This window comes from Mycobacterium sp. MAA66 (assembly GCF_041261665.1).
Classification (GTDB): domain Bacteria; phylum Actinomycetota; class Actinomycetes; order Mycobacteriales; family Mycobacteriaceae; genus Mycobacterium.
In genome coordinates this window covers 56,964-113,921 of the sequence record NZ_JBGCCC010000011.1, presented here as the reverse complement: position 1 = coordinate 113,921, position 56,958 = coordinate 56,964, and the positions used below count along the sequence as shown (strand labels likewise).

Here is a 56,958-nt window from a genome sequence, read left to right as displayed (position 1 = left end):
GTGGGTGCGAGCGAGCCCACCGGGTTGGGCACATTGAATGTGCCGCGTGTCGCCCACGCCTGCTGCCAGTCAGCTTCGATCCGGCCGGCCAGGTCCGCGGTATACCGGTACTGCGGGCTGTCGGCGTCGACAACCGCCTCTGCACCCGCGTTGGCCTGCACATTCTCCGATTCGCTCACGTGCACAGGGTAGTCAACCGGGATCAAGTGACCTGCATCGCGCCGACGACCGGACCCGCCCGGCCGGTTGGTCTCGGTTGCGTTGCAGTGCGATCAGAGCACGGTTGCAGGTGTGTTTTGCATCTAGAGAGCGACCGTTTGTGCTGGATACAGTCGGCGCCTGAGCATCAGGAGTGAATCGGAAGGACCGGCGTCAAATGTTCGAGAATGCCCGCAGTTGGCGGCTTCTGGCAGGTGGTGTCGCCGCAGCCGTGGCCGGTGTGGTCGGCTTCACTGGCAGCACCGCGTCAGCCGACCCGCTACTGCCGCCGCAGCCCATCCCGGCGCCGGCCACGGTCACCCAGACCGTGACCGTCCAGGCCGCCGCTCCTTACGCTCCGCCGGTCGCCACCCCCGCGTTCGTGCCGGCCGGTCAACCGCTGGGCGCACCCCTGGGCCAGCCCGCAGCACTGCCGCAACCGGCCGCACCAATAGCGGCACCGGCACCGGCGGCAGCACCCATTGCTCCGACCATCACACCGGCGACGGCGGGCACCGTCATCGACTTCCTCAAGGCGCACAACGTCGCCCTGCAGCCGCAGACCGCCCAGGGCTTCACCGCGCTCAACATCGTGTTGCCGATGCCGACCGGCTGGAGCACCGTCGCCAATCCGAACGTGCCCGACGCCTTCGCGGTGACGGCAGACCGGGTCGGCGGTGACGGCCTGTACACGAACAATGCCCAGTTGGTGGTCTACAAACTGGTCGGCGGGAACTTCGACCCGCACGAGGCGATCAGCCACGGCTTCATCGACAGTCAGCAACGCGCAGCGTGGAACAGCACCGATGGGTCCATGGCCGACTTCGACGGCATGCCGTCATCGATCATCGAAGGTACCTACCGCGAGAACAACATGACGCTGAACACCTCGAGTCGGCACCTGATCGCCACCTCCGGGACCGACCACTACCTCGTATCGCTGTCGGTGACAACCAGCGCGCAGTCGTCGGTAGCCTCCGGCGGCGCCACCGACGCCATCATCAACGGCTTCCGGGTCAGCGCCCCCGGCGCCCCGGCGCCCGCGCCGCCGGCTGCACCGGCCCCCGCCCCGGCAGCTCCGGTTCACGCCGCGAGCCCTGCCGCGGCCGTGCCTGCTGCGCTGGCAGCGCCCCTGCCCGGACTGGGCCGTTAGGTCGCAGGCACCTGCTCCTCGTATTCTGAGGCCATGCTGATCGCCGCGGTTGTCTGCCTGTGCGCGGCTGCGGTGACCGCGGTCGTCGGCCTCTGGTCCTGGAAGCGGCCCCGTTCCGCAGACGTGGTTCCGCTGGTACTGCGTTCGGTGGTGCCCATCCAATTCGCATCCGCGGCGATGCTCGCCGTCGGTGGCGCGGTCGCGTTGGCGGCACCTCACCAGATCGGATTCACGGCGCTGATCGTGTGTGTCGTCGGCGCCGTCGGGACTCTGGCCGCGGGGTGTTACCAGGGCGCCAAGGTCGGCGCGGCCATGCTGGACCAGCAGAACGCCTCGGCCAAGTCCGATTGCGCCGGCAGCTGCGCCAGCTGCACCTTGTCCTGCAACTGAACGGACCGCCGCTAATTGCGGTTGACGTCGATCGGGTGCGTCGCCAGTAACGACATCGGCAGAGGCTGGCGCCGCAGCACCCGGGCCCACAGATCCACCCGCGGTTCGACCAACACATCGGCCGGCAATCCCGACAGCACGATCCAGTCGTCCCGCTCGATCTCACCGTCGAGCTGTCCTAGCGACCAACCCGAGTAACCGGCATAGATCCGCACGCCCTCCACGGCATGCTCGATCAGCTCGGGATCAGCGTCGAGATCGACCATCGCGATGCGGCCCTGAACATGACGCAGGCCCGGCACCTCGCCGGCGTCCACCCCGACGCGCAGCGCCGCCAGGCACAAGGCCGAGTCCCGCTTGACCGGGCCGCCGATGAACATGGTCTTGGGTTTGGCGGCCAACTTGGCCCACTGCGGCAGCACGTTGTACACCGCGGTCTCACTCGACCGGTTCAGCACGACGCCGAGGGTGCCGTCCTGGTTGTGCTCGACGATGTAGATGACACTGCGCCGGAAGGTCGGCTCGAGCAGATCGGTGTTAGCCAACAGCACCGTTCCGGGACGTACCCGCACCGACGCAGGGGCGATGAAGTCCTCCGGGTCCTCTGACTGCGCCACAGATCCATCATCGCACTGATGGTGTCGGCATCCACCAACCCGCCGCGGCCCGCCGGGATATTTGTAGTCTGGATCAAGATGCCCAGTCACGATCAGGACGCGCAACCAGAAGCTCCCTCAGGGATGGCTGAAACACGTAGTCACACGGCGGTATTACGGTCGATTCGGGCGCTGCCCGAATTCCGTCGGCTGCTGGAACTACGCGCCGTCAGTCAGTTCGGCGACGGGCTGTTCCAGGCCGGGTTGGCCGGCGCCATCCTGTTCAACCCCGAACGAGCGGCGGGCCCGGCGGCCATCGCGGGCAGCTTCGCCGTGCTGTACCTCCCGTACTCGCTGCTGGGACCGTTCGCCGGTGCGTTGCTGGACCGCTGGGACCGTCGACAGGTACTGATCGTCGCCAACCTCTCGCGGCTGTTGTTGCTCATCGGCGTCGGCACCCTGCTGGCGGTCGGCGCCCGGGATCTGCCGGTGTTGTTCGGGGCGCTGATCGTCAACGGCTTCACCCGATTCGTCTCGTCCGGACTGTCCGCGGCGCTGCCGCATGTGGTGCCCAGCGAGCAAGTCGTGTCGATGAACTCTGTCTCGACCGCGCTGGGCGCGGTCGCGGCCTTCCTCGGCGCCAACTTCATGCTGCTCCCGCGGTGGCTGCTGGGTTCGGGTGACGCCGGCGCCGCGGCCATCATCTGGATGTCCGCCGTCCCGGTGGCGGTCGCGTTGTGGCTGTCGGTGCGCATCCACCCCCGCATGCTGGGGCCCGACGACAGCGCGCGGGCCGTCCACGGTTCTGTGCTGTATGTGGTCGCGACCGGATGGGACTACGGCTTGCGTTCGGTGATCGGCGTGCGCAGCGTCGCGGCGACGTTGGCGGGGCTGGCCGCGCATCGCGCGGTGTTCGGCATCAACACGCTCGTGGTGCTGGTGATGGTGCGACACGGCAGCGGGGAGAGCGTTGCCGGCTTCGGTGTGGCGGTGGTGTTCGTGGCCTCGGCCGGGCTGGGCGCCTTCGCCGCCAACGTCTTGACCCCGGCGGCGGTGCGGCATTGGGGTCGCTACGCCACCGCCAACGGTGCGTTGGTGATCGCGGCGCTGTTTCAGCTCGGCGCGGCGGGTCTGCAGCTACCGGTGATGATCGGCTGCGGGCTGGTACTCGGCGCCGCCGGCCAGGTGGTGAAACTGTGCGCGGATTCGGCGATGCAACTCGACGTCGACGACGCGCTGCGCGGCCACGTGTTCACCGTCCAGGACTCGTTGTTCTGGATGGCGTTCATCGCGGCCATCGCGGTGTCGGCCGCGGTGATCCCGGCAGACGGCCGGTCGACGCCGCTGGTGCTGTCCGGCATCGCGGTATATCTCGTCGGCCTGGCCGCACATGCAGGCCTCGGCCGGCGGGCGATCCCACGCGGCTAGGGTTGCCCACATGGCCGACACCGCTGCCGCTGTCATCGCCGATCTGCGCGCCGAGAGCGACGATCTGGACCGCCTCGTCGCGGACCTGCCCGCCGCCGACTGGGCCCGGTTGACCCCGGCCGAAGGCTGGACCATCGCCCACCAGGTCGCGCACCTGTGGTGGACCGACCGGGTCGCGGTGGTTTCGGTGACCGACGCAGACGGGTTCGCCGCACTGCTCACCGAAGCCTGGAAGAACCCGGTCGGCTTCGTCGACGAGGGCGCCGAGGAGCTGTCCCGGACCCCACCCGCGGATCTGCTGGCCCAGTGGCGGACCACCCGCTCGAGGTTGCACGACGAACTGTTGACCGTCACCGACGGCCGCAAGCTCCCCTGGTTCGGGCCGCCGATGAGTGCGGCATCGATGGCCAGCGCCCGGCTGATGGAGACCTGGGCGCACGGCGTGGATGTCGCCGATGCCCTCGGGGTCCGGCGCGAGCCGACCGCCCGGCTCCGCTCGATCGCCCACATCGGGGTGCGCACAAGGGATTTCGCCTATTCGGTCAACGAGCTGACGCCGCCGACCGACGTGTTTCACGTGGAACTTTCCGCTCCGGACGGTGGCGTCTGGACCTGGGGACCGGACGACGCCGCGCAACGGGTGACCGGCTCGGCCGAGGACTTCTGCCTGCTGGTCACCCAGCGCCGGGCGCTGCGCGACTTGGACGTGACGGCCGTCGGCGCGGACGCCCAGCACTGGCTGACCATCGCGCAGGCCTTCGCCGGGCCGCCCGGGAAGGGTCGCGGCTGACCCGTCTCGAGGCAGCCGGCCGCTAGTAGATGTCGCGCAGGTAGCGATGATTCCTGATCAGATCATTGACATAGGAGTGCGCTGCGGCCGCGTCCATCCGGCCGCAGCGGGCCACGATGTCGTGCAGCGTCGCGTCAACATCCTTGGCCATCCGGTCGGCATCTCCGCACACATAGATCTGCGCGCCGTCCTCGAGCCAGTCGAACAGTTCCGCGGAGCTTTCCCACATACAGTGCTGGACATAGCGTTTGGCCCCACTGTGCTCGCCGTCTCGGGAGAAGGCCAGGTCCAGTCGGGTCAAGGTCCCCGCTTCCAGAAAGCCCTCGAGTTCGTCGCCGTACAGGAAGTCGGTGGCGCGTCGCCGGTCACCGAAGAACAGCCAGGAGCGGCCCGGCGCAGCCATCGCCTGCCGCTCCTGCAGGAAGGCGCGGAACGGCGCGATGCCCGTCCCCGGACCGATCATGATGATCGGTACGTCGGCCGCAGGCAGCCGGAAGTGATCGTTGGGCCGCAGGTGCACTTTCACCGTCTCGGCTCGGTCCGCCAGAAACGTCGAAGCCACACCCCCGTGCCGGCGATCCCCGTCGCGGTAGCGCACCGTCGCCACGGTCAGGTGCACGCGGTCGGGATGCAGCAGCGGGCTCGACGCAATCGAGTAATCGCGGGGCTGCAACGGCCTCAGGGTGTCGATCACCTCGTCGAGGCTCAGGTCGGCCAGCCTGATCAAGTCCAAAACATCCTTGCCGTACCACCAGCTGCCCGGTGCGTCGCCGCTGATGTCGATCTCATCCACCCCACCCGATAGGCGACCGGCGACCAACGCCCGCAGCGCCCGGGTCGGCGTCCGGATCTCCAGGTCCTCGGTGAGCAGCGCACGCAGTGGTACTTCATGTCCGTCGACCTCGTGGTCGCCGGCGACACCGAATTCGGCCAGCATCGCCTCGACGAGCGCGGGATCGTTGCGCGCGTGGACCGCTATGGAATCGCCCGTGTCATACGTGATCCCGGAGCCGGCGAGGTCCACCTCGTAGTGCCGGACCTCTTTGTCAGACTCCGGTGCGGTGAGCAACCGGTTGACCGTGATCCGGGCCGGCACCGGCTGGTCGTGATGATGGCCTGATCGCTCGGCACGCTCTTGGGACGGCTCGGGAACGACCTGCACCACTGCGTCGGTGGGTTGGGCTGCGGTCAGCAGCTTGACCACTTCAGAGGTCCACGCCGCGGCGTGTTGTCGGTACGCGCCATCGATATCCACTCGCGGCGCGAGCCGGGTGGCGCCCAGGAACTCGAGACGTTCATCGAGTAGTCGACCGGCGTTGCAGAACAGGTCGTAGATGCTGTCACCGAGCGCCAGGACCGCGAAGCTCAGCTGATCGAGCCTGCCGGCGGAATCCGCGCTGAGCGCTTCCCAGAACAGAGCGGCGGTATCGGGAAACTCGCCATCGCCGAATGTCGAGGTGACCGCGATGAAATGGGTCACCGATTGCAGATCGGCGAGATTGACCTGGTTCAGTTCGGTCGCTTGAACCGCAATGCCCGTGGCGTCCTGGAAGGCCTCGGCGAACGACATCGCGGCGTCCTCGGCGCTACCCATGTCGGTGCCGTAGCCGACAATCACTGAGAAGCCGGGTCCGGCAGTCACGATCACCTCTCCGCGCCCGCATCTCCCACCGCGGTCGGGCACTAATTTAGGGTGACCTTACTTCGGAGTGCGGCCGTTGTGGGCCCTCCCTTGCCGGCCCCGACTCCCGGTCCCGTCGTCACGGCCCAGCGCTGCCCCGATCCGTGCGGGACGAGGCTTCGCTGACGACGTCCGCGGCGCCATCACCGTCGGAATCGGACAACGTCAGGTCCCAGCGGCCATCCCCATCGGTGTCGACGTGCACCCCGTCACCGGCGAACACCCGGTCCGCCAGGCCGTTGCCGTCGATGTCGACCAATCGATCGTCCGCCGACCCGTCGCCGTCGAAATCCACCAACACTCCCCCGGCATGCTCGGCGCCATCCAGGCCGAACCATCGCAGTCCCGCGCCGCCGACCGTCCAGGTCCCCGACCCGTCATCGGTGAATTCACGCCGCGCACCGGCGACGTCGATGACCGCATGGTCGGCGACCCCGTCGCCGTCGAAATCGGCGAGCGCGTCATCGAACAGGCCGTCACCGTCGATATCCAGCGCGACACCGTCGAGCGTCCCGTCACCGTTCACATCCACGGACAACGCCGCCGGCCACCACGAGGCCGACCCGTCTCCATCACTCAGGCAATAGTCCATACCTGGTTGGACGCACGGTCAGCCCCTGGCGTTCCACCATTTGTGCAATTCGTCGACCGCTTCGTCGTGCGTCAACGGCCCGCGGTCCAACCGCAGCTCCTTCAGATGCCGCCACGCCTGGCCGACCTCAGGCCCGGCCGGGATGTCGAGGATCTGCATGATCTCGTTGCCGTCCAGGTCGGGCCGAACCCGGTCCAGATCTTCTTGGGCCGCCAGCTCGGCAATGCGCGCTTCCAGCCCGTCATAGTTGGCCTGCAACCGGGCCGCGCGACGCTTGTTCCGCGTCGTGCAATCGGCACGCACCAACTTGTGCAACCGGCTTAACAACGGGCCGGCGTCGGTCACGTAGCGACGAACCGCCGAGTCGGTCCACTTACCGGTACCGGTGGAGTCGGCATAGCCGTGGAACCGCAGGTGCAGGTAGACCAGCTGCGAGACATCGTCGACCATCTGTTTGGAGTACTTCAGCGCGCGCATCCGCTTGCGGGTCATCTTGGCGCCGACCACCTCATGGTGGTGGAAGCTCACCCCGCCGTCGGGCTCGTGCCGGCGGGTGTCGGGCTTGCCGATGTCGTGCAGCAGCGCCGCCCAACGCAACACCAGATCCGGGCCCGAGTCCTCCAGCTCGACCGCCTGGCGCAGCACGGTCAGCGAGTGGTGGTAGACGTCCTTGTGCTGGTGGTGCTCGTCGATGGCCATCCGCATGGCACCGATCTCGGGGAGGACCACATCGCCCAGACCGGTCTGCACCATCAGGTCGACCCCGGCCATCGGGTCCGCACCCAGCATCAGCTTGTCCAGCTCAGCGGACACTCGCTCAGCGGTGATCCGGCCCAGCTGCGGCGCCATGTCGATCAGCGCCTCCAACACCCGGGGGGCCACCGAGAACCCCAGCTGGGACACGAACCGCGCGGCCCGCAGCATCCGCAGCGGATCGTCACCGAAGGACACCTGCGGCTCCGACGGAGTGTCGAGGATGCCCTCACGCAACGCGGCCAGCCCGCCCAGCGGATCGTGGAACTCTCCGATGCCACCGGGCTGATCCGGGCTGATCCGCACCGCCATGGCGTTGACGGTGAAGTCGCGACGCACCAGGTCGTCTTCCAGTCGATCGCCGAACACCACCTCCGGATTGCGAGACACCTGGTCGTAGGCATCCGCCCGGAAAGTGGTGATCTCGATGCGCTCGCCGGCCTTGGCCACCCCGATGGTGCCGAACTCGATTCCCGTGTCCCACAAGGCTTCTGCCCACCCGCGCAAGATCTTCTGCAGCTCCCGCGGCCGGGCATCGGTGGTGAAATCCAGATCGCTCAGCTCGCGGCCCAGCACGGCATCGCGCACGCTGCCACCCACCAGGTACAGCTCATGGCCGGCGGCCGCGAAAAGCCCGCCCAGCTCGCGCAGCAAGGCGGCATGCGTGTTCAGCGCGACCGCGGCGGCGGTCAGCAGCTCAGCATCGGTACTTGCATCATTCGGCACGTCCGGTGAGCCTAATGCGCATACCGGCTCCGATTGGCATCGACCGCCGCCGCCGGATCACAACTGGGCCACTGACCGGCGAGTGGGGCAAGAGCTCTCAAGCTGGGCAACTACTATCGCTTGGGTGTCGGAAGGCGAGCGTGCCAAACCACGACGGCGCCGAGGCCGGCGCCGCGGTCGACGCTCGGCGGGTCCGCCACAGAACGGTACGCCGACCGCCGACTCGGACGCGAACACCACCGACGCCGCTCCTGCGCCTCAGAAAGAGGCTCCCGCCGTCGCACCCCGGGCCCGAGCCCGTAAACCGCACCCCGCCCGGCACGCCCCCGAGCGGCTGCGCACTGTTCACGAGACCTCGGCCGGCGGCTTGGTGATCGACGGTCTGGACGGGCCCAAAGACGGCCAGGTGGCGGCCCTCATCGGACGCGTCGACCGACGTGGACGGATGCTGTGGTCGCTACCCAAGGGACATATCGAAGTCGGTGAGACCGCCGAGCAGACCGCCATTCGCGAGGTCGCCGAGGAAACCGGCGTGCAGAGCAGCGTGCTCGCGGCGCTGGGCAGCATCGACTACTGGTTCGTCACCGAGGGCCGGCGGGTGCACAAGACGGTGCACCATTACCTGATGCGATTCGTCGGCGGTGAGCTCTCCGACGACGACGTCGAGGTGACCGAGGTGGCCTGGGTACCGCTCAAGGAGCTGTCCGCCCGCCTCGCCTACGCCGACGAACGCAAGCTCGCCGAGGTCGCCGACGAGCTGATCGACAAGTTGCACGCCGACGGACCGGGCGCACTGCCGCCCCTGCCGCGCACGTCACCCCGGCGCCGACCGCAGACCCATTCGCACACCCGGAACCGCCGCACCGACGACTCCACACATCCCCAACCCGGCCGCCGCGCGAACGGCTGCGGACAAGGGCCGTGAGCACCCGGTCGGCGGCCGTGGCGACACTCCTGCGGCTCCTGGCCGTCACCGCCGTGCTCCTGATGCCGGTTGCCCCCGGCATGCCGCACGCTAGAGCCGGTGAGCCCGCGTCCAGCCCATTCCTGCGGCTGCATGTCGACCGGGTGACGCCCGATCTGGTCACCACGACCAGTCAGCCGATGGTCACGGTCAGCGGCACGGTGACCAACGTCGGTGACCGTCCGGTGCACGACGTCATGGTGCGGCTCGAGCACGCCCCCGCCGTGGAATCCTCGACCGGTCTGCGGACCACGCTGTCCGAGGACCCGTCGGCGTACACCGCGGTCGCCGACTTCACCACAGTCTCGACAGACCTGGAACGCGGTCAGAGCGCATCCTTCCGGTTGTCCTACCCGCTGCGCTCGGCACAGGCCGCCGCATTGGCCATCGACAAGCCGGGCATCTACCCCCTGCTGGTGAACGTCAACGGCACCCCCGACTACGGCGCCCCGGCCCGCCTCGACGACGCCCGGTTCCTGCTACCGGTGCTCGGTGTGCCGCCGGGCCCGACGGCCGATCCGTCCGAGCCACTGAACTCGACGGTGCCGCCGGACACCACCCATCCGGTGCAGATGACCATCCTGTGGCCGCTGGCCGACCGGCCGCGGCTGGCCGCCGGCGCACCCGGTGGCACCACCCCGGTCCGGCTGGTCGACGACGAGTTGGCCGCCTCGTTGGCCGGCGGGGGCCGGCTCAACACGCTGCTGACCGCCGCCGAGTTCGCCACCAATGACCAGATCGATCCGGGTGCGCAGCTGCGCAACGCAATGTGTCTGGCCGTCGATCCCGACCTGTTGGTCACCGTCAACGCGATGACCGCCGGGTACGTGGTGAACGAAGACCCGGCGGGTGGGCTGAACTCGCCCACCCATCGCGGTACCGGCCAGGCCGCGGCGGTGGAGTGGCTGAACCGGCTGCGCAGCCTGGCACAGCGGATGTGTGTGGCCCCGACGGTCTATGCCCAGGCCGACCTGAGCGCGCTGCAGCACGTCGACGACGACAAGCTCAGCGCCGCCGCGGTGAGCGGAGCGGGTGCGATCGTCAACCAGATCCTCGGCATCACCTCCGTACCCGGGGTCACACTGCTCGGCGACGGACCGCTCACCGGGTCCGCAGTCCAACTGCTGTCCGGACAGCCGCAGCCGACGGTCGCCGTCGCGGCCGCGCACCTCACCACCGACGACGCCACCGGAGAACCGGCCGCAGGCGACCTCGCCCCCAAGCGCTTCTCTGCGCAGGTCACCGCCGCGTTCTTCGACCCGAGCGTGGCCGCCGCTCTCGCCGGCGCCGGTCACACCCCGATCTCACCCAGCTATCTGCAATCGACCCTTCGAGTTGCGCTCGATCACGACTCCCCCGTCGCCCGGCTGCAGGACGCCATGTCTGCGGTGTTGTGGCGCGGGCTGCAGCCCGACAGCCAACCGCGCAGCCAACTCCTGATGCCGCCGTTGACTTGGGATCTGACCGGCGACGACGCGCAGGCACTGCTGACCACGATGGCCACCGCCATCCACTCCGGACTGACCGTCGCACACCCACTGCCGGCACTGCTCGCCGAGACCGCGGCCGTGCCGCCGACCGACATCGAGCCACCGCCCGACGACACGCTGGGCAATCCCCGCGCCCACATCGACGACGCGGTGACCTCACGAATCGGCGACGTCACCGACCGGGTGTGGGGCCTGACCGCGGCCCTGACCACCGACAGCCAGACCGGTCTGACGGGCAATCAGTTCACCGCGCCACTGCGCGAGGATATGCTGCGCGCGCTGACCCAGTCGGTGCCGGTCGGCGAGCGAAATTCCTTGGTGCAGCGCAACATCGATACCACTGAGCGGACGGTGAACGACCTTTTCGGCTCGGTGACGGTGGTCAACCCCGGTGGCGCCTACACCCTGGCCACCGAGCGGAGTCCGCTGCCGCTGGCCCTGCGCAACGACCTGCCGGTGCCGATCCGGGTCCGGCTGTCGATCGATGCACCCCCCGGGATGACGGTCACCGACATGGGCGACATCGAACTGCCCCCGGGGTACCTGCCGTTGCGGGTGCCGATCGAGGTGCACTTCACCCAGCGGGTCGCTGTCGACGTATCCCTGCGGACTACCAACGGGCTGCCGCTCGGTGAGCCGGTCCGGTTGTCGGTGCACTCGAATGCCTACGGCAAGGTGCTGTTCTTCATCACCCTCTCGGCCGGGGCGGTGCTGTTCGGATTGGCCGGGCGCCGGCTGTGGCACCGGTTCCGCGGCCAACCCGACCGCGCCGACCTGGACCGCCCGCGGGCGCGGCCGGACCCCCTCGACGTCGCGATCGCCCACGCACCGGAGGACACATGAGCGGCCCGTCCACGCCACCCACGCGCCGGACCGAGTTATCCGACGCCGCAGTGGTTTCCCGCTCCTGGGGCATGGCCTTCGCGACGCTGATCAGCCGCATCACCGGCTTCCTGCGCATCGTGTTGCTGGCGGCGATCCTCGGTGCGGCCCTGTCCAGTGCGTTCACCGTGGCCTACCAACTGCCGAACATGATCGCGGCGCTGGTCCTGGAGGCCACCTTCACCGCGATCTTCGTGCCGGTGCTCGCCCGCGCCGAACGCGACGACCCCGATGGCGGAACGGCTTTCGTGCGGCGCCTGGTGACGCTGGCGACCACACTCCTGCTCGCCACGACTGCGCTCTCGATCGCCTCGGCTCCCCTGCTGGTGGGCCTGATGCTGGGCAATGATCCCGCGGTCAACCGGCCGCTCACCACGGCCTTGGCGTACCTGCTGCTGCCGCAGGTGTTCTTCTATGGCCTGTCCTCGGTGTTCATGGCAATCCTGAACAACCGCAACGTGTTCGGGCCGACGGCGTGGGCCCCGGTCTGCAACAACCTGGTCGCCATCACCACTTTGCTGGTGTATCTGGTGGTCCCAGGACAGCTGTCGATCAATCCGGTTCAGATGGGCAATACCAAACTGCTGGTGCTGGGTATCGGCATCACGCTGGGCACCGTCACCCAGGTCGCCGTCCTACTTGTGGCGATCCGCCGGCAACGGATCAGCCTGCGGCCGCTGTGGGGTATCGACGACCGGCTCAAACGCTTCGGGGCGATGGCCGTCGCGATGATGCTGTACGTGGTGATCAGCCAGGGCGGCCTGATCGTGGGTAATGAGATCGCCAGTCACGCAGCGGCTTCCGGCCCCGCCATCTACAACTACACCTGGCTGGTGCTGCAGCTGCCGTTCGGCATGATCGGCGTGACGGTACTCACCGTCGTCATGCCCCGACTGTCCCGCAATGCCGCGGCCGACGACAATCCCGCAGTGCTGGCGGACATTTCGCTGGCCACCCGACTCACCATGCTGACGCTCATCCCCATCGTGGCGCTGATGACGGTCGGCGGCCCGGCCATGGGCAACGCGCTGTTCGCGTATGGCAACTTCACCGCCACCGACGCCGGCTACCTGGGCGTGGCAATCACGTTGTCGGCGTTCACCTTGCTCCCCTACGCGATGGTGCTGCTGGAGCTGCGGGTGTTCTACGCCCGCGAAGAACCGTGGACGCCGATCGCCCTGATCGTGGTGATCACCGTGGTGAAGATCCTCGGCTCGCTGGCCGCCCCTCGGCTCACGCACGACCCCGAATTGGTCGCGGCTTACCTCGGCTTCGCCAACGGCCTGGGGTTTGTGGCCGGTGCCACCGTCGGCTACGTGCTGCTGCGGTACCGCCTCAAGCCCCCTGGTGGCCGACTGATCGACCGCGACGTGGTGCGCACCATATTGATCACGCTGGCCGCCTCGGTTGCCGCGGGCCTGCTGGCCTACGCCGCCGACCGCTTGCTCGGGCTGGACCGCCTCACCACGCGCGGCGGCGGGCCCGGGTCCCTGCTGCGCCTGACGCTGATCAGCCTGATCATGTTGCCGGTGATCGGCGGACTGCTGGTGGTCGCCCGAGTGCCCGACGCCCAGGCCGCGGTGGCAGCCGTCCGGCGGCGGTTGGGTCGGCCCGCGAACCGCCCGTAGTCATCGAAACGCCCGTGACCTCACCCGTCCCGGCCGCCACCGGCACCACACTCACGTAATCTGATCGAAGCAAATTGTTCTTCTGCGGTGCCGTCAATACCGGCGGATCGTGGCAGGGACCTCGGCAGGGGCGTGCACAGGGCAGGCCGCGGAAGGGATGTGTGGTGACCGACGCACCCCCAGGCAATGCCTCATCCGGGCCCACCGGTGCAATCCCCGGTCCGGATGCTGGCGTGACCTCCAGGATTCCCCGTCACCATGCCGACGAATTCCAGCCCGACGTCCTCGCCGAACCGCCCGCGGCCGAGGAGACGGTCCACCTGCGGGCCGGCGCTTCGGTCGTCGATGGCCGCTACCGACTGCTGGTATTCCACGGCGGCCCACCGCATCTGCAGTTCTGGCACGCCCTTGACATCTCGCTCAACCGGCAGGTTGCCCTGACCTTCATCGACCCGGGGGCTTCGCTGCCCGATTCCGCGGTCCGGGAAATCCTTTCCCGCACTTTGAAATTGAGCAAGATCTCGGCGCCCGGCCTGGCCCGCATCCTGGACGTGACCCGGATCGGCCACGGCGGCTTGGTGATCAGCGAATGGGTCCGCGGCGGTTCACTGGCCGAGGTCGCGGCCACCGGTCCGTCACCGATGGGCGGCGCCCGCGCCATCCAGTCCTTGGCTGCGACAGCCGAATCCGCGCATCGCGCCGGTGTCGCACTGTCCATCGACCACCCCGGCCGACTCCGGGTGAGCATCGAAGGCGACGTCGTGCTGGCCTTCCCGGCGACCCTGCCGTCGGCGACCCCTGAGGACGACATCAGCGGCATCGGGGCGGCGCTGTACGCACTGCTGATCGACCGCTGGCCGCTACCCGAATCCGGTGCGCACAGCGGGATGGAACCGGCCGAGCGCGACGGTGCCGGCCAACCCGTCGAGCCCCGCTCGGTGAACCGGGAGATCCCCTTCCAGATTTCCGCAGCGGCCGCCCGCTCCGTCCAAGAGGGCGGTGGAATCCGTTCGGCTCCAACGCTATTGAACCTACTGCAGCAAGCCACCGCGGTGTCCGAACGGACCGAGCTGATGACCCCGGTCAACCCCGCCGTCGCCCGCCCGGACCGGTTCCGTGACGATGAGCCGACGGATCCGGAGACCCTGGCCCGGCGCCGCAAGATGGTGCTGATCGGCATTGGCGTCGGGGCCGCCATCCTGCTGGTGGCGCTGTGGTACGTGGCCGACACCCTGATCGGCAGCGTCGGCGGCAAGGGCCTGGACGAAGGGTCTCTCGGGCTGAGCAGCGTGCACTCCAGCACCGCGAGCAACTCCCCCTCAGGCCCGGCCAATATCGTCAAACCCGTTGCAGTGACGGTGTTCTCGCCGGGTGGCGGGCCCGATAACCCGCAGTCCGCGGGCAAGGCGATCAGCGGGACGCCGGGCGAGGCGTGGTCCACCGACATCTATACCGACCCCGCGCCGTTCCCCGGTTTCAAGAACGGAGTCGGCCTGATGCTGCAGCTGCCGCAACAAGCGACCCCGACCTCGCTGAGCCTGAACGTGACCAGTACCGGCACCCAGATCCAGGTCCGCTCGGCATCATCGGCGACTCCGGCCTCGCTCGACGACACCAAGGTGCTCACCCAGCCGACGACGATGCAGCCCGGCAACAACACCATTGCGATCAACAACGCAAGCCCGACGTCCTACGTGCTGATCTGGATCAGCACCCTGGGTTCGGTGGACGGCAAAAGCAAGACCGACATCTCCAACGTCGCCCTGAAGGCCGGCTCCTAGCAGCGAGGCGCACCGCGGCAAAAAGTGTCGGAGCACCCCGCCGCCAGTACATAGAGTTCGGCTGTGGGGGTTTTCGAGGAACACGCTCGGTCGGGGGGTCGCTCCGACGCGCAATTGCTCGCCGCCCACGTGGCCGGTGATCGCTTCGCCTTCGAAGAGCTCTTCTACCGGCACCACCACCAGCTCTACCGGCTGGCACGGCTGACCAGTCGCAATTCCTTCGATGCTGCCGATGCGCTGCAAGATGCACTGCTGAAGGCACACTGCCGGGCCCCGGAGTTCCGCCACGACTGCGCGGTCAGCAGCTGGCTCTACCGCATCGTCGTCAACTCGTGCCTGGACCGGTTGCGGCGAAACAAGATTCAAGACACCGACCAGCTCGACGAGAACAGCTTCCGAACCGCCGACCCGACGCCGGCAGTGGACACCGCCATCCTGATCGAACGGGCACTGCTGCACCTGCCGCTCGAGCAGCGGGCCGCTGTGGTCGCGGTGGACATGCAGGGCTACTCGGTCAGCGATACCGCCCGGCTGCTGGGCATCCCGGAGGGCACCGTCAAGAGCCGGTGCGCCCGGGCCCGGGCCAAGCTGGCGCAGTCGCTGTCCTATCTCGATCATTCGGCGGATGCGGAGAGCACATAGGCTGCGCTGGTGCGCGATGACAGCACGCCCGCGACGCCCGGCCCCGATGACGACACTCCGGTCACGCTCGAGCAACTCGCCGAGCTGCAGGCCGGGCTGCTCGACGACGCGACGGCTGCGCGCCTGCGCCAACGGATTCGCGACGACCCCGAGCTGGCCCGCCGACTGGCCGCCCTCGATCAGGTCCGCCGGGACCTTGCCGGCCTGGACGCAACTCCGGCTCCCGAAACCCCGGCAGAAGTAACAGCGCAGATCGGTGCCGCATTGCGCGCAGCACAACCCGGTCGGCCCGGCCCGCCCACGCACGCCGCGAGCCACCAGATCCCCTGGCGCCGGACTGCCGCGGTCCTCGGCGTGACAGCCGCCGCGGCCGGTATCGGAGTGGGGACCGTCGTACTGCTCGACGACTCCGAACACCCGCCGGCGTCGGCCACCGGACCCACGGCCGAGTACCTGAAAGCACCCCGGCATTCCGGCATGCCACTGCCCGACCGGCAGATCGTCGGGCTGCTGAGCCGGGCGCCGAATCTCGGTCCGTTGGCCGATGCGGCGCATCGAGACTCTTGCCTGCGGGGTCTGGGCTACGCCACGGATACCCCGGTCCTGGGTGCCACCACCCTGGATTCCGACAGCGGACCCCAGGTCGTGCTGGTGCTGCCGGGGACCGCCCCAAAAACGGTGATGGCGCTGCTGGTCACCGCCAAGTGCAACGCCGCCGACGCCGGGCTGGTGGCCGACGCCGTCCTGACCCAGCCCTAGCCGGTCCTACGGGAACACCTGCGCCTACCCTGGTGTTACACCCATGCTGACGCCCCACCGGGACGCGCACCAGCTCGAAAGGCGGACATGACCACCCCCGTGCACGACGTGATCATCATCGGTTCCGGCCCGGCCGGCTACACCGCCGCCGTCTACACGGCCCGCGCCCAGCTCAAGCCGCTGGTGTTCGAGGGCATCTCCTTCGGTGGCGCGCTGATGACCACCACCGAGGTGGAGAACTACCCCGGATTCAAAGAGGGCATCACCGGGCCCGAGCTCATGGAGGAGATGCGCGAGCAGGCCCTGCGGTTCGGCGCAGATCTGCGCATGGAGGACGCCGACGCGGTCTCCCTTGACGGGCCGATCAAGACCGTCACCGTGGGCGATGAGACCTACCAGGCCCGCTCGGTGATCCTGGCGATGGGGGCCGCGGCCCGCCACCTGGGTGTGCCGGGTGAGCAGGAACTGATCGGGCAGGGCGTGAGCACCTGTGCCACCTGCGACGGCTTCTTCTTCCGCGATCAGGACATCGCCGTGATCGGTGGTGGTGACTCCGCCATGGAAGAGGCCACCTTCCTGACCCGGTTTGCGCGCAGCGTGACCCTAATTCACCGCCGCGACGAGTTCCGGGCCTCCAAGATCATGCTCGAGCGTGCCCAGGCGAACGACAAGATCACCTTCCTCACCAACACCGAGGTCGTCGCGGTCGAGGGCTCGCCCAAGGTCAGCGGGCTGCGGCTGCGCGACGCCGCCACCGGCGAGGAGTCCAAGCTGGCAGTCAGCGGTGTATTCGTGGCGATCGGGCACGACCCCCGCTCGGATCTGGTGCGCAGCCAGATCGACGTGGACGCCGAGGGCTATGTGCAGGTGCAGGGACGCACCACACACACGTCGCTGGACGGTGTGTTCGCAGCCGGCGACCTGGTCGACCACACCTACCGCCAAGCCATCACCGCCGCCGGCAGCGGCTGTGCAGCGGCCATCGACGCCGAACGCTGGCTGGCCGAGACCAGCTGAACCGTCGGTTCAGCATCAACACAACGCACCCGAAGAGGAGCCCCACCATGGCCGACAACAGCGCGACCGTAACCGTCACCGATGTGTCGTTCGACAGCGACGTCCTGCAGAGCAGCACTCCCGTGCTGGTCGATTTCTGGGCCACCTGGTGTGGCCCGTGCAAGATGATCGCCCCGGTGCTCGAGGAGATCGCCGCAGAGAAGGCCGGCGAGCTGACCATCGCCAAGCTCGATGTCGACGCCAACCCAGAGACCATGCGCAGCTTCGGAGTGCAGTCGATCCCCACCCTGATCCTGTTCAAGAACGGCGAACCGGTGAAGCGATTGGTGGGCGCCAAGGGCAAGGCTGCCCTGCTGCGGGAGCTCGCTGACCAGCTCTGACCTGCTGGACACTGCTCCGGCGCGTAGGTTTCCGTTCGGTGTAGGTGTGTCCGGCGGTTTCAGGTTTCCTCGCCCGGTCTGCGACACTATTGATAGCGCCGGGCGCGGAGCGCTCACCCGCCGGGCTTCCGTGACCGAAAGGCCAGCAATGTCGATACTGCGTCGCGGTGACCGCGGAGGCGTGGTCACCGAGATTCGGGCGGCGTTGGCGGCCCTGGGGTTCGTGGACAGCCCCGACGCAGATCTCACCACCGGTAAGCATGTGGCCCTCGAGGTGTTCGATGACGACCTCGATCAGGCCGTGCGGGCGTTCCAGCAGCAGCGTGGACTTCTGGTCGACGGCATCGTCGGCGAGGCCACCTACCGCTCCCTCAAAGAGGCGTCCTACCGATTGGGCGCGCGCACCCTGGCTCATCAGTTCGGTGCCCCGATGTACGGCGACGACGTCGCCACCCTGCAGGCGCGCTTGCAGGATCTGGGCTTCTACACCGGCCTGGTGGACGGGCACTTCGGTCTTCAGACCCACAACGGCCTGATGTCCTACCAGCGCGAGTACGGAATGTTCCCGGACGGCATCTGCGGCCCGGAAACCTTGCGCTCCTTGTACTTTCTGGGTTCCCGCGTCACCGGCGGCTCCCCTCACGCCATCCGCGAAGAAGAGCTGGTCCGACGCAGCGGGCCGCGCCTGTCCGGGAAACGGATCATCATCGATCCGGGCCGCGGCGGCGACGATCACGGGCTGATCATGACCAGCATGTCCGGTCCGGTCAGTGAAGCGGACGTGTTGTGGGACTTGGCCAGTCGGCTCGAGGGCCGGATGACGGCGATCGGCATGGACACCTTCCTGTCCCGGCCGGTGGGCCGCAGCCCGTCCGATGCCGAGCGCGCCGAGACCGCCAATGCGGTCGGCGCCGATCTGATGATCAGCCTGCGCTGCGCCAGCCAGCCCAGTTCCGCGGCCAACGGGGTCGCCTCGTTCCACTTCGGCAACTCGCACGGTTCGGTATCCACCATCGGACGCAACCTGGCTGATTTCATCCAGCGAGAGGTCGTGGCGCGCAGCGGTTTACGTGACTGCCGTACGCACGGCCGGACCTGGGATCTGCTGCGCCTGACCCGGATGCCCACCGTGCAGGTCGACATCGGCTACGTGAGCAACCAGCACGACCGGGAATTGTTGACCTCCCCCGGTTCGCGCGATCAGATCGCCGAAGGCATCCTGGCCGCGGTCAAGCGGCTGTACCTGTTGGGCAAGAACGACCGTCCCACAGGAACTTTCACCTTCGCCGAACTGCTCGCCCACGAAATGTCGGTGGAGCAGGCCGGGCAAGCCGGCGCCTGAAACTCCGCCGGCCACTACGGTTTGTGCGGTGAGACGCCCCCGGCGTCGTCAAGACCCGCAGCCCAAGCGCGGCTCAAACCTGGCGATGGCCTCGGCGACGGCAACCGCCATCGCCGGGCTGCCCGTGTGACCGGAATCCTCGACGACTGTCAGCTGCGCGTCCGGCCAAGCCTCGGCCAGTTCCCATGCGGTCCCCACCGGGGCCGAAAGGTCGAGACGGCCGTGGATCAGCACTCCCGGAATACCTTTCAGCCGGTAGGCATTCCGCAATAGCTGGTCGTCGTCCAGCCACGCGGCGTTGGCGAAGTAGTGGGTACATATCCGCACGAAGGCCAGCCGTGCCGCGTCGATCTTCGCCGTGTACTGACCGGGCCGACCGAGCGACTCATGCGCGATCGCGGCATCCTCCCAGCCGCACCAGTCCTGAGCGGCCTGTTCACGTACCGCGGCGTCCGGGCTCTCCATGAGCTGCCGATAAGCCTCTACGAGGTTTCCGTCTCGGCGCTCCGCCGGCACGCCATCCCGGAACTGTTTCCATTCGACCGGGCGGAACAGCCGCAGGCCGTGACACAGCCAATCGATTTCGTGCCGCCGGGTCATGGTCACCCCGATCAGCACAATGCCCGCTACCCGGTCCGGGTGTCGTTGTGCGTAGGCCAGGATGAGCGTGGACGCCCACGACCCTCCGAAGAGCAGCCACCGCTCGACGTCGAGGTGACGACGTAGCGCCTCCATATCGGTCAGCAGATGCTCGGTGGTATTGCGGCTCATGTCCGTCCGCGGATCGGCCGCGCTCGGCACGCTGTCGCCACATCCACGTTGGTCGAACACCACGATGCGGAACACGTCCGGATCGAATTGTTTGTGGGCACTTCGTGATCGGCCGCTGCCCGGCCCGCCGTGCACGATCAGCACGGGTTGGCCGCCCGGATTTCCCCAGGTCTCCCAATACACCTTGTTGCCATCGCCCACGTCGAGCAGTCCCGAGCTGTTGGGCTTGGCCGATGCCACGTCGTCAGTCATGACCGAGCGCGCTGCGCACTGTGATCGCCAGTCGGACCAACGCTCGGCGCTCCTCCCCCGATGCCTGTTTCACGTGAAACGTCGACCGCCTCGCGCTACTACGACCTGCCGGCGTTCGGCGTCCACAGCATCGGGCTGGCCAACGCACCCACGGGCTGCGCCAGTTGCGTGGTTTCCAGCAGTCGTTCCAAAGCCGCTTCCACGTCGGCCTTCCAGCCGAGTCCCTGTTCCAGTTCCAACCGCAACCGCGGGAAGTAGCGATCGGGAGCGACGACCACGAATCCGTTGTCGTGCAGGAAATCGGCATCGATTACGCATTGCTCGACCGCGCACTCGCCGAACGCTGACACCGCGGCCGCCAGCTCCGGGGTGACGGCGTGCTGCTCGTTGAGTTCAGTGATCTCCGCGGTACGCCCGAACGCCTCCAAAGCGCGCACACCGCGACGCACCAGATCGGACACGACGGCCGCGATCAAGTTGCGCGGCAGACCGTCCGCGCACTCGCTCGACTCCACGCCGATCGACGTCAGCAGCACGGCGTCGGCACTCACCGGTCCGGTCGGGAAACGTTGGGCGCGAGGCACCGCGCGGGGCGGGGCGTAGAAGGCGTAGCCAAGACACGGATCGTCGGCGTCCGCGTCGACGAAGCCGTCCGCGTCACAAGGCTGTGCGATCTGTCCGCACGATCCCCACTCCAGCATGACCATCGACAGCCATGCTTCCTTCTCGAACTCCGGGTCGGCCAGGTGATCACTGCCGGCGACGGTCGACGGATCGACCTCCCAGAACACACACCGCCGCGCGTGCTTGGGCAGCTGCTCGAATGCCTCGAGCCGCAGCGGTGTGATGCGTGATGTCACCAGACTCCCCGGGTCGTCGACTGCCCTATCGGTCCGGGCTGCCCCTCCAGAATAGGAGAGATAACCGTCCGTGGCGCTTTTTCGCGGCTCCACCGCAGCAATCCGCGGCTACAGATCCAAACTGCTTGGCGCACAACACTTTTCCGTGGTCGGTCTGCCACAGCACGGCCGATCAACACCGAGCCGTCACAGTGACGTAACGCCTTGGTGTGGTCGGTCGCAGGTTGGATGTGGATTTCAGGCGCCCTCTGTCTTCATCAGCTCGACGATTCGCTGCAGGTCGTCGACCGAGCCGAACTCGACGACGATCTTGCCCTTGCGCTTACCGAGGCTCACCGTCACCTTGGTGTCGAACGCCGTCGACAGCTGCTCGGCCACATCCTGCAACCCAGGCATCTGGATCGGCTTGCGCTTAGGAGTAGGTGTCGGCCGGTCGCCCTCCCGGTTCGCCAGCGTGACGGCCTCTTCGGTTGCCCGCACGGACAATCCTTCGGCCACGATGCGGGCCGCCAGCTCCTCCTGCCTCTCCGGCCCACCCTCCAAGGCGAGCAGTGCACGGGCGTGGCCCGCGGACAGTACGCCGGCGGCGACGCGACGCTGCACGACGATCGGCAGCTTCAGCAGGCGGATCATGTTCGTGATGACCGGCCGGGACCGGCCGATGCGGTTGGCAAGTTCGTCGTGGGTGACGTCGAACTCTTCGAGCAGCTGCTGGTAGGCCGAAGCCTCTTCCAAGGGGTTCAGCTGTACTCGGTGAATGTTCTCGAGCAACGCGTCGCGCAGCATGCTGCCATCGGCGGTCTCACGAACGATCGCCGGAATGGTGGCCAGCCCAGCCTGCTGCGAGGCCCGCCACCTCCGCTCCCCCATGATCAGTTGGTAGCGGTGCTCACCCGATGGCTCGCTGAGTTCGCGGACCACGATCGGCTGCATGAGGCCGAACTCGCGGATGGAGTGAACCAGTTCGGCCAGTGCTTCGTTGTCGAAGACCTGCCGCGGCTGACGCGGATTGGGCTCGATAGCCGACGGTTCGATTTCACGGTAAACCGCGCCGACGGCTTCGGCGGCAGCGTGCGGCGACGTCGGGATGCCCGGCGAAGACGCGGTGGGCCCGCCCCCGATCACCACATCGGCAGCAGCGGAACCCATACGCAGCGCGGTGTCACCCTGCTCGCCATCGAGTGCACCGGTAGGGATGAGCGCCGCGAGTCCCCGGCCGAGTCCACTCCGCTTGCGTGGCTGCGTCATCGCTGTCCCTTCACTGTCTGCTCGTCGCGCTGGGCGAGTTCACGGCTGGCGTCCAAGTAGCTCATGGCTCCACGTGAACCCGGGTCGTAATCCAGGATCGTCATACCGTAGCCGGGCGCCTCGGAGACCTTCACGCTGCGCGGAATGACGGTCCGCAGCACCCGGTCACCGAAGTGCTCACGGACATCTGCGGCCACCTGGTCGGCCAACTTGGTCCGGCCGTCGTACATCGTGAGGATCACGGTGGTGACCTCGAGTTGGGGGTTCAGATGCGCCTTGACCATTTCGATGTTGCGCAGCAGCTGTCCCACACCTTCCAGGGCGTAGTACTCGCACTGGATCGGGATCAGCACCTCAGGCGCGGCCACCAACGCGTTGATGGTCAGCAGACCCAGCGACGGCGGGCAGTCGATGAACACGTAGTCGAAGTCGTGTTCCTTCAAACTGGCCAACGCGTTCCGCAGCCTGGTTTCACGTGCCACCATGCTGACCAACTCGATCTCGGCACCGGCCAGATCGATGGTGGCGGGCACGCAGTACAGCCGCTCGTTGTGCGGGCTGCGCTGCAGCGCGGACTCCAGGGTGATCTCCCCGATCAACACTTCGTACGACGATGCCGTACCTGGCCGGTGCTCGATGCCGAGCGCTGTGCTCGCATTGCCCTGCGGGTCCAGGTCGATCACCAGAACGTTGAGCCCTTGCAGTGCGAGCGCGGCCGCCATGTTGACTGCCGTGGTGGTCTTTCCGACGCCGCCCTTCTGGTTGGCGATGGTGAACACACGCTGACGCCGAGGGCGGGGCAGCTGGTCTCCCTTCGCCCCGTGGATGATCCGGACGGCTTGCGCTGCCTCGGCCCCGATCGGCGTATCCATACTCACCGTCGATGCCCATGTTTCACGTGAAACACTGTCATCGCTTTCCGGTGCAGGCCCACCCGCCGATCCCTTGCCTATCTTCGGCAGCTTCATCGCCCGCTCCTGGTCGATCGATTCGTTCTCATGCGCTTCTCCCCGCGTCGGGCGACCACTACGGTTGCCGGCGGAGACAAATAGTCCACGCCACATCTCACCACTTTCAGGTCCACCGCACCCAACGAGTTCAGAACCCGCCGATGTTCCACGATCTCGTCGTTGGCCCGGTCGCCCTTCATCGCCAACATCCGACCGTCGATCCGCAGCAACGGCAGGCTCCACTTGACCAACTTGTCGAGGGCGGCCACCGCCCGGGAGGTCACGGCGTCCAGCTCGCCCACTGCATCCCGGACGGCGCGTTCCTCCGCCCGGCCACGCACCACGGTCACGTTCTCGAGCTCCAAGTCTTCGACCGCCTCTTTGAGGAAGTCGGCCCGACGCAGCAGCGGCTCGACCAAGACTACGTCCGCGCCCGGTCGTGCGAGCGCCAATGGGATCCCGGGGAGGCCGGCTCCGCTGCCGATATCGCCGACCAATTCACCGTCGGCGACCAACTCAGCTATAGCGGCACTATTCATCACGTGACGGTCCCAAATACGCGCCACTTCCGACGGTCCGAGCAGTCCGCGTTCGATCCCAGCGCCCGCCAGAATCTCTGCATACTTCTCGGCCTTACCGATGCGGTCGCCAAAGACACCAACGGCGGTGGCCGGTGGGGTTGGCGCTTCACCACGTTTCACGTGAAACATCCTCCCCGTCAGCACACCGCCGTTGAATTACAGCTGTGTAATTAATGGTGCTCAATCGAGCAACACGACCACCCGGCGAGACGGCTCCACGCCCTCGCTCTCGCTGTGCACACCGTCGACGGCCGCGACCGCGTCGTGCACGATCTTCCGCTCAAACGGGGTCATCGGCGTCAGTTCTTCACGCTCGCCGGATTCCAACACGCGCTGGGCGACCTTCTGACCCAACGCCGCCAACTCGTCGCGACGGTGCCGACGCCAGCGAGCGATGTCCAGCATCAGCCGGCTCCGCTCGCCGGTCTTCTGGTGCACGGCCAGCCGGGTCAGCTCCTGCAAGGCGTCGAGCACCTCGCCCTTGCGGCCCACCAACTTGTTCAGGTCGTTGCCGCCGTCGATGCTCACCACCGCGCGGTCGCCTTCAACATCCAGATCGATGTCGCCGTCGAAGTCCAACAGGTCCAGCAGCTCCTCGAGGTAATCGCCGGCGATCTCGCCTTCGGCAACCAGTCGCTCCTCAAGATCCTCTGTGCGCGAGGGCTGCACCTCGACCTGTGTTTCTTGGTCCGTCGTCATATCTCTGCCTCCTCCTTATTGCCACGACCGACGTCCGGGTTGCTGCCCGGGCCCGATCAACGTTTCTTGTTCTGCGGACGCGCGCCGGGTGCCGGCTTCGACGGTCCACCCTCGGCCGGTCCACCCTCGGCCGAGCCGTCGGTATCCCCCGCGTCGGTCGGCTTCTTGTTTCGGTTCGGCTTGGCGCCGGGCGCCGGGGCATTGGCCGCGCGGCGCTGCAACGTCTCTTCCTTCTGCTCGGCTTCGCGCTTCTCGATCCGGCCGAACACCAAGTGTTGCTGGCCGTAGGTCCAGATGTTGTTGGACACCCAGTAGAGCAGGATCGCGATGGGCAGGAACGGTCCACCGACCACCACACCCAAGGGGAAGACGTACAGGGCCAGCTTGTTCATCATGGCCGTCTGCGGGTTCTCGGCCGCTTCCGGGCTCTGCCGCGCCACCGATGCCCGGCTGTTCATGTGCGTCGCGAAACCGGCGATCAACATCAGCGGGATCGCCACGCAGACGACAGCGATCCGGCTGAAGTTGAAGTGCTCGAAGGCTTGCAGGCTCGTGCCCGACTGAATCATGGTCGCGCCCAACGGGGCACCGAACAGATTCGCGTCCAGGAAGTGCCCGACGTCGGTGGCACTGAAGAAGTAGTTGCCGACTTCACGGTTCGCCGCGGCACTCAGCTGGGGCTGACCAAAGCCGCCCTGTGTCCGGTTGAACGACCGCAAAACGTGGTACAGGCCGAGGAACACCGGAATCTGCGCCAGCATCGGCAAACAGCCGAGCAGGGGGTTGAAACCGTGCTCCTTCTGCAGCTTCTGCATCTCCAGCGCGAGCCGCTGGCGGTCCTTGCCGTATTTCTTCTGCAGGGCCTTGATTTGCGGCTGTAGTTCCTGCATCTGACGCGTCGTCTCGATCTGACGGACGAACGGCCGGTACAGGATCGCGCGCAGCGTGAAGACCAGGAACATCACCGACAGCGCCCAGGCGAAGAAGTTCGACGGGCCGAGGAGCAAGGCGAAAGCCTTGTACCAGAGCCACATGATGCCTGAGACCGGGTAATAGACGAAGTCCAGGCTGAACCAGTTAAAAGACAAGCGAATCGCTCCTTGACTGCGTGGCCTCGTCGGCCGTGACGCGTCGTTCTGGGATGGGATCCCATCCCCCGTGGTGCCACGGACCACACTTGGCCAGTCGCACCAAAGTCAACCAACTGCCCCGAAACAACCCATATTCGGTCAGTGCCTCGACGGCGTACTGGCTACAGGTCGGGCTGAACCGACAAGTCGGCAGCCGCAGCGGCGAGACGGTGTGGCGGTACAGCTCGATCAGAAAGATCAGTCCGCGCGTCACCGGGGCGGTCATCGTCTGCCCTTACCCGATCTGACACGGTCCAGCGCCGCTCGTAGTTCGTGCTCCAACTCGGCCGATACGGCGTGCGCACTTCCGGGTAACGCGCGGATGACCACACGTTCACCGGGGCTGAGGTCCGGAATCAGATTGCGGGCACAATGCCGCAACTGCCGCGATACCCGGTGCCGTGCAACCGCATTGCCGACGGACTTACCGACCACCAGACCGACTGTGGGGTCGACGCAGTCAGAATCGGGGTCAGCAGCCAAAGCGTGCACGACCAAATCGGGCTGACCAGCCCGTACGCCCCGGCTGACCGTAAACCTGAAGTCTGTCGAGCGTCTCATCCGGTTGCGAGCCGGAAGCAACGTGCTAGATCCTGCGTCGAATCACGCAGTCAGCGAACGACGGCCCTTGCCACGCCGTGCCGACACGATCGCACGACCCGCCCGGGTCCGCATCCGCAGCCGGAAGCCGTGAACACGAGCCCGACGCCGGTTGTTCGGCTGAAAAGTCCGCTTGCCCTTGGCCACGGCTGTATCTCCTCAATTACGTATGACACCCGCGCCCCGACGTGAGTTCATCACGGCGATGGCACGAAAGTCGCTGGTAAGCTCGCGCATCTCGCTTGCTAGCCGGCGCGGTACCTGAGCGTTTGATAGCCAAACATCCCAAGGTCGCAGCCGTATCGCCACGTGCGGGCGACTGCTCGAGGGTACTGACGAGAATTGCCCGGGTCAAACCTGCTCATCGCGGATCCGGAACCGTTATCACTCCGTCACAATCGCAACATCCGTCACGGCGCAAGCCGACACGCCAAAGAACTCGAATCAATGTTGCAGAACGGTTGGCACCCGGCCACAAAACTTGTTAGCTTCTGCCAATGCCGTCGAGCGATTGGGCGGCCCAAGACAACCAAGCACGAGAGGTCACCACGCCACGAGCCCACAGAAAAACCTGTGATGAGCCTCGGCGGCAGCCTTTCTGCATGTAAACGCGACGACGACACTCTTCTTCACTTGTCCACACACTGTGGATAACAATGTGGACAGAATGTCGTCGTTTTGATGACCAGTCGGATTTCCGACGTCAAGGGGGTGCTGTCATTGGCTGCCGACCCCACTCGGTCCTTCCCCGCGATCTGGAACGACGTGGTGGCAGAACTCAATGGCGATCTCACCGGACAGCAGCGCGCCTGGCTTCGGATGGTGCAACCACTGGTGCTCACCGAGGGCTTCGCCCTGCTGTCGGTTCCGACACAGTTCGTCCAGAACGAGATCGAGCGGCACCTGCGGGAACCGATCATCAATTCGTTGAGTCGGCACCTCGGGGAACGCGTCGATCTCGGGGTACGCATCGCTGCCCCCGAAACCGACGAACATCCGCCGGCCACCGAAGTCTTCGAACCGCCCGCGGCATCCACTACATCGGCGGCCGCGCCAGAGTCCGATGACCTCGACGAGGATCCGGACACTTTCGACAACGCCGAAGACAGCTGGCCGCGCTACTTCAACAACCGGCCGCCTGCCGCCGAATCGACCGACATCAGCCTGAATCGGCGCTACACCTTCGACACTTTCGTCATCGGTGCGTCCAACAGGTTTGCGCACGCGGCCACCCTGGCCATCGCCGAAGCGCCTGCCCGGGCCTACAACCCGTTGTTCATCTGGGGTGAGTCCGGCCTGGGCAAGACCCACCTGCTGCATGCGGCCGGCAACTACGCACAGAAGCTGTTCCCCGGAATGCGGGTCAAGTACGTATCCACCGAACAGTTCACCAACGACTTCATCAACTCGATCCGCGACGACCGGACCGCGTCCTTCAAACGCAGCTTCCGTGACATCGACGTGCTCCTGGTCGACGACATTCAGTTCCTCGAGGGCAAGGAAAGCACTCAGGAAGAGTTCTTCCACACCTTCAATACGCTGCACAACGCCAACAAGCAGATCGTCATCTCGTCGGACCGGCCACCGAAACAGATTGCAACACTTGAAGATCGGCTGCGTACCCGCTTCGAATGGGGTCTGATCACCGATGTTCAGCCGCCCGAGCTCGAGACGCGGATCGCGATCCTGCGCAAGAAGGCACACATCGATCAGCTCGATGTACCCGATGACGTGCTCGAAGTCATCGCCAGCCGGATCGAGCGGAACATCCGCGAACTCGAGGGCGCGCTGATCCGAGTCACTGCGTTCGCATCGTTGAACAAGACGGTCATCGACAAATCGCTGGCCGAGATCGTGCTGCGTGACCTGATCTCTGATGCCACCACCACGCAGATCAGCATCGCGACAATCATCGCCGCCACCGCCGAGTATTTCGAAACCAGCGTGGAAGAACTCCGCGGGCCCGGTAAGACCCGGGCGGTCGCCATGCCGCGCCAGATCGCCATGTATCTGTGCCGCGAGCTCACCGATCTCTCACTGCCCAAGATCGGCCAGGCCTTCGGCCGTGACCACACCACGGTGATGTACGCCGAACGCAAGATCCGTAAGGAAATGCCTTCCCGGCGTGAGGTTTACGACCACGTCACCGAGCTGACCACCCGGATTCGGCAGCGCTCCAAGCGCTGACCCTGCACCTACCAAACCGACCTGCGCGCCGCCATCCAGTTGCGGCCGATTCGTCGATCTCGAGTCCTTTGCGGCTACTTCATCATCCCGTCGGCACGCGTCACGCGCGTCGTCTGGGCCCGCCCAGATCGACGCATCGGCCGGTTCGTGTCACAAAAATCAGCCCGTTTTACCGGTCCGGCCGAAAAAACTTTGGCATCACCAGTCACAGAAAACCCTGTGCATTGGGATGTGGAAAACCTGTCATCAACACGTGCACTAACCGTGGGATCGTCCACACCCGGCTGATCATCCACAACGGGCCCAAATCGATTCGACTCTCATCCCCAAAGGACTCACATCGCCGGACCGGTTTCTACCTGCGCAACTACCCGCTCATCCACAGGCTGCACACCCCCTAATACTGTTTCCTATATATCTCTTTAGATCTCCTTTTAAAAACAAGCCCCTGGGGAAATCTGGAAGCTCGGCTGACGAGCGGGTCGTCTCTGCGCTCAGACGGACGATCGATTAGCTTTCAAGTACACGCAGAACGCTCTACGGTGTTCAACGACAACCCGAGCCGTCACGGCTCGGTGCCATGCGTGGTGGGGTTACAGCGAAGGGACGCTCAAAACGTGGCGACGACAGCCGGTGATTTGAAATTCCGCCTCGTTCGAGAAGATTTCGCTGATGCAGTGGCGTGGGTTGCGCGCATCCTGCCGTCCCGGCCGACCATCCCCGTCCTGGCCGGCGTGCTGCTCACCGGTTCCGAGGACGGTCTCACCATCTCCGGATACGACTACGAGGTGTCGTCCGAAGTCCGGGTATCCGCCGAGATTGCTTCTCCGGGAAGCGTTTTGGTCTCCGGCAAGCTGCTCTCGGACATCACCCGGGCGTTGCCTGCCAAGCCTGTCGAGGTCAGCGTCGAAGGCACTCGAGTCGCGCTGAGCTGCGGCAGCGCCCGCTTCTCGCTGCCGACCATGGCCGTCGAGGACTACCCCGCGCTGCCGTCGTTGCCGGATGAAACCGGTGTGGTGCCTGCCGAAGTGTTCTCCGAAGCCATCGGCCAGGTCGCCGTCGCGGCGGGCCGTGATGACACGTTGCCGATGCTCACCGGTGTCCGGGTGGAGATCTCCGGCGAGAAGGTCGTGCTGGCCGCGACCGATCGGTTCCGGCTGGCCGTGCGTGAACTGACGTGGAATTCCGGCGTTCCCGACATCGAGACCGCCGTGCTGGTTCCTGCCAAGACGTTGTCCGAGGCTGCGAAGTCGGGATCGGACGGCAACGAAGTGCACCTGTCCCTGGGTGCCGGTCAGAGCATCGGCAAGGACGGCCTGCTGGGTATCCGCAGCAACGGCAAGCGGACCACCACGCGTCTGCTCGATGCCGAATTCCCGAAGTTCCGCCAGCTCCTGCCCGCCGAGCACACCGCGGTAGCCACGATCGGTGTCGCCGAACTGGCGGAAGCCATCAAGCGTGTGGCCTTGGTCGCCGATCGTGGTGCACAGGTCCGGATGGAATTCGGCGAAGACGTGTTGCGGCTGTCCGCCGGCGCCGACGATGTCGGTCGGGCCGAGGAGGATTTGGCGGTCGAGTTCTACGGCGAACCGCTGACCATTGCGTTCAACCCGACCTACCTGACCGATGGCCTGGGTTCGTTGCATTCGGACAAGGTGACGTTCGGTTTCACGACACCCAGTCGTCCAGCAGTGTTGCGGCCGGCGGGCGAGGATGGTCAATACGGTGGTTCCGGGCCGTTCCCGGCCGGCGCTACCGATTATGTCTATTTGTTGATGCCGGTGCGCCTGCCCGGCTGACTTGGCTAGCGCAGGGAGAGACACATGCAGCTGGGGTTGATCGGCCTCGGAAAAATGGGCTTCAACATGCGCGAACGTTTGCGCAGCGGCGGGCACGAGGTGATCGGTTACGACCCTCGCCCCGAAGTCACCGATGTGCCGACGTTGCAGGCGCTTGCCCAGGAGTTGAAAGCGCCGCGCATCGTGTGGGTGATGGTGCCCTCCGGTGAGATCACCCGCGACACCATCGTGGAGTTGGCCGGTGTGCTCAGTGCCGGAGATCTGGTGATCGACGGTGGCAACTCGCGCTACACCGAAGATGGCATCCATGAAAAACTGTTGGCCGACAAGGGAATCGGCTTCATCGATGCCGGCGTATCGGGCGGTATCTGGGGTTTGACCGAAGGCTATGGCCTGATGGTCGGCGGCAGTGACGAGGATGTCGCGCGGGCGATGCCGATCTTCGACACGCTGCGACCCGAAGGAGAACTGGCCGACGGTTTTGTGCACGCCGGTCCGGTGGGTGCCGGTCATTTCGCCAAGATGGTGCACAACGGCGTGGAGTACGCGCTGATGACCGCTTACGGCGAAGGCTACGAGATGCTGGCAGCGTCGGGCTTGATCACCAGCCCGCAGGCGGTGTACCAGGCGTGGAGCAATGGCACCGTGGTGCGGTCCTGGCTGCAGCAGTTGCTGGCCAAGGCGCTCAAGGAGGATCCGAAGCTGGCCGACATCAGTGGTTACACCGAGGATTCCGGTGAGGGTCGCTGGACCGTGGAGGAAGCGATCCGGTTGCGGGTTCCGGTGCCGGGCATCGCGGCATCGTTGTTCGCTCGGTTCTTGTCCCGCCAGGACGATTCTCCGACCATGAAAGCTGTTGCAGCACTGCGGAATCAATTTGGCGGGCACGCGGTCCAGAGGATCAGTAAGTCGGGATAGGTGTACGTACGTCAGCTTGTGTTGACAGATTTCAGATCCTGGCCGCGCCTGGATCTGGAACTGGCTCCCGGCCGCACAGTGTTCGTGGGACCGAACGGTTTCGGCAAGACCAATATCGTCGAGGCGCTTTGGTATACAGCCACTTTGGGATCACATCGGGTGGCTTCGGATGCCCCGTTGGTCCGTGACGGCAACGAGCGTGCGGTGGTATCGACCATTGTCGTCAACGACGGCCGCGAGCTCGCCGTCGATCTCGAGGTGACCCCGGGCCGGGCGAACAAGGCCCGGCTGAATCGTTCTCCCGTGCGTTCGGCCCGCGAAATTCTGGGCGCCTTGCGTGCGGTGCTGTTTGCTCCCGAAGATCTGTCGCTGGTGCGCGGCGACCCCGGGGACCGCCGCCGCTATCTCGATGAATTGGCCTGCAGCCGGCGCCCGCGACTGGCCGGTGTCCGGGCCGATTACGACAAGGTCTTGCGTCAGCGCACGGCGCTGTTGAAAACTGCTGGTGCAGCACGGTTTCGGGGTGACGGCAGCGCGCTGGAAACCCTCGACGTCTGGGACGGACATCTGGCGAACCACGGTGCCCAGCTGATCGCGGCTCGAGTACAGCTGATCAACGAACTGCACCCCGAGGTGGAGAAGGCCTACCAGTTGTTGGCACCGGCTTCGCGACCGGCATCGATTCGCTACCGCAGTTCGGTCGAGTTGATCGAACGCGAAGCGGCCGCGGGCACGGTCGACGTGGAGATGTTCGAGGTCGCGCTGCTGGACGAATTGGCGCGCCGCCGTTCCGCCGAGCTCGAGCGGGGTGTCTGTCTGGTTGGCCCGCACCGCGACGACTTGGAGCTGCGGCTCGGTGAACAACTCGCGAAAGGGTTTGCCAGTCACGGGGAATCGTGGTCGATGGCGTTGGCTCTGCGGCTCGGTGCCTATGAGTTGTTGCGGGCTGAGGGATCCGACCCGGTGCTGCTGCTGGACGACGTTTTCGCCGAGCTGGATACCTCGAGGCGCCGAGCCCTGGCCGGTGTCGCGGAGTCCGCGGAACAGGTTTTGGTGACCGCGGCGGTCGCCGACGACATCCCGGCAGACTGGGATGCCACTCGGATTCAGGTGACCATGCGCGACGACGATCGGGGCCGGATATCGGTGATAGAGCCATGACTGACGAATCTGACGACGAAAAGGCATTCCCGCCAGCACATTTGGCCCATCTCAAGGGCATGGATCTGGTGCGGCGGACCCTCGAGGAGGCGCGTGGTGCGGCGCGCAGCCAAGGTAAGGACGTGGGGCGCGGCCGTAACGCGCCGGTACCCCGTGTCGCCGGCCGCGGAGGCGGCCGCCGGACCTGGTCCGGTCCGGGCCCCGACCGCCGCGACCCGCAGCTATTGGGTTCGGCGTCGATAGATTTGGCCAAGAACCGCGGTTGGACCGGCCGGGTGGCCGAGGGTTCGATCTTCGGGCAGTGGGCTCAGGTGGTCGGCGAGCAGATCGCCGACCATGCCACCCCGACCGTGCTGCGTGACGGCGTACTGACGGTCACCGCGGAATCCACCGCCTGGGCCACGCAATTGCGCCTGGTCCAGAGCCAGATCCTGGCGAAGATCGCGGCCGCCGTCGGTGACGGGCTGGTCACCTCGGTCAAGATCGTCGGCCCGGCGGGCCCGTCGTGGCGTAAAGGCCGGTATTACGTCGCCGGGCGCGGGCCCCGCGACACCTACGGCTGAGCGCGGCCTGAACGCGCCAGTGGCTCGAATCTGACGGCTCTGAAGCGTCGGGACGGGCATTGGGCCGAGAAATTCCGCGCACGGCGCAGATAGCTAGGTCAAAACGCGATCAGAGACTCAGTCCAGTCGGTCCAGGACGGTAGACTGTCCGAGAGATCTGAGCGCGGTATCTGTACCGCCCCCTCGAACCCCAAGGAGACGCGTCCGACGTGGCTGCCCAAAAGAAGGATGCGCCGGCTGAGTACGGCGCCGATTCGATCAAGGTCCTCGAAGGTCTGGAAGCGGTCCGCAAGCGTCCCGGTATGTACATCGGTTCCACCGGCGAACGCGGCTTGCACCACCTGATCTGGGAAGTGGTCGACAACGCCGTCGACGAGGCGATGGCCGGTTTTGCCACCAAGGTGGATGTACGCATCCTGGAGGACGGCGGCGTCCAGGTCACCGACGACGGCCGTGGCATCCCGGTTGCGATGCACGCCACGGGCATCCCGACCATCGACGTCGTGATGACGGTCCTCCATGCCGGTGGCAAGTTCGAGGAGGGCGCCTACCAGGTGTCCGGCGGTCTGCACGGCGTGGGTGTGTCGGTGGTGAACGCCCTCTCGACGCGGCTCGAGGCAGATATCTTCAAAGACGGCTACGAGTGGTTCCAGACGTATGACCGGTCGGTTCCCGGCACCCTGCGCCAAGGTGAGAAGAGCAAGAAAACGGGTTCGACCATTCGGTTCTGGGCGGATCCCGACATTTTCGAGACCACCGTCTACGACTTCGAGACCATTGCCCGCCGTCTACAGGAAATGGCGTTCCTGAACAAGGGTTTGACCATCGAGCTCACTGACGAGCGGGTGGCTGACAACGCTGTGGTAGACGAGGTCGTCGGTGACACCGCCGAAGCGCCCAAGACTGCCGAGGAGAAGGCGGCCGAAGCGGCGGCTCCGCACAAGGTCAAGCATCGGACCTTCCATTACCCCGACGGACTGGTCGACTTCGTCAAACACATCAACCGGACGAAGAGCGCAATTCAGCAGAGCATCATCGACTTCGGCGGCAAGGCCGAGGGCCATGAGGTCGAGATCGCCATGCAGTGGAACGCCGGCTATTCGGAATCGGTGCACACCTTCGCAAACACCATCAACACCCATGAAGGTGGTACGCACGAAGAAGGCTTCCGTGCCGCGCTGACCTCCGTCGTCAACAAGTATGCCCGCGACAAGAAGCTGCTCAAAGAAAAAGATGCGAACCTCACCGGCGATGACATCCGTGAGGGGTTGGCCGCGGTGGTGTCGGTGAAGGTCCGTCAGCCCCAGTTCGAGGGGCAGACCAAGACCAAGCTGGGCAACACCGAGGTCAAGTCGTTTGTGCAGAAGATCTGCAATGAGCAGCTGAACCACTGGTTCGAAGCCAACCCGGCCGAGGCCAAGACGGTTGTCAACAAAGCCGTTTCGTCGGCGCAGGCCCGCGTCGCCGCGCGCAAGGCCCGAGAGTTGGTGCGGCGCAAGAGCGCAACCGACATCGGCGGCCTGCCGGGCAAGCTGGCAGACTGCCGTTCCACCGATCCGACCAAGTCGGAACTGTATGTGGTGGAGGGTGATTCGGCCGGCGGCTCGGCCAAGAGTGGTCGCGACTCGATGTTCCAGGCCATCCTGCCGTTGCGGGGCAAGATCATCAACGTCGAGAAGGCCCGGATCGACCGGGTGCTGAAGAACACCGAAGTCCAGGCGATCATCACCGCGCTGGGCACCGGCATCCATGACGAGTTCGACCTCTCCAAGCTGCGCTATCACAAGATCGTGCTGATGGCCGACGCCGACGTCGACGGCCAGCACATCTCCACGCTGCTGCTGACCCTGTTGTTCCGCTTCATGAAGCCACTGGTGGAAAACGGCCACATCTTCCTTGCCCAGCCACCGCTGTACAAGCTGAAATGGCAACGCACCGAACCGGAATTCGCCTATTCAGATCGCGAACGTGACGGTCTGCTCGAGGCGGGCAAGAAGGCCGGCAAGCGAATCAACACCGACGACGGCATCCAGCGCTACAAAGGTCTGGGTGAGATGGACGCCAAGGAGCTGTGGGAGACCACCATGGATCCGAGCGTCCGGGTGCTGCGTCAGGTCACGCTGGATGACGCCGCTGCTGCCGACGAACTGTTCTCCATCCTGATGGGCGAGGACGTCGAGGCCCGCCGCAGCTTCATTACTCGCAACGCCAAAGATGTTCGCTTCCTTGATGTTTGATCGGGAGGGCGCAGGTATGCACACCGCGTTCATCAGGGTGAAGGTGGCTCCGGAAACGGCCGAACGGGCGGCGGAGGCCATGCGCAAGCTGGTCGCGCCGACGCTGGCCGAGCCGGGGTGCCTCACCTACGAGTTCTACCGCGATCTGGACGAGCCGTCGTTGTTCCACTGCTTCGAGCACTGGGAGTCCCGAGAGGCCATGGACCTGCACGGCAGCACGCCGCACGTGGCCACCTTCCTGTCCGAGCTGGGGCCGTTGATCGAGAAGTGGGAATACAACCACACCGCGGCACTGTGAGTCCGGCGACCGGACCGACCACCAAAAAGACGATGTTTAACGTGAAACAATCCGAAGGAATTCGATGACCGACACCATGCCCCCTGAAGGCGACCGCATCGAACCGGTTGATATTCAACAGGAGATGCAGCGCAGCTACATCGACTACGCCATGAGCGTCATCGTCGGACGAGCCCTGCCGGAGGTTCGCGACGGCCTCAAGCCCGTGCACCGCCGCGTGCTCTACGCCATGTACGACTCGGGTTTCCGGCCGGACCGCAGCCACGCCAAGTCTGCGCGTTCGGTCGCCGAGACCATGGGTAACTATCACCCGCACGGTGACTCATCGATCTACGACACCCTGGTCCGCATGGCGCAGCCGTGGTCGTTGCGCTACCCGTTGGTCGACGGTCAGGGCAACTTCGGCTCCCCGGGTAACGACCCGGCGGCCGCCATGCGATACACCGAAGCCCGGCTGACTCCCCTGGCGATGGACATGCTCCGCGAAATCGACGAGGAGACAGTCGATTTCATCCCGAACTACGACGGCCGCGTCATGGAGCCGACGGTACTGCCGAGCCGGTTCCCGAACCTGCTCGCCAACGGCTCCGGCGGCATCGCGGTCGGCATGGCCACCAACATGCCCCCGCACAACCTCGGCGAACTCGCCGAGGCGGTGTACTGGTGCTTGGAAAACCATGAGGCCGACGAGGAGAGCACCCTCGAAGCCATGATGGAGCGGGTCAAGGGCCCCGACTTCCCCACCCACGGTCTGATCGTCGGATCGCAGGGGATCAGCGACACTTACCGGACCGGTCGCGGCTCGATCCGAATGCGCGGTGTGTTGGAGATCGAAGAGGACGCCAAGGGCCGTACCTCCCTGGTCATCACCGAGTTGCCGTATCAGGTCAACCACGACAACTTCATCACCTCCATCGCCGACCAGGTGCGCGACGCCAGGCTCGGCGGCATCTCGAACATCGAGGACCAGTCCAGCGACCGGGTGGGTCTGCGCATCGTCATCGACCTCAAACGCGATGCGGTCGCCAAGGTGGTGGTGAACAACCTCTACAAGCACACCCAGCTGCAGACCAGCTTCGGTGCCAACATGTTGTCGATCGTCGATGGCGTGCCGCGCACCCTGCGCCTGGACCAGCTGATCCGGCTGTACGTCACGCACCAACTCGAGGTCATCATCCGGCGCACCCGGTACCGGCTGCGTAAGGCCAACGAGCGCGCACACATTTTGCGCGGTTTGGTCAAAGCGCTTGACGCCCTTGATGAAGTCATCGCGTTGATCCGGGCGTCGGCCAATGCCGACGTGGCCCGGACCGGCTTGATGGAGCTGCTCGACGTCGACGAGATCCAGGCGCAGGCCATCCTGGACATGCAGCTGCGCCGACTGGCCGCGCTGGAGCGTCAGCGCATCGTCGACGATCTGGCCAAGATCGAAGCCGAGATCGCCGACCTCGAGGACATCCTGGCCAAGCCGGAGCGGCAGCGCGCCATCGTCCGCGACGAGCTCAAGGAGATCGTCGAGAAGCATGGCGACGACCGTCGTACCCGGATTATCGCCGCCGACGGCGACGTCACCGATGAGGACCTCATCCAGCGCGAGGACGTCGTCGTCACCATCACCGAGACCGGCTACGCCAAGCGCACGAAGACCGACCTGTACCGCAGCCAGAAGCGCGGCGGCAAGGGCGTGCAGGGTGCCGGGCTCAAGCAGGACGACATCGTCAACCACTTCTTCGTGTGCTCGACCCACGACTGGATCCTGTTCTTCACCACGCAGGGCCGGGTGTACCGGGCCAAGGCCTACGACCTGCCGGAGGCCTCGCGCACCGCACGCGGTCAGCACGTGGCCAACCTGCTGGCGTTCCAGCCTGAGGAGCGCATCGCGCAGGTCATCCAGATCCAGAGCTACGAGGACGCGCCGTACCTGGTGCTGGCCACCCGCAACGGTCTGGTGAAGAAGTCCAAGCTGGTCGACTTCGACTCCAACCGATCCGGCGGCATCGTTGCGATCAACCTGCGCGACGGCGACGAACTGGTGGGCGCGGTGTTGTGCTCCGCAGAGGAAGACCTGCTGCTGGTGAGCGCGAACGGCCAGTCCATCCGGTTCTCGGCCACCGATGAGGCACTGCGGCCGATGGGCCGGGCCACCTCCGGTGTGCAGGGCATGCGCTTCAACGAGGATGACAGGTTGCTGTCGCTCAACGTCGTGGAACCGGACACCTACCTGTTGGTCGCCACCGCGGGTGGTTATGCCAAGCGGACGGCCATCGACGAGTACACGGCGCAGGGTCGCGGCGGTAAAGGCATCCTGACCATCCAGTACGACCCGAGGCGTGGCAGTCTGGTCGGAGCGTTGATCGTCGACGACGACACCGAGCTGTACGCGATCACCTCCGGTGGTGGTGTCATCCGCACTGCGGCCCGCCAGGTGCGCAAGGCCGGACGGCAGACCAAGGGTGTCCGGTTGATGAACCTGGGCGAGGGCGACACACTGATTGCCGTCGCTCGCAACGCCGAAGAGACTGATGGTGACGAAGGCGCCGAAGGCGTCGAGAGCACCGAGACCGACGCAACATAGGCGATTGCCGGCCACCGACCCGGTGGCCGGCCCGAACTAAGGAGTCCGCCAGGTGAGTTCGCCGAACGAGCCGGGATACCCCGCTGCCGGTGAGGGAGCCGGCCAGGGAACCGGTGGTGCGCCACGCCAGGCTGCACACGCGGCCGAGCGGTCTGTACCGGAACCGCCCCGGTCGGCCACGCCGCCACCGCTGCCGTCGTCGACCTTGGACGAGCGCCTCGATCGATTCGCGAATGCCGTCCCGCCCCGGGAGGCCGAGACGGCTATCACCCCCGCGGTGATCACCGGAACTGCCGTGACGGCCAAGGTGCCGACCACCCCGGCGCGGCCCGAGCCGGCTCGTCCCGACACCTACGCCAGCGAGCTGCCTGACCTGTCCGCTCCGCGGACCCCGCCGCGGCGCACCGCTGAGCGGGAGAGCCGTAGCGCGGACTCACCGGCCTCGGCACGACCGGCGGCCCGGGTCCGGGTGAGCAGCCGTCAGCAGGGGCCGTTGCGGGCCAGCATGCAGGTACGGCGATTCGACCCGTGGAGCGTGCTGAAGGTGTCGCTGGTGCTGTCCGTGGCGATGTTCTTCGTGTGGATGATCGCGGTCGCGTTCCTGTACCTGGTGCTCGGCGGTATGGGCGTGTGGAGCAAGCTCAACAGCAACGTGGGCGATTTGTTGACCAACGGTGGCGGTGGTGGTGGCGAGCTGGTGTCCAGCGGCACCATCTTCGGCGGCGCCGCGCTGATCGGCCTGGTGAACATCGTGCTGATGACTGCGATGGCGACCGCTGCAGCATTCATCTACAACCTCACGACCGACCTGGTCGGGGGCATCGAAGTGACCCTCGCAGACCGGGATTGACCGCTGGCTCGCGGCGTGACTGACGTCGCGGTTTGGGTGGACGGGACTGCATACGGTAATCTCGCTGCTCGGCCCTAAGGCCACATCCGGGCCTATAGCTCAGGCGGTTAGAGCGCTTCGCTGATAACGAAGAGGTCGGAGGTTCGAGTCCTCCTAGGCCCACGGAAACCGGCTTCGCCGGTTGTCCCACCGGAAGGGCGCATCGTGAGATTGGTTCTGCTGGTCTTCAGTGTCGCAGCCGCTGCAGCGATATTGACGGTCTGGCGGACCCAGCACGGTGCGGAGGTCTGGCACACGCTGGAAGCGCAGCCGGGCGCCGTCTAGGGGCCTTAGCTCAGTTGGTAGAGCGCTGCCTTTGCAAGGCAGATGTCAGGAGTTCGAATCTCCTAGGCTCCACAAACAAATACGCAGGTCACGCGAGAATTAAGCCACATTGCTGTCAGGCTCTGCAGACCCGATCCCCACATTTTGCCCACACTTTCGAGTGAAGCCCTCTGTAATCAGGTTGTTGATGGCGACCCCAACAGCATCGATTTCCGACGGGTATAGGCGCCCGTAGCGATCCAGCGTTAGGCCGGCGGACTCGTGTCCCAGCACGTTCTGGAGGGCTTTGATGTTCGCCCCGGCTTGAATTGCCAGCGATGCAGCCGTGTGTCTCAGCTCGTGAATCTTGAAGTCGTAGACCACGACGTCCTGGCCAGGCGACACCAGGGCTGTCGCCGTGATCTATCCCCGACGAAATCCACAAATTGAGGTACCCCGCTATGGCTGATGAACCTGACAACGTGAAGCCGATTCGTTCGGTGGCGAAGGCTGCTGAGTCCGGCGATGAGCGTGAGTTGTTGTTGGCGTTGCGTGATCGGGTGGCGCTTGCGATCAATTCGCCGAAGTGTTCGGCGCGGGATCTGGCGCCGTTGACGCGGAGGCTGCAGGAGATCAGTAAGGATCTGCGGGCGCTGGATCGGCGGAGGGCTGACGAGGGCGACGCGGCGGAGGACGAGCCGTGGGACGATAGCCCGCTCTAGAAGGCCCACGCTAACTAATTTGGAGGTTCTTTCCGAAAGCAAAGTAGCCGTCACGTATCTCGGTTAGTGCGTTGGTGTAGATGCGCTCGGTTTCCTTGCGAAAGCCAGATATGGAGTCCCGAGCAGACACTCTGACCAGCACCTTTGCGTCAGATGTCCAATGTCCGTCAAGATCAAAGTCGGTAATCAATATGCGCCTGGCGTAGCGAACATCACGGTCACTTCGGCGATAGCCGCCAAGCGTGTAGCCAGAGCTTTCAACAATCGGAATGCGCACCAACTGGTGCAGGATGCCGCCCCCGGCGCCAGGCAGTGCCTTCTCCACTCGCAGAAATGCCTTCACTTCAACGTCTTCGGCGGGGCGCCAAGTCTCGTTCACTATTTTGATTCGGTATTGAACTTGATTCTGAGTTGTCGTGTGTCGTGCTATTTGCCACGAGATGGAGATCTTGGGTTTCAAGCTGAACATGGCAAGCCAAAACGTCACCGAAGCGCTCGTCCCAGATACAAATCCGATGATCAGATCGCGCGGTACGCCTACCCACCAGCTCACGGTTGGCAATGTACTGCAGCTTCCGTAGGTGTGCTGGTCAACCGCTCCTTTTGTGCATCGGCCTCGCGCGACCCCTTATCCCGTCCCGCGCATTTCGCCGTAATTCGAGCGTTTTGCTGATATGGGGTTTTCGGGTGGACGGGCTCCGTACGGTTTGTCGCTTTGATAACTTCCGACGTAGGTGCGACCCTGCGTGTGACAGTTAGGCGGAAAGATAATGGATCTAGCCGAGGCAATCGATGAACTAGGGCTAGTGGGCCAAGTACCGCATTTGAGCGCGGCGGCAGATCGATCGAACGCTACGACACAGCGAATGCGCGCGGCGTTAGCGGATTTTGATTCGCGTGGAGGCGCCATGGACGTCGTCGCGTTCGGTTCTCTCGCTCGGCAGGAGTACACGCCCGCAAGCGATGTTGACTACCTGGTCTTGGTCGACACAATGCCGGCGGACCCTGCGGTTCCGCATGAACTCCTGGGGAGGATCAGAGACTGCCTCAACGTTGAGGCAGCTGCTGACGGTTCGTCCAAGTCCCCTGGGGCCAGCGGGCTTTTCGGTAGGGCTACGGGAATTTTCGACATTATCAATCAGGTCGGCTTAGAAGGCGATACAAACTCTACCCATACCGTCAGAATGGAAGTCATTCAAGAGTCGGTAAGCCTGCTAAATCCCGAGGTGCATTCGAAAATCCTGGGCAGCACCCTCCGAAGATACATCACCCTCTTCGATGCCCCAAAGGATCGGCCGCCGAGGTTCTTGCTCAACGATATGTTGAGGTACTGGCGTCAGATAACAGTCGATTATCAGGCCAAAACTCCAGTTGGTGGTCAAGAACCCAAGGCGGTCATGCGTTATTTGAAGCTTCTGACGACTAGAAAAAACTTCATTGCAAGCTCGATACTTCCCCTGATAGCTCCGCGCGATCTCGAAATTCCGTGGGAGGATTACCTCAAAGAGATTTACTCGATGCCTCCGCTAGCGCGGCTTGCCACAGTCACCGTGAACGCGCCCGATCCAGTCAAAGATGCTGTGCGAACCGTCTTTTCGACGATCGATCTATTCATCGCGAACACGGAGAGTGAAGTCAAACGCGATCGATGGAATACCCTCCCGTGGGAGTCGCGTAAGTCGGATGACGGCTACCGGGATTTCAGAGCCGCGGCCGAAGAATTGCAACAAGCCTTCGAGCACATTTTCCTCGACTGGGACGAGGTCGCAGAGCACACCCGAAGTTATCTATTACTCTAGTCAAAATCTCCCGACGCGAACTGTCGGACACCCTCAAATCCCTGCTTGAGTAGATCGACGAAAATCGTCTGGTCGGAGTCATTCAGCTTTGAATAGGGCTCAGCGTTCTCCCACGGAGAAACGCCGTGGTTACCATCGGCTATGCGCCGAGGAATCACGTGGGCATGTAGGTGCGGTTCCTTATTACCCAAAATCGCGATGTTGACTCGCTCGACGTCCGACATCTTTCGCAATACGAGGGATGCATCTTGGAGGTCAGACATGAAGGAAGACAAAAGATCTGGATCAGTCTGGTCGTAATGCTCGACGTGATCGTTCAGGCTGACGATCAAACGCCCAGGAAAACGAGCATCGCTGTAAAGGCCGACTTGCGAGACACGAAGTGTGGCTACGGGAATCCACAATGTAAAACCGCAGGTCGAACAACCAGAAATCGGCGAACCGGTGCGGTTCATCGCACTCCCAGCGGGTGCTGCACGCTCCGGCTTTGCCTGTGTCATCGTCCCATCAAACCCATCTACCTCCGGCATCGACCGCCGCTCGGTATCGAACATACGTGCGATGCACTGGCTTGGTCAATACGCACTGTGAAAAGTAACAGTTGATCGGCGGTGGCGTGTTCCCATCGGACTACGTCATACTGATCACCTATAACTTATTACGTAACACGTACATAGTAGCGGAGATGCGGTGGACGACGAGGCTTTGCGCAACGTGTCCAAGGGACTCTTTGGGAACCGACACAAGCTGGAAGTAATCGCGGCCATCGGCGACGCGATCGTCGATGGCGCTCAAGATGTGTACCCACGCATGATCTCTAAGACGTTACGAGACGCTGCCGACAAGCAGGTCGGCGAAATTTTCACGCAACTTCGTTGTGGGGGCCTCTTGATACCTGTTGCCGATAAGACCGATCTGCAAAAGCACCGATACAGAGCACGTGAGTCGGAAGTTTGGGAGGTCGCGCGCAACCTGCTCGCTGAACTGCAAGCGGCAGCGTGGCGACCCGATGAACTTACGGGCTACTGATGGAGGGGTCGGTCTGCTGACTCTCACGCGAAGGGCCCACCCTCTGCCCACAATTTGCCCACAGTTACAGATAAATCTGGTGAATCACAGTGATGATTTTCAGCAGCTCAAGGCGAACCAAACCCCCTGGCCCGCAGCAGGATTCGCCTTTGCAAGGCAGATGTCAGGAGTTCGAATCTCCTAGGCTCCACAAACTTTTCGTGAACGTTGGCTTGTGTGCGCGATCTGAGCCCGTTCTGACACACAAGTCAACACTCGACGTCCCCCAGTCAGGGTTGAGGCGTGACGTCCACGCTCGGCGGCAATACCGATGGCTCGGGTTGCATGGAGCGCCGGACGATGGAGAACACCGCCCCGCCGACGGCCAGCATGGCCACCGTCACGACGACGAACAACAGTGGACGGCGACGGCCGGACTTGGTGGGCAGCAGGTCCTCGACGGCTACGAGGTCCTCCCCCGAGTCATTCGCGCCACGGCAGCGGCCGCCGATCAGACCGACAATCGACCGCACCGACCCGAATCCGATGCCCAGCGCGCCCAGCAGCAGGTGCAGCGGCCCCGCGATGGTGTACTTCAGCCCGCGGGCCAGTCGGGCCCCGGGCGTCAGGCGCTCGACTTCGGTGCTGGTGCTCATGGATAAAACCTCTCTGTCGGCTGGCGTCCACGATATTCGGTGGGGGCGGAATCGGGGCCGGAAATGCTGGTGGCAGACTGGCTTTCCGTGACGAGCCCTATTCAGACAGCGACAGCAACGCTGCACACCAACCGCGGTGACATCAAGATCGCCCTCTTCGGCAACCACGCTCCCAAGACCGTCGCCAACTTCGTCGGCCTGGCCCAGGGCACCAAGGAATACAGCACCGAGAACGCCTCCGGTGGCGTGTCCGGTCCGTTCTACGACGGCGCGGTGTTCCACCGGGTCATCAACGGCTTCATGATCCAGGGCGGTGACCCGACCGGCACCGGTCGCGGTGGCCCCGGCTACCGGTTCGACGACGAGTTCCACCCCGAGCTCGTGTTCGACAAGCCCTACCTGTTGGCCATGGCCAACGCCGGGCCCGGCACCAACGGGTCGCAGTTCTTCATCACCGTCGACCGGACCCCGCACCTGAACCGCAAGCACACCATCTTCGGCGAGGTTGTCGATCCTGAGTCGCAGAAGGTCGTCGACGCCATCGCCACCACTGCCGTCGATCGCAGCGACCGGCCGAACGAGCCGGTCGTGATCGAGTCGATCACCGTCTCCTAGTAGTCACGCCACGTACGGCGCGGCCGGTCCCCTACGGGTGATCTGCCGCGCCGTTTACGTTCTGGATGAAGCCGGCATCGGTCAGTGCGTCGAGCACATGGATCGGGTCCGTGCCCAGGTCCCAGCGGGTGAAGACCACAAGCCGGTCGTCGGCGGTCTCGAGCTCCAGCAGCCGGACTTTGCGGGCGATGCGGCGGAACTCGGTGATCCGCACCCGGGTCAGGTCGGCCGGCCGATAGGTGTCGGTACGCCACCAACCGCGGACCGTTAGCTCAGCTGAATTGATAGCCAGTTTCGGCCGTGCCCTCCACGACAGCCCGGCAAACGCCAACAGACCGACCGCGGCGATGCCTGAAAGAACACGTCCGGGAGCATCTGTGACGCCGGTCACAGCCGCGCCAGCCAACACCAAGCCGAGGAAGCCGCAGCCCGCGATACCGCCGGTGGGTGGACTCCACTGTGTTTGCTGCATGGGTTGTTTACACCCTCTGTACGTGGGGAACCGAGTTATCCACAGGTGCTATCCCCAATGGGGATGAATCACATCGATGTGATTGTGTGACCATAAGGTTGCCAGCGGGGTTACCAGATGCGACTGATCTGTAACGAAAGCTGTGAACCGAGCAGGTCAGCGCCACCGCATGGTGAGTAGCAGCCCGCTGATCATCAGGGCAAACGCGATTGCGTAGTTCCACTGCTCCAGATTCGCCATCCACAACAGGAAGTGCGGGGCGTTGACCGGGTTGGTAGCGGCCAACTGGAAAACCAGCAGCCACAACAGGCCGGCCAGCATCAGGCCACAGAACAGCACCACGAACCACACGCTCGACGGGCCGGCCTTAACCTTCACCGGAGTCCGGCTCACCGGGCTGATGGTGAAGTCGTTCTTCTTGCGGACCTTGGACTTGGGCATGGGTACCTTCGCGGACGGTTGGCGACGCACAGACCGGCAGGGAGAAAATCCGGCGAGTCGGTGCGACGATGGAGCGGTATGCACTCAGAGCCTAACGCAGGTGAAGATCCTGGCCGGAACCTAGACAGCGCCGCGGCCAGCGGAGACGCGGCCGGGGTCCGTCGGCGCGCGCCTTGGCGGTTCGGTGTCCCGGTCGTGTGCCTGGCCGCCGGCTTGCTGTTGGCGGCCACGCACGGTGTCTCCGGCGGGTCCGAGATCCGCCGCAGTGACTCGCCGCGGCTGGTCGACATGGTCCGTGAAGCTCAGCGCACTGTGGCCGATCGCACCGCAGAGCGCGACGCGTTGCAGCATCAACTCGATACCCACCACGGGGACTCCCCCGGCACGGCCGCCGCCCTCACGGCGATCACGGATCGGGCGGATCAACTGGCCCTGGAGCTGGGACTGGACCCGATGCGCGGACCCGGCCTGGTGGTCACCCTCGACGACGCCCGCCGCGACTCGCAGGGGCAGTACCCCCGCGACGCGACTCCCGACGACCTCGTCGTGCACCAGCAGGATGTACAGGCCGTGCTCAACGCCCTGTGGAGCGCCGGCGCCGAGGCCATCCAGATGCAGGACCAGCGCATCCTGGCCACCTCAGCACCACGCTGCGTCGGAAATACCCTGCTGCTCAACGGCCGGACGTACAGCCCGCCGTACGTCATCACCGCCATCGGTGACACTTCGGCGATGCGGGCCGCCCTGGCTGCCGCCCCGTTGGTGCGGCTCTACAAGCAATACGTGGTGCGCTTCGGGCTGGTGTACACCGAGGACGCCCGGGATTCGGTGGACGTGGTCGGGCACCGGACGCCGGTGAAACTGCGCTACGCCCAGCCAGCCGGGCCCATCACCTACTGAGGCTCCGCATAATCGGTAGGCGCGTCGACTCGGCCACCCAGTAGCCTGACGCCATGCGGGTTCTCGTCCTCGACAACTACGACAGCTTCGTGTTCAACCTGGTCCAATACCTGGGCCAGCTCGGGGTGCACGCGGAGGTCTGGCGCAACGACGACGACCGCGTGGCCACCCCCGAAGGTGTGGCCGAAGTGGCCAAGGCGTTCGACGGCATCCTGCTGAGCCCCGGACCGGGCACCCCGGAACGAGGCGGCGCATCGATTCCGCTGGTGCGGGAGTGCGCCAAGGCTGGAACTCCGCTACTCGGAGTGTGCCTGGGACACCAGGCCATCGGGGTGGCGTTCGGCGGCACGGTCGACCGCGCGCCGGAACTGCTGCACGGCAAGACCAGCCAGGTGCATCACGCCAATGTCGGTGTGCTGCAAGGACTTCCGGACCCGTTCACCGCGACCAGATACCACTCGCTGACCATCCTGCCCGAGACCCTGCCGGCCGAGCTGGAAGCCACCGGCCACACCGACTCGGGCGTGATCATGGCGGTGCGACACCGCGAGCTGCCGATCCACGGCGTGCAGTTCCACCCGGAGAGCATCCTCACCGAAGGCGGCCACCGGATGCTGGCGAACTGGCTCGGCTTTTGCGGCGCAGCCCCGGACGAGGGACTGGTGCGCCGGCTCGAGCAGGAGGTCGCCGACACCGTCGCGGCCGCGACAAGAACGGCCTAGCCGCGCGAACTACGAAGCGAAGCTCAGCGTGATCGACGCGCTGAAGTTCACGCCACTGCCCGCCGACGGACTCTGCGTCACCACCGCATTGCTGCGCTGACCGCTGTTCTGGGCGTCGGGACCCTTGATCAGTACGCCCGTCCAGCCCAGCGCCCGCAGGTTGGGCTCCGCGTCCGTCCAGAACTGACCGGCCAGGTTCGGCATGACGAACTGGTTGGCCTGCGACACCCGCAGCGTGACCGGCGCGTCCTTGGCGGTCGGTGCTCCGGCGGGCGGGTCCGTGCCGATCACTTCGCCGGCCGGCCGTGGGCTGTCCACGGGCGCGATCAGGATGGTGGTGAAGCCCAGCGTGGTCAGGTTGCCCTTGGCCACGTCGACGTTCTGGCCGGTGGTATCCGGGATGGGCACCAGGCCGGGACCTGTGCCGACCACAAGAGTGATCGGGTTGGTGATCGCCGAGGTCTGGTTGGCCGGCGGAATGGTCGCGATGACCTTGTCCTTCTGCTGCGGCAGCGACGGCGACGGCGCCTGCAGCAGCTTCTGGAACCCGGCCGCTTGCAGCTTGGCCATCGCCGCGGCCGGCGTCAGGTTGGAGACATCGGGGATCTCGCGCTGCTCCGGACCGGTCGAGATGTTGATGGTGATCTCGTCACCGGCGGCCACCGCGGTGTTGGCGCCGGGTTCGGTGCTGATCACGTGGTCGGGAGCGACCGAGGAGTCCGGCTTCTGTTGGGTGCGGGTCTTGAAACCACGATTCTGCAGTGTCGCGACGGCGTCGGCCTGCACCTGCCCGCGCACATCGGGAATCTGTTGGTCGTGCGGCTTGGCGCCGATCATGTTGATCGCGATGGTCACCACGACGGTCAGCACGGCCAGCACCGCCACCGCGATCAGCCAGCGTCCGACCGGGGAGACGCCCCGATCCCGGGACCCGTAGGGCTGCGGATGCACCGTGATCTGATCAGGCGTGCCGGACCGTTGCCCGTATCCGCTGCCGCCCATCAGGGCGTTGCGGTCGGCGTCGGTGAGCACCTTCGGTGCGTCCGGCGCCTCGCCGCTGTGCACGCGAATCAGGTCGGTGCGCATGTCCGCTGCGGTCTGGTAGCGGTTGTCGGGATTCTTGGTCAGTGCCTTGAGCACCACGGCATCCAGTTCAGGAGAGATGCCGGGGTGCCGGTGAGACGGCGGTTCAGGATCTTCGCGGACATGCTGATAGGCCACGGCCACGGGTGAATCACCGATGAAAGGTGGCTCCCCCGTGAGCAATTCGTACAACACGCAGCCCAGCGAGTAGACGTCGGAACGGGCGTCGACGTTCTGTCCACTGGCCTGCTCGGGCGACAGGTACTGGGCGGTGCCGATGACCGCTGCGGTCTGCGTCATGCGGTTGCCGCTGTCGGCGATCGCGCGAGCGATGCCGAAGTCCATCACCTTCACAGCGTTGTTCTTGCTGATCATGATGTTGGCCGGCTTGATGTCGCGGTGCACGATGCCGTGCTGATGGCTGAAGTTGAGCGCCTGACAGGCGTCGGCGACGATCTCGATCGCGCGCTGAGGCGGCACCGGCCCTTCGGTGTGGATGATGTCGCGCAGCGTCACGCCGTCGACGTACTCCATGACGATGTAGGGCAGCGGACCGTTGGGCGTCTCGGCCTCGCCGGTGTCGTAGACCGCGACGATCGCCGGGTGGTTCAGCGCGGCCGCGTTCTGGGCCTCGCGCCGGAACCGGAGGTAGAAGCTGGGGTCACGCGCCAGGTCGGCGCGCAGCACCTTGACCGCGACATCGCGGTGCAGGCGCACGTCGCGGGCGATGTGGACTTCGGACATGCCGCCGAAACCGAGGATCTCCCCCAACTCATAACGGTCGGAGAGATGTTGCGGGGTACTCATGGTCGGCCTGGCCCGTCTGGCTGCCAGTCGTCATGCCACTGTGCTGTCGAGAAGTCCGGTGCCAAGGCACCCGGAGTCGACGTGGGAGACGACGGTGGAACTGTCTCGGTCATCGTGTTGGTGACCGTCGGGGCATTCGTACCCGGATGATCTTTATTGCTGTCAGTCTTCATCAACAGCAGCAGCACGGCGATGATGATCGCCAGCGCGCCGAGCACGCCGGCGGCCCACAGCAGGGCGCGCTGTCCGGTGGAGAACGCCGCACGAGGCGGCGGCGCCTGCCGGTGGCTGCTGGTAGCCGGCCGGGCACGCACGGCCGGTGGCTGCGCGCGGGGGCCGAAGTCGGCCGTGGCGCGTGCCTGGGTGCTCGACGGGATGGCCGCCGGGGTGGCCCTCCCGATGGTCGGTGCCTGGTTGGGACGCGGTGGACGCCGTCCGGCCCGGACCGTGGCCACGGCATCGGAGAACGGCCCGCCGCTGCGATAGCGGTGGGTGGGGTCCTTGGCCAAGGTGATGTCGATCAGCTCCCGCACATTGGGCGGCAGGTCCGCCGGCAGTGGTGGCGGCTGCTCCTTGATGTGCTTCATCGCGACGGTCAGGGCGCCGTCGCCGGTGAACGGTCGGCGGCCGGAAACCGCCTCATAGCCGACCACGCCGAGGGAGTAGACGTCGCTGGCGGCGGTGGCGTCATGGCCGAGGGCCTGCTCCGGCGCGATGTACTGGGCGGTGCCCATGACCATGCCGGTCTGGGTGACCGGCGCGGCGTCGACGGCCTTGGCGATGCCGAAGTCCGTCAGTTTCACCTGGCCGGTCGGGGTGATCATGATGTTGCCGGGCTTGACGTCGCGGTGCACCAGCCCGGCGCTGTGCGCCACCTGCAGGGCCCGGCCGGTCTGCTCGAGCATGTCCAGCGAGTGCCGCAGGGACAACCGTCCGGTGCGCTTGATGACGGAGTTCAGCGGCTCGCCGTTGACGAGTTCCATCACCAGGTAGGCGGTGCGGCCGTCGCCGTCGAGCTCGGTCTCGCCATAGTCGTAGACGCTGGCGATTCCTGGGTGGTTGAGCATCGCGACGGTACGGGCTTCGGCACGGAACCGCTCGACGAACTCGGAGTCGGTGGAGTACTCGGCCTTGAGCACCTTGATGGCGACCTGCCGGCCCAGCCTGCTGTCGACGCCCTCCCAGACCTGGCCCATGCCACCGGTGGCGATGAGCCGCTGAAGTCGATAGCGGCCAGAAAGTGTTACTCCGACGCGTGCGCTCATCCGCGATCCGCCTGCGCTACTCGCTGCCCGCTCACGATCCCTCCCTAAGCGCCGCGGCGATGGTGGCCCGGCCGATGGGCGCGGCCAGCGCGCCGCCGGTTGCTGACAAACGGTCCCCACCATTCTCCACCAGGACCGCGACTGCCACCTTCGGGGCTTTCGCCGGGGCAAACGCGATGTACCAGGCGTGGGGCGGGGTATTACGCGGATCGGTGCCGTGCTCGGCGGTGCCTGTCTTCGATGCGATCTGCACGCCGGCAATGGCCCCCTTCTGCTGTGTCACCTGCTCGGCGCCGACCATCAGGTCAGTAAGTGTAGCCGCGACCTGCGACGAGACCGCTCGGCGTTCTTGGTGCGGGGCCGTCGTGGTGATGTTCGCCAGGTCGGGTCCCTGCAGGCTATCGACCAGATAGGGCGTCATCGTTACACCACCGTTGGCGATGGTGGCGGCCACCATCGCGTTCTGCAGCGGGGTCACGGCGACGTCCTTCTGGCCGATGCTGGAGATGCCGAGGGCGGCGGCGTCGGTGATCGGCCCGACCGTCGATGCTGCGACCTGCATGGGAATCGCCGGCGGCGGCTCGTCGAGCCCGAACTGGCGGGCAGTGGTGCGCAGCGCGTCGGCACCGGTGTGCAGACCCAGTTCGACGAACGCGGTGTTGCACGACTTGGCGAATGCCTCGCGCAGGCTCACCGTCGGTGCGCTGTCACACGACATGCCGCCGTAGTTCTCCAGCGTCGAGCTGCTGTCCGGCAACGTGATTCGCGATGCGGAGGTCAGTTGGGTGTCCGGGGTGACGCCGCCCTGCAGGGCCGCGGCGGTGGTGATCACCTTGAACGTCGAACCCGGCGGGTACGTCTCGGAGATGGCACGGTTCTCCATCGGCGAATCGGGGTCGTCGCGGAATTGCTGCCAGGCCGCGGTCTGCTGCGAACCTTCATGGGAGGCCAGCTGATTGGGGTCGTATGACGGCGACGACACCATCGCCAGGATCTTGCCGGTGGCCGGGTCTAGGGCGACGACGGAACCCTTGCACGGTCCGCCGCCGCAGCCCTGCTGCATGGCATCCCACGCGGCCTGCTGCACCCGCGGGTTGATGGTGGTCGCGACGTTGCCGCCGCGTGGATCGCGGCCGGTGAAGAAGTCGGCCAGTCGTCGGCCGAACAACCGCTCATCGGAGCCGTTGAGGATGCTGTCCTCGGCGCGCTCCAGGCCGGTGCTCGAGTACTGCAGCGAGTAGAAGCCGGTCACCGGCGCGTATTCGGCCGGGTTGGGGTAGATGCGCAGGTAGCGGAAGCGTCCATTGGTCGGCATGGAGTAGGCCAGCAGCTGGCCGCCGGCGGTGATCTGGCCGCGCTGACGCGAGTATTCGTCGAGCAGGACCCGTTGGTTGCGCGGGTCGGAGCGAAGCCGGTCGGCGGTGACGACCTGGGTGAAGGTGGCGTTGGCCAATAACAGGACGATCAGCCCCATGATCAACAGCGATACGCGGCGAAGCGAGGTGTTCATACCTTTTCGATCACCTCGGTGCTGGCGCCGGCGATCGAGGTGGTGTTGGGCCGCTGAGCGGTGATCGGTCGACGCGCGATGTGCGAGATCCGGATCAGCAACGCCAGCAGCACATAGTTGGCCAACAGGGACGAGCCGCCGTAGGACATCCACGGCGTGGTCAGGCCGGTCTGCGGGATCAGGTTGGTCACGCCGCCGACGACGATGAACAATTGCAGCGCCAACGTCGCCGACAGGCCCGCCGCCATCAGTTTGCCGAAGCTGTCGCGCACCGCGATCGCCGTCCGCAGACCGCGGATCACCACGACGGTGTAGAGCATCAGGACCGCTGCCAGGCCGACCAGCCCGAGCTCTTCGCCCACCGCCGAGATGATGAAGTCGGTGGAGGCGTCGGGCACCGTGATCGGTTGGCCATTGCCCAGGCCGGTGCCGAAGATGCCGCCGGTGGCGAAACTGAACAGGGACTGCACCATCTGGTAGCCGGCGCCGTCCGGGTCCGCGAACGGGTCCAGCCAGTTCTGCACGCGCACCTGTACGTGGTGGAAAAGGTGATATGCCACAACGCTTCCCAGGCAGAACAGGGACAGCCCGATGACCACCCAGCTGAGCTTTTCGGTGGCGACGTAGATGAGCACCAGGAAGGTGGCGTACAGCAGCAGGGAGGCGCCGAGGTCCTTCTCGAAGACCATCACGCCGATCGAACCGACCCAGGCCACCAGCAGCGGGGCCAGATCACGCGGTCGGGGTAGATCGAGGCCGAGGACGTGCTTGCCGGCGCTGGTGAACAGGCTGCGCTTGGTCACCAGGACGCTGGCGAAGAAGATCAGCAGCAGGATCTTGGCGAACTCTGCGGGCTGAATTGAGAAGCCCGGGAACCGAATCCAGATCTTGGCGCCGTACTGCTCGGCCACCGAATCGGGTAGCAGAGCCGGAATGGCAAGCAGCACAAGGCCGGTCAGCCCGCAGACGTATCCGTAGCGGGCCAGCATCCGATGGTCACGGACCCCGATCAGCACCGCCGCGAAGGCCACGATGCCCAGCAGCGTCCACAACATCTGCTGATTGGCGTTGCCGCCAGGCAACAGTGCATCCGGCCGGCCCCGGGCGGACAGGTCGAGCCGGTGGATCATCACCAGGCCGAGCCCGTTGAGCATCGCCACCACGGGCAGCAGAAGAGGATCGGCGTAGGGGGCGTAGCGACGCACCACCAGATGGGCGACGACGAGCATCGCCGCGAACCCGAGGGCGAATTCGGCGATGTCCAATTGCAGGCCGCGCTCCTGGTTGGCCTCGACGATCAGCAGAGCCACCGTCGTGATCACCGCGGCGAATCCGATCAGCGCCAACTCGGCATTGCGCCGATTGGGGAGCGGAGGAGCGACGGCGACCGGCGATTGTGGCTGGGTTACTTCCCGTCGCTCCGCTCGCCCCGCTGTTACTTCCCGTCGCTCCGCTCGCCCCGGTGTGGCTTCCCGTCGCTCCGGCGTGGTCATGACGCCGACCGGCAGGTGACGCCCGGCTCCTGCGGCGGAGGCGGCAGAGCCGTGGCGGTCGGGGACGGCGGTGCGGGAGATGGCTGCGCTGGGCTCGCCGTTGCGGTGGGCCCAGCCGGCGGGGCCGGCGGACGCGGTGCGGCCGGGGGTTGCGGTGACGCCGGAGGTTGCGTGCCCGGGGCCGCTGACGGCGGAGGCGGAGGCGGCGTGGGAGGCGCAGAGGACACCGGCGCCGGCGCGGGCACAGCCGGGTGGGTGGGATCGACGACATGTGGAGCGCACAACGGCAGCAGTGAGGTATTGCCGAGTTCTTTGAGCTGGCGGACCGCGTCGTCGACGCTGCCGGTGGGCAGACCGGCGACGACCTGGGCCCGCTCGGACTGTCGCAGGTCGCTGACCTTCATCGGCCGGCAGCCGGCGCGGTTGTCGTCGACGCCGACGACGGTCAGTCCGTCGTGGGCGTCCAGGCAGGCGATGCGATACGGCTCCTGTAGCGGCAGGCCCAGCAGTGAGCCCTGAACGCCTCGCATGATGTAGACCGCGTCGTCGTATTCGGCGACGTAGTAGTAGCTGCGGATGACGACGCGTCCGACAGCCAGGGCCGTGATGGCCAGCAGCACCAGCACCACAGCGGCGATCACCACGTTGCGGCGGGTACGCGGCTTGGGTAGTGGATCTGCTTGGGCCGCAGGCTTTTTCGCTGCGGCGGCCCGCTTGGGGTTGAACGCCGAGGCGCGTCCGGCCGCGGTGTTGGGTGGGGCGCTGTCCTCATCGACGCCGGATACCGCACCGGCCAGGATCGGCGCGGTCTGGCCGTATTCGTAGTCGACGACATCGGCCACGACGACCGTCACATTGTCCGGGCCGCCGCCGCGAAGTGCCAGCTCGATGAGCCGGTCGGCGCTGTCGACGACGTCGGGAATCTGCATGGCGCCCAGGATGGTTTCGTGGCTGACCGGATCGGACAGGCCGTCTGAGCAGAGCAGGTAGCGATCACCCGCGCGGGCCTCACGCATGGTCAGGGTCGGCTCGACCTCGTGACCGGTCAGGGCCTTCATGATCAGCGAGCGCTGCGGGTGGCTGTGTGCCTCCTCGGCGGTGATCCGGCCTTCGTCGACCAGGGTCTGGACGAAGGTGTCGTCCTTGGTGATCTGGGTCAGCTCGCCGTCGCGCAGCAGGTAGCCGCGGGAGTCGCCGATGTGCACCATGCCCAGCCGGGTCCCCGCGAACAGGATGGCCGTCAGCGTGGTGCCCATGCCCTCGAGCTCGGGATCGGCCTCCACGTGCGCGGCGATAGCGGAATTGCCGTCGTGCACCGCCGCGTCGAGCTTGGTCAGCAGGTCGCCGCCGGGCTCGTCGTCGTCCAGATGGGCCAGGGCCGCGATGACCAGCTGCGATGCCACCTCACCGGCGGCATGGCCGCCCATGCCGTCGGCCAGGGCCAGCAGGCGGGCGCCGGCGTACACCGAGTCTTCGTTGTTGGCCCGAACCAGACCGCGGTCGCTGCGCGCGGCGTATCGGAGAACGAGCGTCATAGCGCTCCTCGCATCAGGACTGTCACGGGCGCAGCTCGATTACCGTCTTGCCGATTCGAACCGGCGTTCCCATCGGAACTCTTACCGCCGTCGTCACTTTCGCCCTGTCCAGGTAGGTACCGTTGGTCGATCCTAGGTCTTCCACGTACCACTCGGAGCCTCTCGGGGACAGCCGGGCGTGCCGTGTCGACGCGTAGTCGTCGGTCAGTACCAGTGTGGAATCGTCGGCCCGGCCGATCAGCACCGGCTGGCTGCTCAGGGTGATCCGGGTGCCGGCCAGTGCTCCCTCGGTCACCACCAGTTGGCGCGGGTAGCGCCGGCGGTCGCGGTTGGGCAGCAGGGTGCCGCGGAGGGCGAGGCCGCGGCGCACCATCACGGCGCCCGTCGGAGCGTAGATGTCGGTGCGCAGCACGCGCAGTACCGACCAGATGAAGAGCCACAGCAGCAAAAGGAATCCGACGCGCGTCAGCTGCAGAACTAGCCCCTGCATCCGACGTCCTCTCCGTCACCTGCCGGTGGTCGCTGCGGTGCAGCCGCATTTTCGGTAGCGCTCGGCAACGTCACGATACTTTGGCGACGAACGCCGCGCGGACGACTTGGTCTCCGCGCGGCGTCTGGGTCGATCTCAGTGAACGCGGACGACGATCTCGGAGTGACCCACCCGGATCACGTCACCGTCGGCCAACTGCCACTCCTGCACGGGTGCATTGTTCACCGTGGTGCCGTTGGTGGAGTTGAGGTCGCTCAGCAGTGCGGTCTGGCCGTCCCACCGGATCTCCAGATGACGACGGGACACGCCGGTGTCGGGCAGCCGGAATTGGGCGTCCTGGCCACGGCCGATCACGTTCGCGCCTTCGCGCAGCTGGTAGGTGCGGCCGCTGCCGTCGTCGAGCTGCAGGGTCACCGTGGCAGCGCCGGCGGCGCCGTAGCCGGCACCGGCCTGGGCGTAGTCCGGCTCGGCGTAACCGGCGGCCGCGCCGTAACCCGCGTCAGCGGCCGGGGCCGCGCCGTAGCCCTGGTCGCCGTAGCCGCCCTGGTGCACCGGAGGCTGGCCGTAGCCGGGCTCTGCGTAGTTCTGACCGTGGTCACCGTAGCCACCCTGCTGGCCGTACTCGGGCCGGCCGTAGCCCTGTGGGGCGCCGTAGCCCTGGTCGCCGTAGCCGCCCTGCTGCGGGGGTGCGCCGTAGCCGCCCTGCTGGGGATATCCGCCTTGCTGGGGGGCGCCGTAGCCCTGGTCGCCGTAGCCGCCCTGTTGCGGGGGTGCGCCGTAGCCGCCCTGCTGGGGGTAACCACCTTGCGGCTGGTAGCCCTGCTGGGGGTATCCGCCTTGCTGGGGGTAGCCCTGCTGGGGGTATCCGCCTTGCTGCGGGTACCCGCCCTGCTCGGGGTAGCCGCCGGGCTGGCCCTGAGGTGCGCCGCCCTGTTGCGGGGGTGCGCCGTAGCCGCCTTGCTGGGGGTAGCCCTGGTGCTGGGGGTATCCGCCCTGTGCCGGGGCCGGGTCCTGGTGCGGGGGGTATCCGCCCTGCTCGGGTGGGTACTGCGGACCGCGTTGCTCTTCTGGCTGGCCGCCGTAGTTGTAGGACTCCTCGCCTGGCTGGCCCTGTCCCTGGCCGCGGTAGCTCGGGTTGTTGTCAGTCATCGTTGGTACTCCTGGTTCTGCGGTGTGCACGCGGTCGCTGGGTGCCGGCGGTTGTGGGCCGGCGGTTGAGTCGGGATTGACCACGCTGTGGACGTGGAACTGGCCGGTGTGCAGGCCCGGTGACGGCTCAAACCTGACGACCACCTCACCATACGTTTGCCAACCCCGCTCATGGAGAAATCCCCCCAGGTGCTTGGCAAAAGCGGTCGGTGTGAGGTCAGGATCGGCGTTCACCTTCTCGAAGTCTGTGCTACTGAGGGTAATGATGTACTGGTTGGGGACCAAAATGCGGCCACCGCCGACCTCTCGGACGCCGGACTCGGCCTCTCGGCACAACATCGCCTCGACTTCCTGCGGGACGATCGGTCCACCGAATACGCGGGCGAAGGCATTGCCGACGGTTGTTTCGAGCTTGCGCTCGAACCGGTCGACCAAACCCATGTCACCGCCTGCCTTGTCTGCGTTGTCTCCATAGCCCTACGACCACTCCCCCGCGGCGCGCATTGCGAGGCGACACCACTGTTACTGATGGTATCGGCCCATCCTGGGATTTCGTGACCTACAGAACTCTGAGAATCCGGTATGCGCTGGTCAGCGACCTTTCCCCGGGCCGTCGCGGTGGCCTGCAGGCGATTTGGAGTCGGGGGTGGGTGTAGTGATACGCTCTCCCGGTCATTCAGGGCGAGTGGCGGAATGGCAGACGCGCTGGCTTCAGGTGCCAGTGTCCTTCGGGACGTGGGGGTTCAAGTCCCCCTTCGCCCACAAAATAGCGGTTCGACGAACTGCGACGCTTACGGTCACGGACTCGAAAGAGGTCGTGGCCTTTGTGTTTTGCCGGAAAGTTTGTCATTGGGCGATCAGGACCTGGGCGACCCCATGGATTCGCCCGCAGGCTCGCGCGTCCACGATGACCAGATCGGACGTTTCAGAGTCTGAGCGGGAGTGGCTCCCATCTCGGATCAGACCCGATCTTCGGGCGGATACCCTCAAATCGGTCAGCCGGTAGATGCCAGCTCGGGGGTGCGCATGCGGGTATTTGTGACAGGCGGTACGGGCGCCATCGGCGGTTATGCGGTGCCCGCGCTCGTCGCCGCCGGCCACACCGTGACCGCGCTGG

The 56,958-nt window shown here is 65.8% G+C and carries 56 protein-coding genes, 4 tRNA genes and 1 pseudogene (2 of these 61 running past the window's edge); 33 read left to right on the top strand and 28 right to left on the bottom strand.

The annotated features are described in order from the left end of the window. Positions 1 to 161, bottom strand: partial view of a leucine--tRNA ligase gene (gene leuS, locus ABIA30_RS23740; protein WP_370070091.1) — the beginning only. It extends 2,746 nt beyond the left edge of the window; the window shows 161 of its 2,907 coding nt (coding positions 1-161); it begins with the start codon at positions 159 to 161; its stop codon lies beyond the left edge, outside the window. Positions 162 to 376: 215 nt separating this feature from the next. Between leuS and ABIA30_RS23735 the strand changes: the two genes are divergently transcribed. Further along, positions 377 to 1,351, top strand: a complete 975-nt coding sequence (locus ABIA30_RS23735; RefSeq protein ID WP_370069961.1) for an LpqN/LpqT family lipoprotein — start codon at positions 377 to 379, stop codon at positions 1,349 to 1,351. 33 nt (positions 1,352 to 1,384) lie between these two features. Then, positions 1,385 to 1,741 (top strand): hypothetical protein, encoded by a 357-nt coding sequence (locus tag ABIA30_RS23730; RefSeq protein WP_370069959.1) that lies wholly within the window; start codon positions 1,385 to 1,387, stop codon positions 1,739 to 1,741. An 11-nt stretch (positions 1,742 to 1,752) separates the two neighbouring features. Here ABIA30_RS23730 and ABIA30_RS23725 read toward each other — a convergent pair whose 3' ends face one another. Further along, a complete protein-coding gene (locus ABIA30_RS23725) occupies positions 1,753 to 2,358 on the bottom strand; it encodes a YqgE/AlgH family protein (RefSeq protein WP_370069957.1) in 606 nt (201 codons plus the stop codon). 123 nt (positions 2,359 to 2,481) lie between these two features. On the opposite strand from ABIA30_RS23725, the gene ABIA30_RS23720 reads away from it, so the two are divergent. Together ABIA30_RS23720 and ABIA30_RS23715 are read left to right on the top strand one after the other, a co-directional pair. Further along, complete coding sequence (locus ABIA30_RS23720) at positions 2,482 to 3,765, top strand: MFS transporter (protein ID WP_370070089.1); 1,284 nt, start codon at positions 2,482 to 2,484, stop codon at positions 3,763 to 3,765. 10 nt (positions 3,766 to 3,775) lie between these two features. Beyond that, on the top strand, positions 3,776 to 4,555 hold the full coding sequence (locus ABIA30_RS23715; protein WP_370069955.1) for a TIGR03084 family metal-binding protein: 780 nt from the start codon (positions 3,776 to 3,778) through the stop codon (positions 4,553 to 4,555). 22 nt (positions 4,556 to 4,577) lie between these two features. On the opposite strand, the gene ABIA30_RS23710 is transcribed toward ABIA30_RS23715, so the two are convergent. From ABIA30_RS23710 to ABIA30_RS23700, 3 genes are all read right to left on the bottom strand, one after another. Continuing rightward, a complete protein-coding gene (locus tag ABIA30_RS23710) occupies positions 4,578 to 6,197 on the bottom strand; it encodes a sulfite reductase flavoprotein subunit alpha (protein ID WP_370069953.1) in 1,620 nt (539 codons plus the stop codon). Between the two features lie 118 nt (positions 6,198 to 6,315). Beyond that, a complete protein-coding gene (locus tag ABIA30_RS23705; protein ID WP_370069951.1) occupies positions 6,316 to 6,828 on the bottom strand; it encodes a pullulanase in 513 nt (170 codons plus the stop codon). 18 nt (positions 6,829 to 6,846) lie between these two features. Further along, the gene (locus tag ABIA30_RS23700) at positions 6,847 to 8,307 is read right to left on the bottom strand and encodes a CCA tRNA nucleotidyltransferase (RefSeq protein WP_370069949.1); all 1,461 of its coding nucleotides are present in this window, start codon (positions 8,305 to 8,307) and stop codon (positions 6,847 to 6,849) included. Between the two features lie 124 nt (positions 8,308 to 8,431). Here ABIA30_RS23700 and ABIA30_RS23695 point away from each other — a divergent pair, with 124 nt between their 5' ends. The 9 genes from ABIA30_RS23695 to ABIA30_RS23655 all read left to right on the top strand — a co-directional run bounded on the left by ABIA30_RS23695 (position 8,432) and on the right by ABIA30_RS23655 (position 19,192). After that, positions 8,432 to 9,232 (top strand): NUDIX hydrolase, encoded by an 801-nt coding sequence (locus ABIA30_RS23695; protein ID WP_370069947.1) that lies wholly within the window; start codon positions 8,432 to 8,434, stop codon positions 9,230 to 9,232. A gap of 62 nt (positions 9,233 to 9,294) precedes the next feature. Next, a complete protein-coding gene (locus ABIA30_RS23690; protein ID WP_370070087.1) occupies positions 9,295 to 11,604 on the top strand; it encodes a hypothetical protein in 2,310 nt (769 codons plus the stop codon). Continuing rightward, a complete protein-coding gene (murJ, locus tag ABIA30_RS23685) occupies positions 11,601 to 13,271 on the top strand; it encodes a murein biosynthesis integral membrane protein MurJ (RefSeq protein ID WP_370069945.1) in 1,671 nt (556 codons plus the stop codon). Before ABIA30_RS23690 ends, murJ begins: the two co-directional genes overlap by 4 nt. Positions 13,272 to 13,435: 164 nt before the next feature. After that, entirely contained in the window at positions 13,436 to 15,052 is a 1,617-nt protein-coding gene (locus ABIA30_RS23680; RefSeq protein ID WP_370069943.1) for a hypothetical protein, read from the top strand. A 63-nt stretch (positions 15,053 to 15,115) separates the two neighbouring features. After that, on the top strand, positions 15,116 to 15,694 hold the full coding sequence (gene sigM, locus ABIA30_RS23675) for an RNA polymerase sigma factor SigM (RefSeq protein ID WP_370069941.1): 579 nt from the start codon (positions 15,116 to 15,118) through the stop codon (positions 15,692 to 15,694). A gap of 9 nt (positions 15,695 to 15,703) precedes the next feature. Then, on the top strand, positions 15,704 to 16,453 hold the full coding sequence (locus ABIA30_RS23670) for a hypothetical protein (protein WP_370069939.1): 750 nt from the start codon (positions 15,704 to 15,706) through the stop codon (positions 16,451 to 16,453). An 87-nt stretch (positions 16,454 to 16,540) separates the two neighbouring features. Beyond that, a complete protein-coding gene (gene trxB, locus ABIA30_RS23665; RefSeq protein ID WP_370069937.1) occupies positions 16,541 to 17,470 on the top strand; it encodes a thioredoxin-disulfide reductase in 930 nt (309 codons plus the stop codon). A 47-nt stretch (positions 17,471 to 17,517) separates the two neighbouring features. Further along, positions 17,518 to 17,850, top strand: a complete 333-nt coding sequence (gene trxA, locus ABIA30_RS23660; RefSeq protein ID WP_370069935.1) for a thioredoxin — start codon at positions 17,518 to 17,520, stop codon at positions 17,848 to 17,850. Positions 17,851 to 17,998: 148 nt separating this feature from the next. Next, on the top strand, positions 17,999 to 19,192 hold the full coding sequence (locus ABIA30_RS23655) for an N-acetylmuramoyl-L-alanine amidase (protein ID WP_370069933.1): 1,194 nt from the start codon (positions 17,999 to 18,001) through the stop codon (positions 19,190 to 19,192). Positions 19,193 to 19,240: 48 nt separating this feature from the next. Here ABIA30_RS23655 and pip read toward each other — a convergent pair whose 3' ends face one another. The 10 genes from pip to rpmH form a co-directional block, all read right to left on the bottom strand. Continuing rightward, a complete protein-coding gene (gene pip, locus ABIA30_RS23650; protein ID WP_370069931.1) occupies positions 19,241 to 20,215 on the bottom strand; it encodes a prolyl aminopeptidase in 975 nt (324 codons plus the stop codon). A 98-nt stretch (positions 20,216 to 20,313) separates the two neighbouring features. Then, a complete protein-coding gene (locus ABIA30_RS23645; protein WP_370069929.1) occupies positions 20,314 to 21,075 on the bottom strand; it encodes an acetyltransferase in 762 nt (253 codons plus the stop codon). A 237-nt stretch (positions 21,076 to 21,312) separates the two neighbouring features. Then, entirely contained in the window at positions 21,313 to 22,323 is a 1,011-nt protein-coding gene (locus ABIA30_RS23640) for a ParB/RepB/Spo0J family partition protein (protein WP_370069927.1), read from the bottom strand. Then, the gene (locus ABIA30_RS23635) at positions 22,320 to 23,291 is read right to left on the bottom strand and encodes a ParA family protein (RefSeq protein ID WP_370069925.1); all 972 of its coding nucleotides are present in this window, start codon (positions 23,289 to 23,291) and stop codon (positions 22,320 to 22,322) included. The genes ABIA30_RS23640 and ABIA30_RS23635 overlap by 4 nt, the downstream gene beginning before the upstream one ends. After that, positions 23,288 to 23,983, bottom strand: a complete 696-nt coding sequence (gene rsmG / locus ABIA30_RS23630) for a 16S rRNA (guanine(527)-N(7))-methyltransferase RsmG (RefSeq protein WP_370069923.1) — start codon at positions 23,981 to 23,983, stop codon at positions 23,288 to 23,290. Before rsmG ends, ABIA30_RS23635 begins: the two co-directional genes overlap by 4 nt. Positions 23,984 to 24,034: 51 nt before the next feature. Further along, positions 24,035 to 24,553: a protein jag gene (locus ABIA30_RS23625; RefSeq protein WP_370069921.1), complete on the bottom strand. Its 519-nt coding sequence runs from the start codon at positions 24,551 to 24,553 to the stop codon at positions 24,035 to 24,037. A gap of 56 nt (positions 24,554 to 24,609) precedes the next feature. Beyond that, positions 24,610 to 25,647: a membrane protein insertase YidC gene (gene yidC, locus ABIA30_RS23620; RefSeq protein WP_370070085.1), complete on the bottom strand. Its 1,038-nt coding sequence runs from the start codon at positions 25,645 to 25,647 to the stop codon at positions 24,610 to 24,612. Further along, the gene (gene yidD, locus ABIA30_RS23615) at positions 25,631 to 25,909 is read right to left on the bottom strand and encodes a membrane protein insertion efficiency factor YidD (RefSeq protein ID WP_370069919.1); all 279 of its coding nucleotides are present in this window, start codon (positions 25,907 to 25,909) and stop codon (positions 25,631 to 25,633) included. Before yidD ends, yidC begins: the two co-directional genes overlap by 17 nt. Beyond that, positions 25,906 to 26,265: a ribonuclease P protein component gene (rnpA, locus tag ABIA30_RS23610; RefSeq protein WP_370069918.1), complete on the bottom strand. Its 360-nt coding sequence runs from the start codon at positions 26,263 to 26,265 to the stop codon at positions 25,906 to 25,908. Before rnpA ends, yidD begins: the two co-directional genes overlap by 4 nt. A gap of 21 nt (positions 26,266 to 26,286) precedes the next feature. Next, entirely contained in the window at positions 26,287 to 26,430 is a 144-nt protein-coding gene (gene rpmH / locus ABIA30_RS23605; RefSeq protein ID WP_073695092.1) for a 50S ribosomal protein L34, read from the bottom strand. A 573-nt stretch (positions 26,431 to 27,003) separates the two neighbouring features. Here rpmH and dnaA point away from each other — a divergent pair. From dnaA to ABIA30_RS23550, 11 genes are all read left to right on the top strand, one after another. After that, on the top strand, positions 27,004 to 28,470 hold the full coding sequence (gene dnaA / locus ABIA30_RS23600) for a chromosomal replication initiator protein DnaA (protein WP_370070083.1): 1,467 nt from the start codon (positions 27,004 to 27,006) through the stop codon (positions 28,468 to 28,470). 617 nt (positions 28,471 to 29,087) lie between these two features. After that, a complete protein-coding gene (dnaN, locus tag ABIA30_RS23595) occupies positions 29,088 to 30,269 on the top strand; it encodes a DNA polymerase III subunit beta (protein WP_370069917.1) in 1,182 nt (393 codons plus the stop codon). 24 nt (positions 30,270 to 30,293) lie between these two features. Then, positions 30,294 to 31,187, top strand: a complete 894-nt coding sequence (gnd, locus tag ABIA30_RS23590; protein ID WP_370069915.1) for a phosphogluconate dehydrogenase (NAD(+)-dependent, decarboxylating) — start codon at positions 30,294 to 30,296, stop codon at positions 31,185 to 31,187. Continuing rightward, positions 31,188 to 32,348, top strand: coding sequence for a DNA replication/repair protein RecF (gene recF / locus ABIA30_RS23585; RefSeq protein WP_370069913.1), 1,161 nt, complete (start codon positions 31,188 to 31,190; stop codon positions 32,346 to 32,348). Next, positions 32,345 to 32,911 carry a DUF721 family protein gene (locus ABIA30_RS23580; protein ID WP_370069911.1) on the top strand — a complete coding sequence of 189 codons (567 nt, stop codon included), beginning with the start codon at positions 32,345 to 32,347 and terminating at the stop codon, positions 32,909 to 32,911. Before recF ends, ABIA30_RS23580 begins: the two co-directional genes overlap by 4 nt. A 209-nt stretch (positions 32,912 to 33,120) precedes the next feature. Beyond that, on the top strand, positions 33,121 to 35,148 hold the full coding sequence (gyrB, locus tag ABIA30_RS23575; protein ID WP_370069909.1) for a DNA topoisomerase (ATP-hydrolyzing) subunit B: 2,028 nt from the start codon (positions 33,121 to 33,123) through the stop codon (positions 35,146 to 35,148). Next, a complete protein-coding gene (locus ABIA30_RS23570) occupies positions 35,141 to 35,446 on the top strand; it encodes a putative quinol monooxygenase (protein WP_370069907.1) in 306 nt (101 codons plus the stop codon). The genes gyrB and ABIA30_RS23570 overlap by 8 nt, the downstream gene beginning before the upstream one ends. A gap of 64 nt (positions 35,447 to 35,510) precedes the next feature. Then, the gene (gene gyrA / locus ABIA30_RS23565) at positions 35,511 to 38,021 is read left to right on the top strand and encodes a DNA gyrase subunit A (RefSeq protein ID WP_370069905.1); all 2,511 of its coding nucleotides are present in this window, start codon (positions 35,511 to 35,513) and stop codon (positions 38,019 to 38,021) included. 52 nt (positions 38,022 to 38,073) lie between these two features. Beyond that, positions 38,074 to 38,871, top strand: coding sequence for a DUF3566 domain-containing protein (locus ABIA30_RS23560; protein WP_370069903.1), 798 nt, complete (start codon positions 38,074 to 38,076; stop codon positions 38,869 to 38,871). An 88-nt stretch (positions 38,872 to 38,959) separates the two neighbouring features. Then, a tRNA-Ile gene (locus tag ABIA30_RS23555) sits at positions 38,960 to 39,033 on the top strand. 161 nt (positions 39,034 to 39,194) lie between these two features. Then, positions 39,195 to 39,267 (top strand) — tRNA-Ala (locus ABIA30_RS23550). A gap of 27 nt (positions 39,268 to 39,294) precedes the next feature. Here ABIA30_RS23550 and ABIA30_RS23545 read toward each other — a convergent pair. After that, the gene (locus tag ABIA30_RS23545) at positions 39,295 to 39,558 is read right to left on the bottom strand and encodes a tyrosine-type recombinase/integrase (RefSeq protein WP_370069901.1); all 264 of its coding nucleotides are present in this window, start codon (positions 39,556 to 39,558) and stop codon (positions 39,295 to 39,297) included. Between the two features lie 77 nt (positions 39,559 to 39,635). On the opposite strand from ABIA30_RS23545, the gene ABIA30_RS23540 reads away from it, so the two are divergent. Further along, complete coding sequence (locus ABIA30_RS23540; RefSeq protein WP_370069899.1) at positions 39,636 to 39,896, top strand: hypothetical protein; 261 nt, start codon at positions 39,636 to 39,638, stop codon at positions 39,894 to 39,896. A 10-nt stretch (positions 39,897 to 39,906) separates the two neighbouring features. Here ABIA30_RS23540 and ABIA30_RS23535 read toward each other — a convergent pair whose 3' ends face one another. Then, on the bottom strand, positions 39,907 to 40,449 hold the full coding sequence (locus ABIA30_RS23535; protein WP_370069897.1) for a hypothetical protein: 543 nt from the start codon (positions 40,447 to 40,449) through the stop codon (positions 39,907 to 39,909). Between the two features lie 217 nt (positions 40,450 to 40,666). Here ABIA30_RS23535 and ABIA30_RS23530 point away from each other — a divergent pair, with 217 nt between their 5' ends. Further along, complete coding sequence (locus ABIA30_RS23530; RefSeq protein ID WP_370069895.1) at positions 40,667 to 41,695, top strand: nucleotidyltransferase domain-containing protein; 1,029 nt, start codon at positions 40,667 to 40,669, stop codon at positions 41,693 to 41,695. Here ABIA30_RS23530 and ABIA30_RS23525 read toward each other — a convergent pair. Then, entirely contained in the window at positions 41,692 to 42,249 is a 558-nt protein-coding gene (locus ABIA30_RS23525; RefSeq protein WP_370069894.1) for an HIT family protein, read from the bottom strand. The two genes, ABIA30_RS23530 and ABIA30_RS23525, sit on opposite strands and share 4 nt — an antisense overlap. A 136-nt stretch (positions 42,250 to 42,385) precedes the next feature. On the opposite strand from ABIA30_RS23525, the gene ABIA30_RS23520 reads away from it, so the two are divergent. Together ABIA30_RS23520 and ABIA30_RS23515 are read left to right on the top strand one after the other, a co-directional pair. Next, a complete protein-coding gene (locus ABIA30_RS23520; RefSeq protein ID WP_370069892.1) occupies positions 42,386 to 42,724 on the top strand; it encodes a hypothetical protein in 339 nt (112 codons plus the stop codon). Between the two features lie 121 nt (positions 42,725 to 42,845). Then, positions 42,846 to 42,914, top strand: a tRNA-Ala gene (locus ABIA30_RS23515). A gap of 79 nt (positions 42,915 to 42,993) precedes the next feature. On the opposite strand, the gene cwsA is transcribed toward ABIA30_RS23515, so the two are convergent. Beyond that, entirely contained in the window at positions 42,994 to 43,359 is a 366-nt protein-coding gene (gene cwsA / locus ABIA30_RS23510; protein ID WP_370069890.1) for a cell wall synthesis protein CwsA, read from the bottom strand. A gap of 69 nt (positions 43,360 to 43,428) precedes the next feature. On the opposite strand from cwsA, the gene ABIA30_RS23505 reads away from it, so the two are divergent. After that, on the top strand, positions 43,429 to 43,974 hold the full coding sequence (locus tag ABIA30_RS23505) for a peptidylprolyl isomerase (protein ID WP_370070081.1): 546 nt from the start codon (positions 43,429 to 43,431) through the stop codon (positions 43,972 to 43,974). 31 nt (positions 43,975 to 44,005) lie between these two features. Here the strand turns inward: ABIA30_RS23505 and ABIA30_RS23500 are convergent, their stop codons facing one another. Together ABIA30_RS23500 and crgA are read right to left on the bottom strand one after the other, a co-directional pair. After that, entirely contained in the window at positions 44,006 to 44,446 is a 441-nt protein-coding gene (locus ABIA30_RS23500) for a PH domain-containing protein (protein ID WP_370069888.1), read from the bottom strand. Between the two features lie 156 nt (positions 44,447 to 44,602). Beyond that, complete coding sequence (crgA, locus tag ABIA30_RS23495; RefSeq protein WP_370069886.1) at positions 44,603 to 44,887, bottom strand: cell division protein CrgA; 285 nt, start codon at positions 44,885 to 44,887, stop codon at positions 44,603 to 44,605. A gap of 78 nt (positions 44,888 to 44,965) precedes the next feature. Here crgA and ABIA30_RS23490 point away from each other — a divergent pair, with 78 nt between their 5' ends. Both ABIA30_RS23490 and ABIA30_RS23485 read left to right on the top strand, forming a co-directional pair. Further along, positions 44,966 to 45,787: a DUF881 domain-containing protein gene (locus ABIA30_RS23490; RefSeq protein ID WP_370069884.1), complete on the top strand. Its 822-nt coding sequence runs from the start codon at positions 44,966 to 44,968 to the stop codon at positions 45,785 to 45,787. A 53-nt stretch (positions 45,788 to 45,840) separates the two neighbouring features. Continuing rightward, positions 45,841 to 46,509: an aminodeoxychorismate/anthranilate synthase component II gene (locus ABIA30_RS23485; RefSeq protein ID WP_370069882.1), complete on the top strand. Its 669-nt coding sequence runs from the start codon at positions 45,841 to 45,843 to the stop codon at positions 46,507 to 46,509. Between the two features lie 9 nt (positions 46,510 to 46,518). On the opposite strand, the gene pknB is transcribed toward ABIA30_RS23485, so the two are convergent. The 7 genes and pseudogenes from pknB to ABIA30_RS23450 all read right to left on the bottom strand — a co-directional run bounded on the left by pknB (position 46,519) and on the right by ABIA30_RS23450 (position 56,282). Next, positions 46,519 to 48,399 (bottom strand): Stk1 family PASTA domain-containing Ser/Thr kinase, encoded by a 1,881-nt coding sequence (gene pknB / locus ABIA30_RS23480; protein ID WP_370069880.1) that lies wholly within the window; start codon positions 48,397 to 48,399, stop codon positions 46,519 to 46,521. Further along, positions 48,396 to 49,664 (bottom strand): protein kinase, encoded by a 1,269-nt coding sequence (locus tag ABIA30_RS23475; RefSeq protein WP_370069878.1) that lies wholly within the window; start codon positions 49,662 to 49,664, stop codon positions 48,396 to 48,398. Before ABIA30_RS23475 ends, pknB begins: the two co-directional genes overlap by 4 nt. 31 nt (positions 49,665 to 49,695) lie before the next feature. Further along, entirely contained in the window at positions 49,696 to 51,174 is a 1,479-nt protein-coding gene (pbpA, locus tag ABIA30_RS23470) for a D,D-transpeptidase PbpA (RefSeq protein ID WP_370069876.1), read from the bottom strand. Next, positions 51,171 to 52,580 (bottom strand): annotated as a pseudogene (locus tag ABIA30_RS23465) (FtsW/RodA/SpoVE family cell cycle protein); the annotation flags it as partial. The gene pbpA and the pseudogene ABIA30_RS23465, both read right to left, overlap by 4 nt. A gap of 83 nt (positions 52,581 to 52,663) precedes the next feature. Next, positions 52,664 to 54,202, bottom strand: a complete 1,539-nt coding sequence (locus ABIA30_RS23460) for a PP2C family serine/threonine-protein phosphatase (RefSeq protein WP_370069874.1) — start codon at positions 54,200 to 54,202, stop codon at positions 52,664 to 52,666. 22 nt (positions 54,203 to 54,224) lie between these two features. Further along, on the bottom strand, positions 54,225 to 54,692 hold the full coding sequence (locus tag ABIA30_RS23455; RefSeq protein ID WP_370069872.1) for an FHA domain-containing protein: 468 nt from the start codon (positions 54,690 to 54,692) through the stop codon (positions 54,225 to 54,227). 135 nt (positions 54,693 to 54,827) lie between these two features. Beyond that, positions 54,828 to 56,282: a DUF3662 and FHA domain-containing protein gene (locus ABIA30_RS23450; RefSeq protein WP_370069871.1), complete on the bottom strand. Its 1,455-nt coding sequence runs from the start codon at positions 56,280 to 56,282 to the stop codon at positions 54,828 to 54,830. Between the two features lie 238 nt (positions 56,283 to 56,520). On the opposite strand from ABIA30_RS23450, the gene ABIA30_RS23445 reads away from it, so the two are divergent. Further along, positions 56,521 to 56,603: transfer RNA gene (locus tag ABIA30_RS23445), tRNA-Leu, on the top strand. Positions 56,604 to 56,867: 264 nt separating this feature from the next. Beyond that, positions 56,868 to 56,958 carry the 5' portion of an NAD-dependent epimerase/dehydratase family protein gene (locus tag ABIA30_RS23440; protein WP_370069869.1) on the top strand. The gene runs 827 nt beyond the window's last position, so only the first 91 of its 918 coding nucleotides appear in the window; the start codon lies at positions 56,868 to 56,870; the stop codon falls past the right edge of the window.

Coding starts and splice junctions, on each gene's coding strand:
- ABIA30_RS23735 (WP_370069961.1), top strand. CDS start 377: ATGTTCGAGAATGCCCGCAGTTGGCGGCTTCTGGCAGGTGGTGTCGCC.
- ABIA30_RS23730 (WP_370069959.1), top strand. CDS start 1,385: ATGCTGATCGCCGCGGTTGTCTGCCTGTGCGCGGCTGCGGTGACCGCG.
- ABIA30_RS23720 (WP_370070089.1), top strand. CDS start 2,482: ATGGCTGAAACACGTAGTCACACGGCGGTATTACGGTCGATTCGGGCG.
- ABIA30_RS23715 (WP_370069955.1), top strand. CDS start 3,776: ATGGCCGACACCGCTGCCGCTGTCATCGCCGATCTGCGCGCCGAGAGC.
- ABIA30_RS23705 (WP_370069951.1), bottom strand. CDS start 6,828: ATGGACTATTGCCTGAGTGATGGAGACGGGTCGGCCTCGTGGTGGCCG.
- ABIA30_RS23690 (WP_370070087.1), top strand. CDS start 9,295: ATGCCGGTTGCCCCCGGCATGCCGCACGCTAGAGCCGGTGAGCCCGCG.
- murJ (WP_370069945.1), top strand. CDS start 11,601: ATGAGCGGCCCGTCCACGCCACCCACGCGCCGGACCGAGTTATCCGAC.
- trxB (WP_370069937.1), top strand. CDS start 16,541: ATGACCACCCCCGTGCACGACGTGATCATCATCGGTTCCGGCCCGGCC.
- trxA (WP_370069935.1), top strand. CDS start 17,518: ATGGCCGACAACAGCGCGACCGTAACCGTCACCGATGTGTCGTTCGAC.
- ABIA30_RS23655 (WP_370069933.1), top strand. CDS start 17,999: ATGTCGATACTGCGTCGCGGTGACCGCGGAGGCGTGGTCACCGAGATT.
- pip (WP_370069931.1), bottom strand. CDS start 20,215: ATGACTGACGACGTGGCATCGGCCAAGCCCAACAGCTCGGGACTGCTC.
- ABIA30_RS23640 (WP_370069927.1), bottom strand. CDS start 22,323: ATGACGCAGCCACGCAAGCGGAGTGGACTCGGCCGGGGACTCGCGGCG.
- ABIA30_RS23635 (WP_370069925.1), bottom strand. CDS start 23,291: ATGAAGCTGCCGAAGATAGGCAAGGGATCGGCGGGTGGGCCTGCACCG.
- rsmG (WP_370069923.1), bottom strand. CDS start 23,983: ATGTTTCACGTGAAACGTGGTGAAGCGCCAACCCCACCGGCCACCGCC.
- ABIA30_RS23625 (WP_370069921.1), bottom strand. CDS start 24,553: ATGACGACGGACCAAGAAACACAGGTCGAGGTGCAGCCCTCGCGCACA.
- yidD (WP_370069919.1), bottom strand. CDS start 25,909: ATGACCGCCCCGGTGACGCGCGGACTGATCTTTCTGATCGAGCTGTAC.
- gnd (WP_370069915.1), top strand. CDS start 30,294: ATGCAGCTGGGGTTGATCGGCCTCGGAAAAATGGGCTTCAACATGCGC.
- ABIA30_RS23580 (WP_370069911.1), top strand. CDS start 32,345: ATGACTGACGAATCTGACGACGAAAAGGCATTCCCGCCAGCACATTTG.
- ABIA30_RS23570 (WP_370069907.1), top strand. CDS start 35,141: ATGTTTGATCGGGAGGGCGCAGGTATGCACACCGCGTTCATCAGGGTG.
- gyrA (WP_370069905.1), top strand. CDS start 35,511: ATGACCGACACCATGCCCCCTGAAGGCGACCGCATCGAACCGGTTGAT.
- ABIA30_RS23540 (WP_370069899.1), top strand. CDS start 39,636: ATGGCTGATGAACCTGACAACGTGAAGCCGATTCGTTCGGTGGCGAAG.
- ABIA30_RS23530 (WP_370069895.1), top strand. CDS start 40,667: ATGGATCTAGCCGAGGCAATCGATGAACTAGGGCTAGTGGGCCAAGTA.
- ABIA30_RS23525 (WP_370069894.1), bottom strand. CDS start 42,249: ATGTTCGATACCGAGCGGCGGTCGATGCCGGAGGTAGATGGGTTTGAT.
- cwsA (WP_370069890.1), bottom strand. CDS start 43,359: ATGAGCACCAGCACCGAAGTCGAGCGCCTGACGCCCGGGGCCCGACTG.
- ABIA30_RS23500 (WP_370069888.1), bottom strand. CDS start 44,446: ATGCAGCAAACACAGTGGAGTCCACCCACCGGCGGTATCGCGGGCTGC.
- crgA (WP_370069886.1), bottom strand. CDS start 44,887: ATGCCCAAGTCCAAGGTCCGCAAGAAGAACGACTTCACCATCAGCCCG.
- ABIA30_RS23490 (WP_370069884.1), top strand. CDS start 44,966: ATGCACTCAGAGCCTAACGCAGGTGAAGATCCTGGCCGGAACCTAGAC.
- ABIA30_RS23485 (WP_370069882.1), top strand. CDS start 45,841: ATGCGGGTTCTCGTCCTCGACAACTACGACAGCTTCGTGTTCAACCTG.
- pknB (WP_370069880.1), bottom strand. CDS start 48,399: ATGAGTACCCCGCAACATCTCTCCGACCGTTATGAGTTGGGGGAGATC.
- ABIA30_RS23475 (WP_370069878.1), bottom strand. CDS start 49,664: ATGAGCGCACGCGTCGGAGTAACACTTTCTGGCCGCTATCGACTTCAG.
- pbpA (WP_370069876.1), bottom strand. CDS start 51,174: ATGAACACCTCGCTTCGCCGCGTATCGCTGTTGATCATGGGGCTGATC.
- ABIA30_RS23460 (WP_370069874.1), bottom strand. CDS start 54,202: ATGACGCTCGTTCTCCGATACGCCGCGCGCAGCGACCGCGGTCTGGTT.
- ABIA30_RS23455 (WP_370069872.1), bottom strand. CDS start 54,692: ATGCAGGGGCTAGTTCTGCAGCTGACGCGCGTCGGATTCCTTTTGCTG.
- ABIA30_RS23450 (WP_370069871.1), bottom strand. CDS start 56,282: ATGGGTTTGGTCGACCGGTTCGAGCGCAAGCTCGAAACAACCGTCGGC.